49 protein-coding genes, 1 pseudogene and 1 riboswitch (1 of these 51 cut by a window edge) are annotated in these 57520 nt (G+C 68.5%); of the genes and pseudogenes, 24 read left to right on the top strand and 26 right to left on the bottom strand.

The window, feature by feature from the left end; translation table 11 throughout:
* The 7 genes from CK240_RS14490 to CK240_RS14460 all read left to right on the top strand — a co-directional run.
* On the top strand, positions 1-1213 hold the 3' portion of the coding sequence (locus CK240_RS14490) for an ATP-binding protein (protein WP_095641049.1). It extends 107 nt beyond the left edge of the window; the window shows 1213 of its 1320 coding nt (coding positions 108-1320); its start codon lies off the left edge, out of view; it ends in the stop codon at positions 1211-1213.
* 177 nt (positions 1214-1390) lie between these two features.
* Positions 1391-2593 carry a M24 family metallopeptidase gene (locus CK240_RS14485; RefSeq protein WP_095641048.1) on the top strand — a complete coding sequence of 401 codons (1203 nt, stop codon included), beginning with the start codon at positions 1391-1393 and terminating at the stop codon, positions 2591-2593.
* Positions 2594-2720: 127 nt separating this feature from the next.
* A complete protein-coding gene (locus tag CK240_RS14480; RefSeq protein WP_095641047.1) occupies positions 2721-4328 on the top strand; it encodes an ABC transporter substrate-binding protein in 1608 nt (535 codons plus the stop codon).
* Positions 4329-4397: 69 nt separating this feature from the next.
* Entirely contained in the window at positions 4398-5405 is a 1008-nt protein-coding gene (locus CK240_RS14475) for an ABC transporter permease subunit (protein ID WP_095641046.1), read from the top strand.
* Positions 5402-6304 carry an ABC transporter permease subunit gene (locus CK240_RS14470; protein WP_095641045.1) on the top strand — a complete coding sequence of 301 codons (903 nt, stop codon included), beginning with the start codon at positions 5402-5404 and terminating at the stop codon, positions 6302-6304. The genes CK240_RS14475 and CK240_RS14470 overlap by 4 nt, the downstream gene beginning before the upstream one ends.
* 4 nt (positions 6305-6308) lie before the next feature.
* A complete protein-coding gene (locus CK240_RS14465) occupies positions 6309-7148 on the top strand; it encodes an ABC transporter ATP-binding protein (RefSeq protein ID WP_095641044.1) in 840 nt (279 codons plus the stop codon).
* A complete protein-coding gene (locus CK240_RS14460) occupies positions 7145-7993 on the top strand; it encodes an ATP-binding cassette domain-containing protein (RefSeq protein ID WP_095641043.1) in 849 nt (282 codons plus the stop codon). Before CK240_RS14465 ends, CK240_RS14460 begins: the two co-directional genes overlap by 4 nt.
* A gap of 42 nt (positions 7994-8035) precedes the next feature.
* Here CK240_RS14460 and CK240_RS14455 read toward each other — a convergent pair whose 3' ends face one another.
* From CK240_RS14455 to CK240_RS14435, 5 genes are all read right to left on the bottom strand, one after another.
* Positions 8036-8980 (bottom strand): manganese catalase family protein, encoded by a 945-nt coding sequence (locus CK240_RS14455; protein ID WP_095641042.1) that lies wholly within the window; start codon positions 8978-8980, stop codon positions 8036-8038.
* 318 nt (positions 8981-9298) lie between these two features.
* Positions 9299-10951: a cyclohexanecarboxylate-CoA ligase gene (gene aliA / locus CK240_RS14450; protein ID WP_095641041.1), complete on the bottom strand. Its 1653-nt coding sequence runs from the start codon at positions 10949-10951 to the stop codon at positions 9299-9301.
* A gap of 26 nt (positions 10952-10977) precedes the next feature.
* Positions 10978-12138, bottom strand: coding sequence for a cyclohexanecarboxyl-CoA dehydrogenase (gene aliB / locus CK240_RS14445; protein ID WP_095641040.1), 1161 nt, complete (start codon positions 12136-12138; stop codon positions 10978-10980).
* Positions 12139-12196: 58 nt separating this feature from the next.
* Positions 12197-12985, bottom strand: coding sequence for an enoyl-CoA hydratase-related protein (locus CK240_RS14440; protein ID WP_095641039.1), 789 nt, complete (start codon positions 12983-12985; stop codon positions 12197-12199).
* 12 nt (positions 12986-12997) lie between these two features.
* Positions 12998-13765, bottom strand: coding sequence for an SDR family NAD(P)-dependent oxidoreductase (locus CK240_RS14435; RefSeq protein ID WP_095641038.1), 768 nt, complete (start codon positions 13763-13765; stop codon positions 12998-13000).
* Positions 13766-14200: 435 nt separating this feature from the next.
* Here CK240_RS14435 and CK240_RS18305 point away from each other — a divergent pair, with 435 nt between their 5' ends.
* The 5 genes from CK240_RS18305 to CK240_RS14410 all read left to right on the top strand — a co-directional run bounded on the left by CK240_RS18305 (position 14201) and on the right by CK240_RS14410 (position 19679).
* Positions 14201-14488 (top strand): hypothetical protein, encoded by a 288-nt coding sequence (locus CK240_RS18305; RefSeq protein WP_135058848.1) that lies wholly within the window; start codon positions 14201-14203, stop codon positions 14486-14488.
* 276 nt (positions 14489-14764) lie between these two features.
* Positions 14765-16183 (top strand): erythromycin esterase family protein, encoded by a 1419-nt coding sequence (locus CK240_RS14425; RefSeq protein ID WP_240517451.1) that lies wholly within the window; start codon positions 14765-14767, stop codon positions 16181-16183.
* 165 nt (positions 16184-16348) lie between these two features.
* On the top strand, positions 16349-17362 hold the full coding sequence (locus CK240_RS14420; RefSeq protein ID WP_095641035.1) for an SDR family oxidoreductase: 1014 nt from the start codon (positions 16349-16351) through the stop codon (positions 17360-17362).
* On the top strand, positions 17359-18096 hold the full coding sequence (locus CK240_RS14415) for a DUF4336 domain-containing protein (protein WP_095641034.1): 738 nt from the start codon (positions 17359-17361) through the stop codon (positions 18094-18096). Before CK240_RS14420 ends, CK240_RS14415 begins: the two co-directional genes overlap by 4 nt.
* A gap of 278 nt (positions 18097-18374) precedes the next feature.
* Positions 18375-19679, top strand: coding sequence for an NCS2 family permease (locus tag CK240_RS14410; protein ID WP_095641033.1), 1305 nt, complete (start codon positions 18375-18377; stop codon positions 19677-19679).
* Positions 19680-19945: 266 nt separating this feature from the next.
* Here the strand turns inward: CK240_RS14410 and CK240_RS14405 are convergent, their stop codons facing one another.
* The 5 genes from CK240_RS14405 to CK240_RS14385 are packed head-to-tail and all read right to left on the bottom strand — an operon-like array spanning position 19946 to position 27431.
* Positions 19946-21646 (bottom strand): ABC transporter ATP-binding protein, encoded by a 1701-nt coding sequence (locus tag CK240_RS14405; RefSeq protein ID WP_095641032.1) that lies wholly within the window; start codon positions 21644-21646, stop codon positions 19946-19948.
* 7 nt (positions 21647-21653) lie between these two features.
* A complete protein-coding gene (locus CK240_RS14400; RefSeq protein WP_095641031.1) occupies positions 21654-22421 on the bottom strand; it encodes an ABC transporter ATP-binding protein in 768 nt (255 codons plus the stop codon).
* Positions 22418-24394: a Fe(3+)-hydroxamate ABC transporter permease FhuB gene (gene fhuB / locus CK240_RS14395; RefSeq protein WP_095641030.1), complete on the bottom strand. Its 1977-nt coding sequence runs from the start codon at positions 24392-24394 to the stop codon at positions 22418-22420. The genes CK240_RS14400 and fhuB overlap by 4 nt, the downstream gene beginning before the upstream one ends.
* Positions 24391-25299 carry an iron-siderophore ABC transporter substrate-binding protein gene (locus CK240_RS14390; protein ID WP_095641029.1) on the bottom strand — a complete coding sequence of 303 codons (909 nt, stop codon included), beginning with the start codon at positions 25297-25299 and terminating at the stop codon, positions 24391-24393. Before CK240_RS14390 ends, fhuB begins: the two co-directional genes overlap by 4 nt.
* The gene (locus CK240_RS14385; protein WP_240517450.1) at positions 25293-27431 is read right to left on the bottom strand and encodes a TonB-dependent siderophore receptor; all 2139 of its coding nucleotides are present in this window, start codon (positions 27429-27431) and stop codon (positions 25293-25295) included. The genes CK240_RS14390 and CK240_RS14385 overlap by 7 nt, the downstream gene beginning before the upstream one ends.
* 98 nt (positions 27432-27529) lie before the next feature.
* Between CK240_RS14385 and CK240_RS14380 the strand changes: the two genes are divergently transcribed.
* Positions 27530-28504: a siderophore-interacting protein gene (locus CK240_RS14380; RefSeq protein WP_095641027.1), complete on the top strand. Its 975-nt coding sequence runs from the start codon at positions 27530-27532 to the stop codon at positions 28502-28504.
* A gap of 280 nt (positions 28505-28784) precedes the next feature.
* On the top strand, positions 28785-30254 hold the full coding sequence (locus CK240_RS14375) for an APC family permease (protein ID WP_240517449.1): 1470 nt from the start codon (positions 28785-28787) through the stop codon (positions 30252-30254).
* Positions 30255-30517: 263 nt separating this feature from the next.
* Here CK240_RS14375 and CK240_RS14370 read toward each other — a convergent pair whose 3' ends face one another.
* The 6 genes and pseudogenes from CK240_RS14370 to CK240_RS14345 form a co-directional block, all read right to left on the bottom strand.
* Positions 30518-31903 (bottom strand): LLM class flavin-dependent oxidoreductase, encoded by a 1386-nt coding sequence (locus CK240_RS14370; protein ID WP_095641026.1) that lies wholly within the window; start codon positions 31901-31903, stop codon positions 30518-30520.
* A gap of 79 nt (positions 31904-31982) precedes the next feature.
* Positions 31983-32594: pseudogene (locus CK240_RS19465) on the bottom strand (ABC transporter permease); the annotation flags it as partial.
* A 133-nt stretch (positions 32595-32727) separates the two neighbouring features.
* Positions 32728-33465, bottom strand: coding sequence for an ABC transporter ATP-binding protein (locus tag CK240_RS14360; protein ID WP_240517447.1), 738 nt, complete (start codon positions 33463-33465; stop codon positions 32728-32730).
* A gap of 83 nt (positions 33466-33548) precedes the next feature.
* Positions 33549-33950 (bottom strand): substrate-binding domain-containing protein, encoded by a 402-nt coding sequence (locus CK240_RS14355; RefSeq protein WP_095641024.1) that lies wholly within the window; start codon positions 33948-33950, stop codon positions 33549-33551.
* 186 nt (positions 33951-34136) lie between these two features.
* Positions 34137-35096, bottom strand: coding sequence for an aldo/keto reductase (locus CK240_RS14350; protein ID WP_095641023.1), 960 nt, complete (start codon positions 35094-35096; stop codon positions 34137-34139).
* A gap of 214 nt (positions 35097-35310) precedes the next feature.
* Positions 35311-36333 carry a LacI family DNA-binding transcriptional regulator gene (locus CK240_RS14345; RefSeq protein WP_095641022.1) on the bottom strand — a complete coding sequence of 341 codons (1023 nt, stop codon included), beginning with the start codon at positions 36331-36333 and terminating at the stop codon, positions 35311-35313.
* A gap of 115 nt (positions 36334-36448) precedes the next feature.
* On the opposite strand from CK240_RS14345, the gene CK240_RS14340 reads away from it, so the two are divergent.
* The 7 genes from CK240_RS14340 to CK240_RS14310 all read left to right on the top strand — a co-directional run bounded on the left by CK240_RS14340 (position 36449) and on the right by CK240_RS14310 (position 45629).
* Positions 36449-37510, top strand: a complete 1062-nt coding sequence (locus CK240_RS14340) for a sugar phosphate isomerase/epimerase family protein (protein ID WP_095641021.1) — start codon at positions 36449-36451, stop codon at positions 37508-37510.
* Positions 37503-38612 (top strand): Gfo/Idh/MocA family protein, encoded by a 1110-nt coding sequence (locus CK240_RS14335; RefSeq protein WP_240517445.1) that lies wholly within the window; start codon positions 37503-37505, stop codon positions 38610-38612. Before CK240_RS14340 ends, CK240_RS14335 begins: the two co-directional genes overlap by 8 nt.
* Positions 38609-40108, top strand: a complete 1500-nt coding sequence (locus tag CK240_RS14330) for a sugar ABC transporter ATP-binding protein (RefSeq protein ID WP_167650062.1) — start codon at positions 38609-38611, stop codon at positions 40106-40108. The genes CK240_RS14335 and CK240_RS14330 overlap by 4 nt, the downstream gene beginning before the upstream one ends.
* The gene (locus CK240_RS14325; protein WP_095641020.1) at positions 40105-41070 is read left to right on the top strand and encodes an ABC transporter permease; all 966 of its coding nucleotides are present in this window, start codon (positions 40105-40107) and stop codon (positions 41068-41070) included. Before CK240_RS14330 ends, CK240_RS14325 begins: the two co-directional genes overlap by 4 nt.
* 25 nt (positions 41071-41095) lie before the next feature.
* Positions 41096-42058 (top strand): ABC transporter substrate-binding protein, encoded by a 963-nt coding sequence (locus tag CK240_RS14320; RefSeq protein WP_095641019.1) that lies wholly within the window; start codon positions 41096-41098, stop codon positions 42056-42058.
* 437 nt (positions 42059-42495) lie between these two features.
* Positions 42496-43686, top strand: a complete 1191-nt coding sequence (locus CK240_RS14315) for an efflux RND transporter periplasmic adaptor subunit (protein ID WP_095641018.1) — start codon at positions 42496-42498, stop codon at positions 43684-43686.
* 2 nt (positions 43687-43688) lie between these two features.
* Complete coding sequence (locus CK240_RS14310; RefSeq protein WP_095641017.1) at positions 43689-45629, top strand: MacB family efflux pump subunit; 1941 nt, start codon at positions 43689-43691, stop codon at positions 45627-45629.
* Positions 45630-45859: 230 nt separating this feature from the next.
* Here the strand turns inward: CK240_RS14310 and CK240_RS14305 are convergent, their stop codons facing one another.
* From CK240_RS14305 to CK240_RS14270, 8 genes are all read right to left on the bottom strand, one after another.
* On the bottom strand, positions 45860-46297 hold the full coding sequence (locus CK240_RS14305; RefSeq protein WP_167650061.1) for a pseudoazurin: 438 nt from the start codon (positions 46295-46297) through the stop codon (positions 45860-45862).
* A gap of 6 nt (positions 46298-46303) precedes the next feature.
* Positions 46304-47080, bottom strand: coding sequence for an ABC transporter ATP-binding protein (locus tag CK240_RS14300; RefSeq protein WP_095641016.1), 777 nt, complete (start codon positions 47078-47080; stop codon positions 46304-46306).
* Positions 47077-48111, bottom strand: coding sequence for a FecCD family ABC transporter permease (locus CK240_RS14295; RefSeq protein ID WP_095641015.1), 1035 nt, complete (start codon positions 48109-48111; stop codon positions 47077-47079). Before CK240_RS14295 ends, CK240_RS14300 begins: the two co-directional genes overlap by 4 nt.
* On the bottom strand, positions 48108-49118 hold the full coding sequence (locus CK240_RS14290) for an ABC transporter substrate-binding protein (RefSeq protein WP_095641014.1): 1011 nt from the start codon (positions 49116-49118) through the stop codon (positions 48108-48110). Before CK240_RS14290 ends, CK240_RS14295 begins: the two co-directional genes overlap by 4 nt.
* A 97-nt stretch (positions 49119-49215) precedes the next feature.
* Positions 49216-49421, bottom strand: a riboswitch (cobalamin riboswitch).
* Positions 49422-49447: 26 nt separating this feature from the next.
* Entirely contained in the window at positions 49448-50398 is a 951-nt protein-coding gene (gene cobD, locus CK240_RS14285) for a threonine-phosphate decarboxylase CobD (protein ID WP_095641013.1), read from the bottom strand.
* A complete protein-coding gene (gene cbiB, locus CK240_RS14280) occupies positions 50398-51357 on the bottom strand; it encodes an adenosylcobinamide-phosphate synthase CbiB (RefSeq protein WP_205957852.1) in 960 nt (319 codons plus the stop codon). The genes cobD and cbiB overlap by 1 nt, the downstream gene beginning before the upstream one ends.
* Entirely contained in the window at positions 51347-52120 is a 774-nt protein-coding gene (locus CK240_RS14275) for a propanediol utilization protein (protein ID WP_095641012.1), read from the bottom strand. Before CK240_RS14275 ends, cbiB begins: the two co-directional genes overlap by 11 nt.
* Complete coding sequence (locus tag CK240_RS14270; RefSeq protein ID WP_095641011.1) at positions 52117-52692, bottom strand: histidine phosphatase family protein; 576 nt, start codon at positions 52690-52692, stop codon at positions 52117-52119. Before CK240_RS14270 ends, CK240_RS14275 begins: the two co-directional genes overlap by 4 nt.
* 70 nt (positions 52693-52762) lie before the next feature.
* Here CK240_RS14270 and CK240_RS19535 point away from each other — a divergent pair, with 70 nt between their 5' ends.
* Positions 52763-53101 (top strand): bifunctional adenosylcobinamide kinase/adenosylcobinamide-phosphate guanylyltransferase, encoded by a 339-nt coding sequence (locus tag CK240_RS19535; RefSeq protein WP_095641010.1) that lies wholly within the window; start codon positions 52763-52765, stop codon positions 53099-53101.
* Positions 53102-53114: 13 nt separating this feature from the next.
* Here CK240_RS19535 and CK240_RS14260 read toward each other — a convergent pair whose 3' ends face one another.
* On the bottom strand, positions 53115-54077 hold the full coding sequence (locus CK240_RS14260) for a sensor histidine kinase (protein WP_276305324.1): 963 nt from the start codon (positions 54075-54077) through the stop codon (positions 53115-53117).
* A 6-nt stretch (positions 54078-54083) separates the two neighbouring features.
* Complete coding sequence (locus CK240_RS14255; RefSeq protein WP_095641008.1) at positions 54084-55163, bottom strand: hypothetical protein; 1080 nt, start codon at positions 55161-55163, stop codon at positions 54084-54086.
* A gap of 278 nt (positions 55164-55441) precedes the next feature.
* Between CK240_RS14255 and CK240_RS14250 the strand changes: the two genes are divergently transcribed.
* Entirely contained in the window at positions 55442-56413 is a 972-nt protein-coding gene (locus tag CK240_RS14250) for an HAD family hydrolase (RefSeq protein ID WP_095641007.1), read from the top strand.
* A gap of 40 nt (positions 56414-56453) precedes the next feature.
* On the top strand, positions 56454-57203 hold the full coding sequence (locus tag CK240_RS14245) for a DUF2092 domain-containing protein (protein WP_095641006.1): 750 nt from the start codon (positions 56454-56456) through the stop codon (positions 57201-57203).
* Positions 57204-57520 lie beyond the last annotated feature (317 nt).

Raw genomic sequence — 57520 nt, 5'->3', positions numbered from 1 at the left:
GGACCGCTTCGTGACCGAGCGCTTCGACGCCGAGGCCGCCGCCATCGTCGAGACGGTCATCGCAGGGACCGAGGTCGGGGCGGACGGCACCCCTGCCCTCGAACGGCCGCCCACGGACCCGCGCCTGTCGCAACCCTTGTCGCTTTATGGCTGGCAGCTGGAAACCGAAAGCGGCGCGCTGCTTGCCCGGTCGGGATCGCTGCTGGACCTTCGCCTTGCCGCGCCTGCGGGCAGCTACAGCGGCGGCGCCGGGACCGGCCCGGACGGCGAGCCGCTGCGCGTCATGCGCCGTGTCTTCACTCTGCCCGGCGCGGACGAGGCCTTGGCGGTGGTGGTGACCGTCCCCCGGTCCGAGATCGACGCCGCCCTGTTCCGCGTCCGCCAGCCTTTGGCTTTGTCCCTGATCGTGCTGGGGGCGGGCCTGACGGCAGCAAGCCTCGCGCAGGTCGGCTGGGGCTTGCGGACGCTGGACCGGATGGGGCGCGACATCCGGGCTATCCGCGCGGGCCAGGCAGAGCGCCTTCCCCTGCCCCCGGTCGCCGAGTTGCGTCCCGTGGCGGCAGAGATGAACGCGCTTCTGGACGCGAACCGCCTGGTCATAGCACGCGCGCGCGAACATCTGGGCAACCTCGCCCATTCGCTGCGCACACCCTTGTCGGCCTTGGCGAACACCCTGCCCCCTGACCAGCCCGGCCGCGCGCTGGTGGATCGCATGGACCGCCAGATCGCGTGGCACCTGCGGCGTGCGCGCAGCGTCGGGACGCCCCGGCTGCTGGGCCATGTCACGATGGTGGGCCCGGTGCTGGACGATCTCGTGCTGGTGCTGCGCCGGCTGGCCGACAGCCGGGGGCTGACGATCACGCTGCGCTGCGCGCCGGACGCGCGTTTCGCGGGCGAACGCCAGGATCTCGAGGAAATGGTGGGCAACCTGCTGGAAAATGCGGTGAAACACGCAACGGCCCGCATCGACGTCTCGGCTGTGTCGCATGACCGCGAGCTTGTCGTCGGGATCGAGGACGACGGGCCGGGCATGTCGGGTGCCGACCATGCGCTTGCGCTGAGCCGAGGGGGACGACTGGACGAAACGGGCCTTCCGGGCGCAGGCTTGGGGCTTGCCATCGTTGTGGACCTTGCCGCGCTTTACGGCGGCAGGCTCGATCTGGGACGCGCGGCATCGGGAGGGCTGAGGGCGACGCTGATCCTGCCGGGCTGAGCTTTCGCCGGCGGTGTGACCGCCGGCGGCCTTGCCACGGTCAGGGGCTTTTTCAGGGAAGAATGGCCCCGCTACGAGGCGGTGCGCAGCAGTGCGACGAACGCGCACTTCCTTGCGGCTTGCCGTTGCCCGGGATTCGAGGTCTGAACGCGCTGACGAATCCTCGACGGCCTTTGAATGACTGCTCACACCGACTTCGACCATGCACTCGGGCGCTTTCAGCCTGTTTCGGCCCCTGCGATCACTGACGCCGAGTTCGCGGCACGGCAGGGCGCGCTGCAACAGTCCATGCGACGCGAAGGCGTGGATGCGGTCTGGCTGGATGCCTCGACCTCGCTGGCCTACTTCCTCGGTCATGCGCTGGGCCGGTCCGAACGCATCCACGGCGCGCTGATCTTCGCCCAGGGCGAGCCGCTGCATGTCAGCCCGACCTTCGAGGCGCCGAAGCTGCGCAGCTTGCTGCGCAATCCGGGCGAAATCGCCTGCTGGGAAGAGGACGAGGACCCTTACGCCCTGATCGCCGCCGCCGTCCGCCGGCGTTGCGGCGATGGCGCGGTGCTCGCGCTGGACGACACCACGCCCTGGCTGTTCGCGGCCCCGATCTCTGCGAGGATGGAGGGGCGGGTGATCCCCGCAAGGACACTCATCCCGGCGCTGCGGCAGATCAAGTCTCCGGCCGAGATTGCCATCATGCAGGCAGCGATGACCGCAAGCTGGCAGGTGCAGCGGGCCGTCTGGCAGGGATTGCGCGCCGGGATCTCGACAACCGAGGTTTGCGCCTTCATCGACGCGGCCCACCGCGCGCAGGGGCTGTCGCCGCTGTTTGCAGCCGCGCAGTTCGGTGAAGCCACGGCCTATCCCCACGGTGTCCCCGATCCGCAGCGGCTTCAGCCCGGCGACATGGTGCTGATCGACATGGGCGCGCGTCTGCACGGCTATCCGTCGGACATCACCCGCACCTATGTCTTCGGCACCCCGACCCCCCGGCAGCGCGAGCTGTGGGACCATGAGCGGGCCGCCCATGCTGCGGGCTTTGCCGCTGCCCAAGTGGGCGCGCCTTGCGAATCGGTGGACCGGGCGGCGCGGAATTATCTGGCGCAGGCGGGCTTCGGACCGGGCTATGCCGTGCCGGGGCTGCCCCATCGCACGGGCCACGGTCTTGGCCTCGACATTCACGAGGACCCCTTCATCGTGAAGGGCAACAAGACCCCGCTCGCCCCCGGCATGTGCTTCTCGATCGAACCGATGCTGTGCGTTTACGGCGAATGCGGCATCCGGCTTGAGGATATCGTCTTCATGACCGCGGACGGGCCCCGCTGGTTCTGCCCGCCGGCCCGTGATATCGACCGGCCTTTCGGTCCTGACGCGAACGTGGCCTGACGTTACGAAGGCGTCACTGCACAGTGGAATATCTGCCCCGACTTCCTCTATAGAACGGAACAGCCTCCGGCGCGCAGCGCGTGATCGGGGAAGAACGACTCTCAACAGTGAGTGAAAGGACCCTTCGATGACGCTTCTCTCTCGCGGCCTTGTCGCCGCGTCGGCGATTGCCCTGTCGGCCGCCGCGACCCCGGTCATGGCCAAGACCTTCATCTACTGCTCGGAAGCCTCGCCCGAAGGGTTCGACCCGGCCCCCTATACCGCGGGCAGCACGTTCGACGCCTCGGCGCATCCGGTCTACAACCGCCTGACCGAGTTTAAGAAGGGCACCACCGAGGTCGAGCCGGGCCTGGCCGAAAGCTGGGAAGTCTCCGAGGACGGCACCGTCTACACCTTCAAGCTGCGTCCGGGCGTCAAGTGGCACTCGAACGACAAGTTCACGCCCACGCGCGACCTGAACGCCGATGACGTCGTCTTCTCGTTCGAGCGCCAGGCGGACGCCAACCACCCGTGGAACCAGTATATCTCCGGGCTCAGCTACGAATACTACAACTCGATGGACATGCCGAAGCTGGTGAAGTCCGTCGAGAAGGTCGACGACCTGACCGTCAAGGTCACGCTGAACCAGCCCGAGGCGCCGTTCCTTGCCAACGTCGCCATGCCCTTCATGTCGATCGTGTCCAAGGAATACGCGGACGCGCTGGAAGCCGCGGGCACCAAGGAAGACCTGAACAACGCGCCCATCGGCACCGGCCCCTTCAAGTTCGTGGCCTACCAGAAGGATGCGGTGATCCGCTACCAGAAGAACCCCGACTACTGGGGCACCGCGCCGCTGATCGACGACCTGGTCTTCGCGATCACCCCCGACGCCGCCGTGCGCCTGCAGAAGCTGAAGGCCGGCGAATGCCACCTGATGCCCTACCCTGCCCCGGCCGACATCGAGGCGATCAAGGCCGATTCGAACCTCAAGCTGGACGAGCAGGCCGGCCTGAACGTGGGCTACCTTGCCTACAACACCACCGTTGCGCCCTTCGACAACCCGAAGGTCCGCAAGGCGCTGAACATGGCCATCAACAAGCAGGCCATCGTGGACGCGGTGTTCCAGGGCGCGGCCGAGCCGGCCAAGAACCCGATCCCGCCAACCATGTGGTCCTACAACGACGCCATCCAGGACGATCCCTACGATCCGGAAGCCGCCAAGGCCGCGCTGGCCGAGGCGGGCGTCCAGAACCTGGAGATGGAAATCTGGGCGATGCCCGTGCAGCGGCCCTACATGCCGAACGCGCGCCGCACGGCCGAGCTGATGCAGGAAGACCTGTCCAAGGCGGGCGTGCAGGCCAGCATCGTGTCCTATGAATGGGGCGAATACCTGTCCAAGTCGATGGACCCCGGCCGGGCCGGCGCGGTGATCCTGGGCTGGACCGGCGACAACGGCGACCCGGACAACTTCCTGTCGGTCCTGCTCAGCTGCGCCTCGGCGGGCGAAGGCGGGGCGAACCGCGCCTTCTGGTGCAACCAGGAGTTCTCGGACCTTCTGCAGAAGGCCAAGACCACCGCGGACCAGGCCGAGCGGACGAAGCTGTATGAACAGGCGCAGGTGATCTTCAAGGAACAGGCGCCCTGGTTCACCATCGCCCATTCGACCCAGTACGTGCCGATGCGCCAGAACGTCACCGGCTTCGTCATGAGCCCGCTTGGCGACTACACTTTCGAAACGGTGGACATCACCGAATAATCCGGCACCGCCGGGTGCAAACCGGATGCGCGGGGCACGGTTCCCGCGCATCCCTCAGGAAAGAGGCGAATGTTCCGTTTCATCCTTTCGAGGCTTTTGTACCTCGTCCCGACATTCATCGGGATCACCATAATCGCCTTCAGTTTCCCGCGCTTCCTCGAAGGCGACCCGGTGCTGCTGATGGCCGGCGAGCGCGGCGTCTCGCCCGAACGGCACGCGGAACTCAGCGCGCAACTCGGCTATGACCAGCCCTTGGTCGTGCAATACTTCGACTTCCTGGGCCGGCTGCTGCACGGCGACCTGGGCACCTCGCTGGTGACGAAGAAGCCTGTGCTGGCCGAGTTCCTGTCGCTTTTCCCCGCCACGGTCGAGCTGGGCCTTGTCGCCATTCTTCTGGCTGTGCTTCTGGGCGTTCCGATCGGCGTCATCGCCGCCATCAAGCGCGGCAGCTGGTTCGACCAGTTGTCCATGACCGGCGCGCTGGTCGGCTTCTCCATGCCGATCTTCTGGTGGGGCCTGCTGCTCATCATCTTCTTCTCGGGCTATCTCGGCTGGACTCCGGTGTCGGGGCGCATCTCGCTGATGTACTTCTTCCCGAACGTGACCGGGTTCATGCTGATCGACAGCCTGATCTCGGGTCAGGACGGCGCGTTCGTCTCGGCGCTGCGCCACCTGATCCTGCCGTCCATCGTGCTGGCCACGATCCCGCTGGCCGTGATCGCGCGCCAGACCCGTTCCGCCATGCTCGAGGTCATGTCCGAGGACTACGTCCGCACGGCGCGCGCCAAGGGGATGCCCCGCCGCCGGGTGATCGGCGTCCATGCGCTGCGCAACGCCCTGATCCCCGTCGTGACCACCATCGGTCTTCAGATCGGCGTGCTGCTGGCGGGCGCGATCCTGACCGAGACCATCTTTTCCTGGCCGGGGATCGGCAAGTGGATGATCGACTCGATCTCTCGCCGTGACTATCCTGTCGTTCAATCGGGCCTGCTGCTGATCGCGGGCGTGGTGATGGTCGTGAACCTGCTGGTCGACCTCACCTATGGCCTCATCAACCCGAGGATTCGCCACAGATGAGCGATGTTTCCGTCAAGCTGTCTGATGCCGCCATCCGGCGGCGTCAGCTGAGCGAGTTCTGGTTCTATTTCAGCCGCAACAAGGGCGCGGTCGTCGGCCTGGTGATCTTCCTGCTGATGGTGCTGACGGCGCTCTTCGCCGACTGGATCGCCCCCCACAATCCGACGGTCCAGTTCCGGGACGCCCTGCTGGTCCCCCCCGCCTGGCAGGAGGGCGGCCGCCCCGAGTTCCTGCTGGGCACCGATCCCGTCGGCCGGGACATCCTGTCGCGGCTGATCAAGGGCTCGCAGTATTCGCTGTTCATCGGTATCGTGGTCGTCTCGATTGCGCTGGTGGGCGGGGTCATCATCGGGCTTGTCGCCGGCTTTTTCGGCGGCTGGATCGACGCACTGATCATGCGGATCATGGACGTGATCCTGGCCTTCCCCTCGCTGCTGCTGGCACTGGTGCTGGTGGCGGTCCTCGGGCCCGGCCTGACCAACGCCATGATCGCCATCGCCATCGTCTACCAGCCGCATTTCGCGCGCCTGACGCGGGCGGCGGTCATGGCCGAACAGCGGCGCGAATATGTCAGCGCGGCGCGGGTCGCGGGCGCGGGCAACATGCGGCTGATGTTCCTGACGATCCTGCCGAACTGCGTGGCGCCCCTGATCGTGCAGGCGACGCTGTCCTTCTCGTCGGCCGTGCTGGACGCCGCCGCGCTCGGCTTCCTCGGGATGGGCGCGCAGCCGCCCGCGCCGGAATGGGGCACCATGCTGGCCGAGGCGCGCGAGTTCATTTCCCGCGCCTGGTGGGTCGCCACCTTCCCCGGCCTTGCGATCCTGATCGCGGTGCTGGCGATCAACCTGATGGGCGACGGGCTTCGCGACGCGCTCGATCCGAAACTCAAGCGGAGCTGACGCCATGGCGATCCTGAACATCCGCAACCTGACCGTCCGCTTCGCCACCGCCACCGGCAGCTTCACCGCCGTCGATGGCGTGGACATCAGCGTGGACCGGGGCGAGGTCCTGGCCATCGTGGGCGAATCCGGCTCGGGCAAGTCCGTGTCGATGCTGGCGGTGATGGGCCTTCTGCCCGACACCGCCACCGTCACCGCCGACGAGATGACCTATGACGGCCGCGACCTGCTGGCGATGCCCGCGTCCGAGCGCCGCCGCCTGATCGGGCGCGAGATCACCATGATCTTCCAAGAGCCCATCGCCTCGCTGAACCCGGCCTTCACGGTCGGCTTCCAGATCGAGGAGGTGCTGCGCCTGAACCTCGGCCTCGGCCGCCGCGAGGCCCGCGCCCGCGCGCTGGAGCTCTTCCGCGCCGTCGGCATCCCCTCGCCCGAGGAAAAGCTGAAATCCTATCCGCACCAGCTGTCCGGCGGCCAGTGCCAGCGGGTGATGATCGCCATCGCCATCGCCTCGAAGCCCCGCCTGCTGATCGCGGACGAGCCGACGACCGCGCTGGACGTGACGATCCAGAAGCAGATCCTCGACCTGCTGATGGAGCTTCAGGAGGATTACGGCATGGCGCTGATCCTGATCACCCATGACATGGGCGTGGTGGCCGAGACCGCCGACCGCGTCGTGGTCCAGTACAAGGGCCGGAAGATGGAGGAAGCCGACGTGCTGTCGATCTTCGAGTCCCCGCAGAATCCCTATACCCGAGCGCTGCTGTCCGCCCTGCCGGAAAACGCGACCGGCGACCGCCTGCCGACGGTGTCCGACTTCTTCAGCGCCGAGGCCGCCCGATGAGCGCCGTGGTGCTGGAAGGCCGCAAGCTCGTCCAGGACTACCATGTCTCGGGCGGCTTCTTTGGCGGGTCCAAGACGGTGCGTGCGCTCAAGGGTATCGACTTCAAGGTCGAGAAGGGCAAGACGCTGGCCATCGTGGGCGAGTCCGGCTCGGGCAAGTCCACGCTTGCGCGCATCATCGCGCTGATCGACGCGCCCTCGGGGGGCGAGCTGCTGATCGATGGGCAGCGCGTGGACATCTCGAAATCACGTCCGGGTCCGGCCATGCGGTCCAAGGTGCAGATGGTGTTCCAGAACCCCTATGGCAGCCTCAACCCGCGCCAGAAGATCGGCAACGTGCTGATGGAGCCGCTGGTCATCAACACCGACGTCCCCGCCGAAGAACGCCGCGCGCGGGCCGAGGCGATGCTGGTCAAGGTCGGCCTGGGGCCCGAGCATTTCAACCGCTACCCCCACATGTTCTCGGGCGGCCAGCGCCAGCGGATCGCCATCGCGCGGGCGCTGATGCTGAACCCCTCGCTGCTGGTGCTGGATGAACCCGTCTCGGCGCTGGACCTGTCGGTCCAGGCGCAGGTGCTGAACCTGCTGGCCGACCTGCAGGACGAGTTCGGGCTGACCTATGTCTTCGTCAGCCACGACCTGTCCGTCGTGCGCTACATCGCCGACGACGTCATGGTGATCAGCGAAGGCGTGGCGGTGGAACACGGCAGCCGGGACGAGGTGTTTTCCGACCCCAAGCACCCCTATACGCGCCAGCTTTTCGCCGCGACGCCGATCACGGATGTCGAGGCGATCCGCGCTCGCCTCGCCCGGCGCAAGGCAGCAAAGGCTGCCAAGGCCGCCTGAGCGGGAAACGGCGGCCGGCGGATGCCGGCCACCGCAACTGCCTTACAGCGAGCCCCCGCCCTGCATGGCCGCCTTGGTCAGCTTCTCGGCGATCTCGAACATCTCCTCGGGCGCATAATCCGGGGTAAAGGCCGAGGGCACGCCCACGAGCTGATGGATCTTGCCGCCTTCCGGCATTCCCTCGATCACCTCGAGAGGGCCGGGCGGGTCGGTCGGCAGGGCCTCGCCGCTCCAGACTCCCGCCAGCGCCTGATAGTCGCCCGGCGAGAAGGTGTAGATGCGGCGGTGCGACCCGGCCTGCAGATACTTGCGCGACTCGGGGATCTTGTCGGTCGGGATGTTCGGCGTCGGCAGCATCTGGTGGATGTCCACGCCGGTCAGCCGCTTCAGCGCCAGGGCATAGGCATGGGCGTGCACGCCGCCCCGCACCAGCAGGTAGCCGCAGATCTCGCGCCCGGTGACGTTGTCCTGGGTCAGCGATTCATAGACGCGCAGCTTGTGCAGACGCGCGCCGCATTCCAGGTGGAAGTTGTGCAGCAGGTCGATGATCACGTTGCCGGTGGTCGTGACCATGTCCACGTTCCACGACATCGAGTTCGAGTTGACCGGCACCGCCCCGCCCGCATGGCTGTAGAACGAGGCCGACGAGCGGATGTCCTTCATCATCTCGAACGGCGCGTTCGAGATGTCGCCACCGTCGCCCTCGTCCGCGCCGGGAACGTCCGGCCCGTTGTTCAGCATCGCGACGCCATTCGACACCAGTTCGACGTGGCCCAGTTCCTCGGCAGTGATCGCGGCAACCAGTTCGTAGAACGGCCGCAGCTTGTTTTTCGAACGGAAGTTGAAGCTCTGGAACAGGTAGTTGCCCAGGGTGGACATCTCGCCGTACTTCCCACCCAGCAGTTCCTGAAGGGCGGCACCGGCGTTCGGGTCCTGCCGCGCGGGCGCGGGCAGTTCGATCTGCAGCTTGTCGACGCGAAGAAACATCTGTCGAATCCTTTATGGGGCGGAAGGGAGGCGTGACCGACGAACGTCATCCTCGCGCCTCAACGCACAAAAACCGAAACTCGACGCTACTAAAAAAAGTTGGTCCTGCGCGCGTCGAGGCGCCCCGGGTGACCCTCCCAACCGACACGCCGCATCGCCCCGGACAGGTCGGAAGGACGGGTTTTTCCGTGGCAAAAGGCAGCGCCCCGGCCTCCGGGTATGCTGCGTTCCCAACGGGCCCGATCAGCCCGGAACAGGCCGGCCTAAGGGCCGGGCATCCGGGGGCCGATGTCGCAGCACATCCGACCGGGGACGGCCTCACTCCAGTCCCGCCTCCTCGCGAAGCATCTTCCGCAGCACGAACTTCTGGATCTTGCCCGAGGCGGTGGCGGGCAGGGTTTCGCGGATCTCCAGCCGCTCGGGCCAGTAGGGCACCGACAACCTGTGCTCGGCCAGGAAACGCTGCATCTCGTCGAAGTCGAAGGTTGCGCCGGGTTTCAGCGTCACAAAGGCGCAGGCGCGCTCGCCCAGGCGGTTGTCCGGATAGGCGACGACGGCGGCCTGCTGGATCGCGGGATGCTTGAACAGGATGCCCTCGACCTCGACGACGGGGACGTTTTCGGCGCCCCGGATGATGATGTCCTTGGATCGGCCGCAGATGCGGATATAGCCGCGGTCGTCCATACGCGCGATGTCGCCGGTCTGGAACCAGCCCTCGTCGTCGGTCGCGTTCAGATGCGGGCGCTTGAGGTAGCCGCCGAAGTTCGAGCAGGCCCGGACGTAAAGCTCGCCCGGCTGGTCCGTCGCGCAAGGATTCCCCCGGGGGTCGCGGATCTGGACCTCGACCCCCGGCAGCGGACGTCCGTCCGTGTTGATCGAGCGTTCGTCGTCATCCTCGGGGTCCACGACCGTCAGCGCGCCGTTCTCGGTCATGCCCCAAGCGGCGATCACCCTTGTCTGCGGCATTGCCCGGCGCGCCCTCTCTACAACCGCTCCGGGGATGGGCGCGCCTGCGCAAAGGAAGATCCGCAATGAGCGGCTGTCGAAGCCCTGCTCCTCGACGGCCTGACTCAGGTCGATCAGGAAGGGGGTCGAAGCCATGGTGAAGGTGATGCGGTCGTCCTGCACCATCCTCGCCATAAGGCGCCGGTCCCAGATGTCGAACAGGATCGCATGTGCTCCAAGGCAGACCGGCATCAAGAGGCCGTACATGAACCCCGTCTGGTGGGCCATGGGCGAGGCCATGCCGATCACGTCCTCCGCCGTCAGCCCCAGCCGTTCCACGAAGGCGGTCAGGTTGGCATACATCGTGTTGGACGTGTGCATCACGCCCTTGGGCTCTCCGGTCGTGCCACTGGTGTAGATCAGCTGGGTCACGTCGTCGGGCCCGGCGCGGTTCATCGTCACGATCCGCTTCAGTTCCGGGTCGGCGTCAAAGGCGGGATCGCACAGCAGGGTATCGAAACTGTTCTTCCCCTCGCCCCCCATCACGACGACATGGCGGAGGTCGGGAAGCTGCGGCCGCATTCCCTCGGCCATCGCCTCATGGTCGAAGCCGCGAAACACCTTCGGAACGACCAGGACCCTGGCCCCGCCATGGCGCAGCATGAACAGCAGTTCATGTTCGCGGAAGATGGGCATCACGGGGTTGAACACTGCCCCGATCCGCGCACAGCCCAGATAGGTGGCGACGAACTGCCAGCCGTTGGGAAGCTGGCAGGACACCACGTCGCCGCACCCGACGCCCAGCCGGGTCAGTCCCACCGCCGCGCGATTTGCCAATCGGTCAAGCTCGGCCCAGGTGAAGTCGCGCCGTCCGCCGTCGGCGGCCGAGATCGAGCTGACCGCCAGGGCGTCAGGGCGCGTGGCCAGCACCGCGTCGAAATGATCGTTGACGGTCTTGTCCCGCCAGTAGCCTGCACGGATCATGGCGGCGCGGCGTGGCGCGATCAGGACGGCATCGAAATCCATTCATCTTCCCCGGTATTGCGTCAGGCCTATCCGCCGACCGCCTCGCGCCCGGCGCGTTCCCGCGCGATGACGTTCTTCATGACATGCGCGGTGCCATCGCCGATCTGCAGCCCCAGAACGTCCCTGAGGCGCTGCGCGAAGGGCAGATCATTTCCATAGCCCGCATGGCCGTGAATCAGCAGGCAGGCATGGATCGCCTCGTAGGCCAGCAGCGGCGGCCACCACTTCGCCATGGCGGCCTCGGCCGTGTGCGGCAGGTCGTTGTCCTTGAGCCACAACGCGTTCATCGACAGAAGCCGCGCAGCCGCCAGCTTCGTCTCGAAATCCGCAAGCTGGTGGCTGACGCCCTGGAATGCGGCCAGTGGCTTTCCGAAGGCGTGCCGTTCCCGGACCCAGGCCCAGGTCTCGTCCAGGGACTGCTGCGCAGCCCCCACGCATTGCAGACCGATGAGGCAGCGCGAGAAATCGAAGCCCTGCATGACCTGGGCGAAGCCCCGGCCCTCTTCGCCCAGCAGGTTCTCGGCAGGAACGCGCACGTTGTCGAACCAGATCGAGCCGTGGCCAATCGAGTTCTGGCCCATGTTGTCGTATCTGGACGTCGTGATGCCGGGCAGGTCCATCGGGACGAGGATGGCCGAAACGCCCCGCGCCCGGTCCTCGGGCCGCCCGGTCCGGGCGAAGACCACGGTGCCCGCGGCGATCCGGTTGGCCGAGATCGAGGACTTTTCTCCGTTCAGGATGTAATGGCTGCCTTCACGCTCCATCCGCAGCCCGAGGTTCGCGGCGTCTGATCCGCCCCTGGGCTCGGTCAGGGCGAGGGCCAGCAGGATCTCTCCGGCCGTCAGCCTTGCCAGCCATTCCCGCGCGATCTCGGGACGCGCGAACCGCGCCAGGACCTGACCCGTCAGCGAGCCCAGCAGCGGCACGTAGCCGAAGGTGAAGTCGGCGCGCGCGATCTCCTCGATGATGGCACCGGCGCAAAGCGTGCCCGCGCCGATGCCCCCGAATTCCTCGGGCAGTTCGGGGGCGATCAGGCCGAGGCTGCCCATCTCGCGCACGAGGCCCATGTCCATGCGCCCGGCCTTCTCGCGGGCCATGTAGCCCGGCGCGACCCGATCCTGGGCGAAGCGGCGCGCGAGATCGCGGACCCGGTCCAGTTCCTCGGTGTCGAAAACGGTCTTTGACATGCAGCCTTGCCCCGGCGGATCGGACGATGGGGGCAGCCCGAAGGGCCGCCCGCTGGTTTCAGCCCTTGCGGACGTGCTTGCGGAAGTCGGGCTTGCGCTTTTCTCTGAAGGCGACGCCGCCTTCCTTCGACTCGTCGGTGTCGTAATACAGCGACAGCGCCCGCATCCCCATGGCCGAGATGCCACGGATGCTTTCGGTGTCGGCGTTGAAGGACACCTTGGCCATCGCCAGCGCCGTGGGCGAGCGGTCCATCAGCTCGGCCACCCAGCGGTCCACCTCGGCATCCAGTTCCCCGGGTGGGACGACCGCGTTCGCAAGGCCCCACTCCAGCGCCTGCTGCGCGGTATAGCGCTTGTTCAGGTACCAGATCTCGCGCGCGCGCTTTTCGCCGACCACGCGGGCCAGGTAGGCCGTGCCGAAACCCGGATCGACCGAGCCGACCTTGGGCCCGACCTGCCCGAACTGCGCGGTGTCCGAGGCGATGGTCAGGTCGCAGATCGTCGCCAGCACGTTGCCGCCGCCGATGGCGAAGCCGTTGACGCGCGCGATGACGGGCTTCGGCACGTCGCGGATCAGCGACTGCAGCTCGTCAATGGGCAGGCCGATCACCCCCCGGCCGTCATACTGCCCGTCATGTGCCGACTGGTCGCCGCCGGTGCAGAAGGCCTTGTCGCCTGCGCCGGTCAGGACGATCACGCCCACCTCGGGGTCCCAGCCTGCGGTCTGGAAGGCGTGGATCAGCTCGTCCACCGTCCGGCCGCGGAAGGCGTTGTATTTCTCGGGGCGGTTGATGGTGATCCAGGCCGCGCCTCCGCGAATCTCGTACAGGATGTCGGTATAGTCCATGATGGCTCCTCCTCAGCCGTGCATCGTCAGGCCGCCGGACACCGAGATCACCTGCCCGGTGATGAAGCCGGCATCGTCCGAGGCGAAGAACAGGATCGCCCCGGGCAGGTCCTCGGGGCGGCCGAGCCGGCCCATGGGCACGGCGCGGGCAAAGGCGTCGCGCAGCTTGTCCCTGTTGCCGGCGGCGTGCAGGAAGCCCTCCAGCATCGCGGTATCGGTCGGACCCGGGCAGACGCAGTTCAAGGTGATGCCGTCGCGGGCGTGCTCGCGCGCAAGCGTCTTGGAAAAGGCGATCACACCCGCCTTGCAGGCCGCATAGACGGACTCGCCCGACGATCCCACGCGCGCCGCGTCCGAGGCCACGCTGATCACCCTGCCTGCGCCGCGTCCGACCATGCCCCCCAGCACGGCATGGGTGATGTTCAGCACCGAACGCAGGTTGATGTCGATGATCTTCGACCAGTAGCCGGGTTCCGACTTGAGGAACGGCATGAACAGGTCCCACCCGGCGTTGTTGACAAGCACGTCGATGGGGCCGTGCTCGGCAGTGGCCTTGTCAACGGCGGCACGCACGGCTTCGGCATCGGTGAGATCGACGACCATGGGGAACGCCGTGCCTCCGGCGGCCGCAATGCGGTCCACTACCGCCTGGGCCGCAGCGGCGTCGATGTCGGCGACGATGACATGCGCGCCCTCCTCGCCGAACCGCGCGCAGACCGCAGAGCCGATCCCGCCGCCGCCCCCGGTCACGACGACATGCTTGCCCTTCACTCCGCGCATGAAACTGCCCGTCCCTTGTTGCGACGCCCCACGCGACGGCCAAGCCGCCCGCGCGCTTCATATCCCTGCGCGGAGGCCTGGGTGCAACTGCCTGTTCGCCGGATCGGGGGACAGATACCTGCCTTCCTTCGATCAGCGGCACAGTCACCGGTTCGCGCGTTCCGGGCCTGTTGCGGTGATCCTGCGAAGCGACCGTCCGCATGATGGTTAAAGAATGTCCGGCAACTCCGTTTCCGATCCCTCATCGGCACCGATGAATCTCAGGGGAGATCGCTTGTCCGATCCTTCCGCGAAACGGCCAAGGTAGATCGGGCCAGGGTAAAATCGCGAAACCGGCCCGAACGACATGGGACCGTGCCGCATGGATGACATGTCATCCGCGCCAGCCCTGTTCCTGTCGCAAATGTCGGACTGCCCGGCCGGGAAGGCCGGCGGATGGATCCGGAACTGAACGCACCCGCCCTGTCCTTCGTGAAGGACGTAAACACCGGCTTTCCACAGGTAGAGGTTGGACCCTCTCCACCACCCGGTGTCATCTGCCAAGGCCACTTCGACGCTTCCCTGCGGTGCGTTCACCTGCAACGCCCTGCGCCAGTCGCGGTGAAGGCCGAACATGCCCCGGACACGCATCGTGACTTCGGCGCCACCAGCCAGCGGAACCGTGGCAAGTTGCTTTTCTGGCAGACATCCCGCGACAAGCGTCAGCAGGCAGAGAAGAACTAGGGGCTTTCGCACGGGAATCCTTGAGCTCGATGAGGGACGGCATTGTCGCACACGCTTGATGACATTGCGCTGCAGCCCCCTGCTCGGGAAAGCCCATTGTGGTGGTCTCCCAAGCCGCTGGCATCTGATCTGCTGCGTCAGCCGACGGGTCCGGTCAGGCAGCACCCTCTCGTCCCGTCCTGGCCCGGGCGAGGACAGGCAGGTCATTCCCGCTCGCTGGGAACGTTGGAACAGTCTGCCGGTTAAAAAGGAAAGATGCAGCCGTGGGGAGGCGCTGTGACAGATCACACGACGGACCCGGACCGCATGGCGCCCCAGCCGTTCAAGGGGCACGGGATCTCTCATCCGCGCGCGCCCGCAGCCGGCGGCGGTGTGTCGCTGGAAGGGGCCGCGGACCCGGCCGCGGCCATCGCCCGCATCGCCGAGCCGTTCGACGATATCGACGACGACTTTGCCGCGCTGTTCGACCGCTTTGCCGAACGCCGCGTGATCCTGCTGGGTGAGGCGAGCCATGGCACCGCGGACTTCTACCGCGCCCGCGCGGCCATCACCCGCCGGCTGGTCAGCCGCCATGGCTTCGGCATCATCGCCTGCGAGGCCGACTGGCCGGACATGGCCGTGCTGGACCGCCGCGTGCGGGGCCGCGCCGGGCCCGCCCCGGCCGAGCCGCCGTTCCAGCGATTTCCACGCTGGATGTGGCGAAACACCGACTTTGCCGCGCTGGTGGACTGGTTACAGCGCGAGAACGCGGACCGCACGCCGGACGAGCGCGCAGGGGTCTTCGGGCTGGACCTTTACAGTCTGGCCGGCTCCATCCAGGCGGTGCTCGGCTATCTCGACCGCCACGATCCCGAAGCCGCCGGCATTGCCCGCCGCCGCTACGGATGCCTGACGCCCTGGGCCGAGGAGCCCGCCCATTATGGCAGCGCGGTGCTGCGCCAACGCTATGGCAGCTGCGAGGAAGCAGTGGTCGCCCAGTGCCGCGAGATCCTGCAGCGCGGAATGGACGGCGATCCCGAGGGCTATCTTGACGCGGCGCAGAACGCCCGCCTGATCAGCGCGGCGGAACGTTACTATCGCGTCATGTATCAGGGCGGCGCCGCGTCGTGGAACCTGCGTGACCGGCACATGTTCGAAACGCTGCAACAGATCCTCGAAGCGCGCGGCCCGGGGGCACGGGCCGTGGTCTGGGCCCACAACTCGCACATCGGCGATGCCCGGGCGACAGCCATGGGACGCAGCATGGACGAGCTGAACCTGGGCCAGCTCTGCCGTGAACGCTTTGGGGACGAGGCGGCGCTGATCGGCTTCGGCACCGCCGCCGGCACCGTCGCCGCTGCCGCCGACTGGGGCGACGAGATGGAGGTGATGGCCGTTCGCCCGCCCCTGCCCGGCAGTTGGGAGGCGCTGTGCCATGCAACCGGCATCCCGCGCTTCCTTGCCGATTTCGGACGGGCCGGGGACTTGCGCGACAGCCTTTCCCGCGACCTGCTCGAACGCTTCATCGGCGTGATCTACCGCCCGGAAAGCGAGCGCGCGAGCCACTACATGAAGGCCGATCTGCCGCATCAGTTCGATGCGTGGGTGTGGATCGACCGCAGCGCGGCCCTGACGCCCACGAGTCACGGCGGCGATGCGGACCCGGCCGCAAAGACGGACCCCGAAGATGCGGAAACCTTTCCCTCGGGCTTGTGAAAGCGGGGATGCGGACGCGGCCGCAGGGAAGTGGCCCTCCGCATCGGCCGCAGCGCGGCAGAAGCAGGCGCGGACATGCTCTGGAACATCAGGGCGGCGTGAAAGTTGGTGATCGTGCCGGTCCGGCTCATCCGCCGACGGAACATCCGGGAAAAGGAGCTGCCCATGCAGGACCCCCGACGCGAACCTGAACCCCGCACGGTGGTGATCACCGGCGCATCGAGCGGGATAGGCCAGGCAACCGCCGAGGCTTTCGCGCGCGAGGGCGCCCGGCTTGTCATCGCTGCGCGCGACGCATCGGCCTTGGAGCTCGTCGCGGAACGCTGCCGGAAACTGGGAGCAGAGGCGATTGCCGTCCCCACCGACGTCACGCGGCCCGACGAGGTCGCGGCCCTCGCCCGGCGCGCTCTGGACTTCTCGGGCAGCGTGGACATCTGGGTCAGCAACGTCGGCGTGGGCGCGGTCGGCGCCTTCCACGAGGTCCCTCTGGAGGCGCATGAGCAGGTGATCCGCGCCAACCTGATCGGGCACATCAACGACGCCTACGCGGCCATCCCGATCTTCCTGCGGCAGGGGCACGGCATCTTTGTCAACATGATCTCGCTGGGGGGCTTTGCCGCCGCGCCCTTTGCCGCGGCCTACAGCGCCAGCAAGTTCGGGCTGCGCGGCTTTGCCGAAGCGCTGCGGGGCGAACTTGCCCCCTACCCCCGCATCCATGTCTGCGACGTTTATCCCGCCTTCGTGGACGCGCCCGGCATCGTCCACGGAGCCAACTACACCGGGCGGCAGCTTTCCGCGCCGCCCCCGCTGCTTGACCCGCGCAGGGTGGCCCGGGTGATCGTCGGCCTTGCCCGGCGTCCGCGCCCGACGACGATGGTGGGACTTCCCACGGCGGCGGTCCGGCTCGGCCACGCGATCTCGCCCGAACTGAGCACGCGGCTGATGGCGGGGTTCCTGCGGTCCTACTTCGCCCGCGCACCACAGGCCGCGCCCAGCAGCGGCAACCTGTTCGCGCCCCCGGCCGACCCCGGCGGCATCGATGGCGGGCTCAGGTCGCCGGATCAGCGCGGCGCTGCAACCGTGGCGCTGGCTGGCCTTGCTCTCGCCGGCGGGCTTGCGCTGGCGCTCGGCCGCCCCCGCCGCCGCTTGCCCCGGCAGGGCATGGGGAGAGGACGATGACCGAAACCACCTATCCCCCGCTGGACGTCCCCAAGCCGGTGGCGCCGGATCTCTGGATCGTGGACAGCGGCCCGATGCGGGCAATGGGGGTGATCCCGATCCCCGTCCGCATGACCGTCATCCGGCTGGGGAACGGTGAGCTTCTGCTGCATTCCCCGACGCGCCACACCGCCGGACTGCAGGCTGCGCTGGAAGGCTTCGGCCCCATCCGGCATTTCGTCGCGCCCAATGTCGTCCACTGGACCTTTCTGAAGGAATGGCAGGGCCGGCTTCCCGAGGCCGTCACCTGGGCCGCCCCGGGCCTGCGCCAGCGTGGAGCGGTGAAGCGGTCCGGGGTGCGCCTCGACCGCGACCTTCAGGATGGCCCCCTGCCCGGCTGGCCCGAAGAGCTTGACCGGATCACCGTCCGGGGCGGAGGCGGGTTCTGCGAGGTCGCCCTGTTTCACCGCCCCGGCCGGGCGCTGATCCTCGTGGATCTCGTGCAGAACTTCGAACCGGGGAAGCTGCCGCTCCCCCTGCGCCCCTTCGCCCGTGCGGCGGGCATCGTCGCGCCGGACGGCAAGGCCCCGGCCTACCTGCGCGCCATCGTGAAGATGGGCGGGCGCAAGGCGCGCGAGGCCGGACGCCGGCTGGTGGAGACGGACCCCGAGCGGGTGATCTTCGCCCACGGGCGCTGGTTTGACCACGATGCCGGTGCCCGGCTGGGACGCTCGTTGCGGTGGCTGACGCAGTGAGGTGACCCCGGCCGCTGCGGTCCGGTCCGGACCCCCCCCCGGGCCGACAAGGGGGCCGGGGTGGACCTGCACCGAGGAAGCCCCCTGCCCGCCCGGCCCCCACGGCGTGCAGCCGATGGCGCAGCAAGGGCGGGACCGCCGCATCCGGGAACGGCGCACCCGATCAGGGCTTTCGCCTTAATCCGTTGAAACTCTTGCAACGGATGGCGAATAGTCGGCGCGAGTGGCCGTCCGCTAAGCAGAATGCTCGCGAGCCTGCGCGGGGAGGAACATTCATCATGATCGAACGCATCTTCAATGTGCGGGAACGGGGAAGCAGCGTCAGGGTCGAGCTCGTCGCCGGGCTGACCACATTCCTGACGATGGCCTACATCATCTTCGTCAACCCGGACATCCTGTCCTCGACGGGGATGGACCGCGACGCCGTCTTCGTGGCGACCTGCCTTGCGGCGGCGATCGGTTCGGCCGTGATGGGGTTGTGGGCCAACTGGCCGATCGGCATGGCGCCGGGCATGGGCCTCAACGCGTTCTTCGCCTTCACGGTCGTGGGCACGCTCGGCTACACCTGGCAGCAGGCCCTGGGGGCGGTCTTCATCTCGGGGATCATCTTCCTGCTGCTGTCGCTGTCGGGCATCCGGCGCTGGCTGATCTCGGGCATCCCGCAATCCATGCGCAGCGCCATCGCGGCCGGCATCGGCATGTTCCTGGCCCTGATCGCGCTGAAGAACTCGGGCATCGTCGTGGCCAACCCCGCGACCTTCATCTCGCTGGGCGACCTGACCGCAAGCGGGCCGCTGCTGACCATCGCGGGCTTCTTCATCATCGCCGCGCTGGATGCCCTGCGGGTGCCGGGCGCGATCCTGGTCGGCATCCTCGTCGTCACCCTCGCCTCGATCCTCGTGGGGGCGAGCAGCTTTGCGGGCATCGTCTCGGCGCCGCCCTCGGTCGCCCCGACCTTCATGCAGCTTGACGTGGCGGGGGCGCTGGGCACCGGCATCGTGCATGTCGTGCTGGTCATGGTCCTTGTCGAGGTCTTCGACGCCACCGGCACGCTGATCGGCGTGGCCAAGCGCGCCGGCCTGCTGATCCAGGGACCGACCCACCACAATACGGGGCTGAGCCGCGCGCTGATGGCGGATTCGACCGCCATCGTGGCGGGCTCGATGCTGGGCACCTCCTCCACCACCGCTTATGTCGAAAGCGCGGCGGGCGTGCAGGCGGGCGGGCGCACGGGCCTGACGGCGCTGACGGTCGCCGCGCTGTTCCTGCTGGCGACCTTTCTTGCGCCGCTGGCCGGATCGGTGCCCGCCACCGCGACGGCGCCCGCGCTGGTCTATGTGGCCACGCTGATGCTGCGCGAATTCGCCGAGATCACCTGGGATGACGTGACCGAGGCCGCGCCCGCGGTGCTGACCGCCATTGCCATGCCCTTCACCTATTCGATCGCGAACGGCCTTGCCTTCGGCTTCGTCACCTATGCCGGGCTGAAGCTGCTGACCGGCCGCGCGCGCGAGGTCCACGCCGCGACCTGGATCGTCGCCGCGCTGTTCGTCATGCGGTTCGTCTTCTTCCCGCAGGGCTGAGGCACCCGACCGGTCCGGGGACGGCACGCCCGATCGGCTGCCGTTCCTGAGCCGTCACCCTGAGCAAAGACGACAAGGGCGGCGGCCGACCTGACCCCGGCGTGGCTCAGCAGGGCGCTGTTGCCCCAGACGCCGGCGCGGCGGGTCCGCCGGCACTGCACCGGAACCGCCTGGGTCGGGCGCATGATCCGTTCAGGCTGTTCCGCGATCTGTCCTGCGAGGCCGGATGGGGCGATCGGGACCATTCCGAACGCGCCCGCCCAGAGTCATCCGGCCAGCGCGGTATAGATGCCCGCGCGCGCCAGCAACTCTCCATGACTGCCGGCTTCAGCGATCCGGCCCTCCTGCATGACGACGATCCGGTCGGCGTTGCGGATCGTGCCCAGCCGGTGCGCGATCACCAGCGTGGTGCGGCCCACGGCGAGGGCGTCCAGCGCGCCCTGGATCTCGCGTTCCGTCTGGCTGTCCAGGGCGCTGGTCGCCTCGTCCAGGATCAGGATCGGCGGGTTCTTCAGGAAGGCCCGCGCGATGGCCACGCGCTGCTTCTGGCCGCCCGACAGCATGACTCCGCGCTCGCCCACGACGGTATCCAGCCCCTCGGGCAGGCCCTCGATCATCGAGGTCAGCTGCGCCTGCGCGGCGGCCTCGCGGATCTCGGCCTCGGTCGCGTTAAGGCGGCCATAGGCGATGTTTTCGCGCAGGGTGCCGCCGAACAGGAACACGTCCTGGCTGACAAGACCGATCTGGCGGCGCAGGCTGTTCAGGCGCATCCGGTCCAGCGGCAGCCCGTCGATGGTGATGCGCCCCGAGGTCGGTTCGTAAAAGCGCGGCAGCAGCGCCAGAAGCGTGGTCTTGCCCGCGCCCGAGGGGCCGACGAAGGCCACCGTCTCGCCCGCCGCGATCTGCAGGTCGATCCCGCGCAGGATCGGCCGGTCCTCGCTGTAGGCGAAGCTGACGTTATCGAAGCGGATGTCGCCCCTCAGGACGGGGGCCTCGATGGCATCGGGCACGTCGGCGATCTCGGGGTCGGTCGCCAGCAGCTCCTGATAGCGGCGGAAGCCCGCGATGCCGCGCGGGTAGGTCTCGATCACGGCGGCGATCTTTTCCAGCGGGCGGTAAAAGACGCCGACCAGCAGCAGAAAGCCGACAAAGCCGCCCGTGGTCAGGTCGCCCGACAGCACGAAGCCCGCGCCCACGACCATGACGACCACCTGCACCAGCCGCAGCCCCATGTATTGCAGGGCCGAGCTTGCCGCCATGACGCGATAGGCATCGAGCTTGGCCTGCCGGTAGCGGGCGTTGTCATGGCCGAACAGGTGGGTTTCGTGGCCCTCGTTGCCGAAGGCCTGCACGACGCGGATGCCGCCCAGGGCTTCCTCGAGCCGGACGTTGAAGTTGCCGACTCGGGAATAGATGTCACGCCAGGTGCGGGTCATCCGCCCGCCATAGACGATCACCAGCGCCAGCATTGCCGGCACGATCAGCGCCACGATCAGCGCAAGCTGCGGGTTGATCCAGAACATCAGGGCAAAGGCGCCGACAAAGGTCATCAGCGCGATGAAGGCGTCCTCGGGGCCGTGATGGGCGACCTCACCGATCTCCTCGAGGTCGCGGGTCACGCGGGCGACCAGCTTGCCCGTGCGGGCGCGGTCGTACCAGCGCCAGGACAGCCGCGTCAGGTGGTCGAAGGCGCGGGCGCGCATCTCGGTCTCGATGTTGATGCCCAGCTTGTGGCCCCAGTAGATCACCACCGTCAGAAGCCCGGCGTTGATCGCGTAAAGCACCAGCAGGCCGGCGGCCGCCAGCACCGTCAGCGTCCAGTTCCCCTGCGGCAGCAGGTGGTCGATGAAGCCGGTGATCGCCACCGGAAAGGCCAGTTCCAGCAGGCCGGACAGGACGGCGCAGCCGAAATCCAGCCAGAACAGGCCCATGAAGGGGCGGTAATAGGAGAAGAAGTCGCGCAGCATGGTTTTCTCAGGCGGGGACGGCAACGGGGGTGCCATCGTCTTTCATCAGGACCTGCATCGGCAGGCCGTAGATTGCGTGAAGGGCGTCGGGGCGGATCAGTTCGGCGGGGCTGCCCTGCATCGCCAGCCGCCCGCGCTTGAGCGCAACGATGTGGTCGCAGAAGCGGGCCGCCATGTTGACGTCATGCAGGACGATCACGGCGCTGCGCTGCTGATCGTGGCACATCCGGCGGATGAGCGCCAGCACCTCGACCTGGTGGGCGATGTCCAGTGCGCTGATCGGCTCGTCCAGCAGCAGGGTTCCGGCCTGCTGGGCGACCATCATCGCCAGCCACACCCGCTGCCGCTCGCCCCCCGACAGCGTGTCCACCAGCCGGTCGGCAAAGGGCTCGACTCCGCATTCCTGCATGGCGGCGGCCACGGCCTCATGGTCGCGCGGGCCGAAGCGGCCGAGCGCGCCGTGCCAGGGATAGCGCCCCAGCGCGACCAGTTCGCGGACCAGCATCCCCTCGGCCGGCGGCGTGGTCTGCGGCAGGAAGGCGAGCCTGCGGGCATAGTCGCGCGGGCGCCAGTCGGACAGCGGGCGCCCCTCGAAGGCGATGCGGCCGTCGGCCGCGACCTGCCGCGCGAGCACCTTCAGCAGCGTGGACTTGCCCGAGCCATTGTGCCCGATCAGCGCGATCACCTGTCCTTCCGGCAGGTTCAGCGTGATCCCGTCCAGCAGGCGGCGGCCGGGGACGTCCACCGACAGATTTTCAATGGCAAACAGGGTCATCGCCCGGCCCTCATCATCATCCAGATCAGCCAGGGCGCGCCGATCAGCGAGGCGAACAGCCCCAGCGGCAGTTCATAGGGGAACCCGGCCATGCGGGCACCGAAATCGGCGGCCAGCATCAGTCCCGCGCCGATCAGCGCGGCGCCGGTGACGTGATGCTCGGGCCGGGCAAGCCCGAGGCGACGGGCCAGATGCGGGGCCATGAGGCCGACGAAGGACAGCGGCCCGACGAAGACCGTGGCCGCGCCGGTCGCCACGCCCGCCAGCAGGATCAGCGCCAGCCTTGCCGTGCGCAGCGGCAGGCCCAGCCCACCAGCGATGCCTGCCCCCAGCGGCAGAAGGCCCAGCCAGCGGCGCGCGGCCAGCGCCGAGGCCCACAGCAGCAGCGACACCGCGGCCAGCCCCAGCGCGCCGCCGAGGCCCACGGCCGAGGACGATCCGCTGAGCCACCCGAGGATCGCCCAGGCCCGCGCGTCGCCCACGGCCATGATCGCCGACAGGACCGACGAGGCCAGCGCCGACACGGCGATCCCGGCCAGCAGGATCCGCTCGGCCGGCATCTCGCGGCGGCTGGCGAAGGCGGCGACCAGCGCAAGGGCCAGCACGGCACCGGCCATGGTGCCCGCGTTCAGCATCAGCGCGCTGGGTGCTGGGGCGGCGAAGATCACCGCCGCGAAGCCCAGAGAGGCGCCGCCGGACACGCCCAGCACCTCGGGCGAGGCGAGCGGGTTCGCGGTCAGGCGTTGCAGGATCGCGCCCGCCACCGCCAGCGCGGCCCCGGCGGATGCCGCCGCAACCAGCCGGGGCAGGCGCATCGGCAGGAAGTCCCGGAAGCTCTGCCAGTCCAGCACCGCCCAGCCCCCCGGCACCCGGCCGATCCAAACAAGCGCGACCACGGCGGCGAAAAGCCCTGCCGCCAGCGCAGCCAACAGGCGGCCCGGACGCGCCAGGCGGGGCGCGGGACCCTCGGCGGCCTCGGTGCCCGGCGGGGTCGAGCCGCGCAGGCGCGGAAGCAGCCAGATCAGCAGCGGCCCGCCCAGCAGGCCGGTCAGCGCACCGGTCGGAAACATCTCGCCGCTGGTTCCCGCGACCAGCAGCACGGCGCCGTCGCAGACCGACAGGATCAGCGCGCCGATCAGCGGGGCCAACGCCAGCACCTGCATCATGTCACGCGCGCCAAGGGTCCGGGCCAGCGCGGGGGCGGCGAGGCCCACGAAACCGACCATCCCAAGCTCGGCCGAAACGCTGGCGGCGATCCAGACGGCCAGCGCCACCGCCGCCAGCCGCACGGCGGCCACGTTCATGCCCAACCCCGACGCGCCCTCGGCCCCCAGCGACAGCACCCGCAGGGGCCGGGCCAGAGCCGCCGCCCCAAGGCCGCCGAGCAGCAGCACCAGCGCAAGGACGCGCACGCCCGACCAGTCCTGCTGCACCAGCGAGCCGCCGTTCCAAATCACCAGCGACAGCAGATACTGCCCCTGGGCCAGTGTCGCGGCGGCGGCGATGGCGGCGGCGGTCATGCCGACCAGCATCCCCGCGATCACCATCGTCACGGGCGCAAAGGCCCGCCGCGCGCCGATGGCCAGCACCAGACCTGCGGCCAGCCCGGCGCCTGTCATGGCGACAGGCCAGCGCCCCTGTGCCAGCAGTTCCGGTGCAAGGATGGTCGCCAGCACAAGCGCCAACTGCGCGCCCGAGGAAATCCCCAGCGTGGTCGGGTCAGCCACCGGGTTGCGCAGCACGGCCTGCAGGATCGCCCCCGACAGGCCAAGGGCGGCCCCTGCGAACAGAGCGATCACTCCACGCGGCATCAGCCCGAACCCCAGCAGGATCTGGTCGAGACTCATCGCCTCGGGTCGCATGGGCAGGCCCGGCCACTCTGCCCAAGGCAAGGCCTGCATCGCCGCGACAAGCCACAGCCCGGCGGCAAGTGCCGCCGAAAGCGGCAGCCAGAGGCGAGTTGGAGTCATCATACGCTGGCGACCGGACCCGCGGCGAGCGTCCGCGACAGCAGCCGGGCAAAGCGCAGCACGGACGGGATTCCGCCGAAGGCATTGACCTCGGGCAGCAGATAGACCCGCCCCCCGGCCACCTGCGGCAACGCCTTCCACAGGACGCTGCGGGAAAGGCCGCGCCGTGCCTCGGGCGGGATGGCGCCCACGATCACCAGCCGCGCCTCGGGCATGGTCGCCAGCCGCTCGACGGGAACGGGGGCGAGGAAGCTGAACTGCGTGCCCTCGGTCCAGGCATTGCGCAGGCCCAGCCGGGCAAGCGTGCTGCCGAACAGGCTGTCCTGGCCGAAGGCGCGCAGGTGGCGCACATCGCCGATGTTGACGAGGCAGAAGGGACGATCGGCAAAACGCCCGAGTGCGGCGGCGCTTCGGTCCAGTTCCGCCTCGGCCCGCGCCTCGGCCCTGACCCCGGCCTGCGGATCGTCGATGGCCTCGGCCAGCGCGTGCAGCGCGGCGAAAACCTTGGGAAGCGGCGGCTCGCCGGGGACGTAGAAGGGCAGGTTCAGGACCGGGGCGACGCCCGCCAGCCGGTCCTGATAGCGGGTGTAATAGGGCGAGGTCAGGATCAGGTCGGGGCGGGTCAGCTGCAGAAGTTCGAAGTTGGGCGCGCCGCGCAGGCCAAGATCGACGACCTGCCGAGGGATCTCGGGCTCGACCGCGTCTGCGCGGAAGCGCACCAGCTCGCAGGCGGCGACGGGCATGTGGCCGATGGCGACAGCGGTTTCCAGCATGGCCCAGTCGATGGCCGCAAGGCGCGGCGCGGCTGGCGCTGCCCGCAAAGGCAAACCCGCCGCCAGCATGATGCCGGCGGCGGTCAGAAGGGTGCGACGGGTAGGCCGGAGAGAGACGGCCCCGCGTTTCACCACTTGTACGCGACCTTGGCGCTGAACGTGCGGCCTTCGCCATAGAAGCAGCCAAAGCTGGAACAGCTGGCGACATAGGCTTCGTCGGTCAGGTTGGACAGGTTCATCGAGGCCTCGATGCGCTCGCGCTCCCATGTCGCGCCCAGATCGACCAGCGTCACGCTGTCGAGTTCAAGCTCGTTCGCCTCGTCCCCGAACCGGTCGCCGATGTGACGGATGCCGCCGCCTGCGCGGATGCCGTTGCCGAAGTCGCGCGTCACCCACAGGTTCGCCAGATGGCGCGGCGCGTTGGGCAGCGCATCGCCTTCGTTCACGCCTTCCAGCTGCTCGGTGTCGTTGTAGGCGTAGTTCGCCTCGACATCCCAGGCATCCCCCAGCGAGGCGAGCGCCGACAGTTCGACGCCGCGCGACTTGACCTCGCCGATCTGGCGCAGGCCGCTGCGGGTTTCGCCGTCGATCACCTCGGACACGGGACGGGTCAGGTTCGTCTGGCGCAGGTCGTAAACGGCGGCGGTGATCAACCCCTCGAAGGCCGAGGGGCTGTACTTGACGCCCGCTTCCCACTGCTTGCCCTCGGTCGGTTCCAGCGCATTGCCCGCGATGTCGCTGCCGGGCAGCGGCTCGAACGAGGTCGAATAGCTGACATAGGGCATCAGCCCGTTGTCCATCGCATAGGACAGTCCCAGGCGGCCGGTCGTCTGGCTGTCGTCGAAGCTGGAATCCGCGCCATAGGCCACGCCGTCCTGCTCGGCCCAGTCGTGGCGCAGGCCGAAGGTGCCGCGCCAGTTGCCCCATTCCACCTCGTCCTGAACATACAGGCCGATCTGCTTGAAGGTGACGTCGCGCCCGCCCCGGAAGCCGTCCAGCGTCACCGCGTCCGCGTCATAGGTCGGATTGCGCAGATCGAAGGGCGGCGCGGTGCCGAAGATGGTAAAGTCCGTTGCGTCGTATTTCTGCACGTCCAGCCCGACCAGCAGCCGGTGGGTCGCCTGCCCCGTCGTCAACTCTCCGCTCAGCCGCGTGTCGAGGCTGATGGTCTCGCTGTCCTCGCTCTGGTCGATGGTGGTGCGGTTGAAGGTGCCATCGGGATTGACGACCTGCCCGAAGGCAACCGACGTGCCGGTGTAATCCCAGTCGAACTTCTCGTAGCGGAAGCCCTGGCTGAGCCGCCAGCCGTTGTCGAGCTCGTGGCTGATCTCGACGCCGACGTTCCACATGCGGCGGTCGCTGTCGTCGAATCCCGGCTCGCCCGTGTAGATGTCGCGCAGGTCCTCGTCATCCCCGCGGAAGATGCTGTCGCCCAGCGACGTCAGCCCGTAGGGCACGCCAACCGGGCTGATCGGCGAGTCGTTGGTGTAGGAGGCCAGCAGGTCGATGGTGGTCGCGCCGTCGGTGTTCAGCCGCATCGCCGCGCCCAGGTAGCCGCGCTCGTTCGTCAGCTCGTCGATCTGGGTCTGGTCGTCGCGCGCGATGCCCGTCAGGCGCCAGGACAGCACCTCGTCGGGGCTGCGGTTGACGTCGAAGAACAGCTGGCCGGAACCGTTGTCGTCGAAACCCGCCCCGGCTTCGGCGAAGTCGCCCGCCTGCGCGCGCTTCTGCACCTGGTTGATGACCCCTGCAGGCGAGCCCGAGCCGTAAAGCGACGAGGACGGTCCCCGCACGACCTCGATCTGCTGCATGCCGTAGATCTCGTAGGCCTGCGCGCCGAACAGCCGCCCCTGCCGCAGGCCGTTCACGTATTGCGCGTTCTCCGAGGTGAAGCCCCGGATGGTGGGCGAGTTGAAGCGCGGGTCGGCGCCGAAGGGCTGGCCGAGGACGCCGGTGGAATAGGACAGCGCCTCGCCCAGGCTGTCGGCGCCCTGCTGCTCGATCTGTTCCGTTGTCACGACCGAGACCGACTGCTGGGTTTCGGACACGGGCGTGTCCGACTTGGTGGCGGCCTGCGCATAGTCGCTGACAAAGCCCTCGGCCTGGACCGAGGCGTCGGTGGTCGCGGTCAGGGTGATGGTGTCGAGGGTGACGGTTTCGGCGGCCTCTTGCGCGGCGGCGGCTGCCGAAAGGGCGATCACGCTGGCGCTTGCAAGGGCAACGGTGCGGAAACTGGGGAACATGGCGACCCTCGGGTTCAGGATCATCTTAGCTGATCGAAACACTAGGATATGTCAACGGGGCATGATAAGCCATGCGCGGCCGGATGCCGCTGTGCGGTGGACGGGTTGGGCCGGAGGGGCAAATGACTGATCTGCAAAGGTTCCGCAGCGCGGGTGTGATCCGCCAGGCGTCGGGCGCCGCCGCGGCGGCACTGAAGATGCGGGCCGCTGCCTGGGACGTGCCGCTGATCGAGACCTCCGACCGGCTGAGCCTGCTGGTCTGGGATTGCGAACTGCGCCTGACGCCCCTGCCCGACAGCCTTCGCATCGACCTGTCCGGCCCCGAGCATCGGCTGGTCGGCAACCTGCGCGAAAGCGCCGCCGAGCTGTTCGCCGAAGTCGGGCTGAGCGTCGAATGGGATCACGTCGATGTCGGCGCGCTGGCGCCCGGCCTGTCACTCATGCGGGTTGCCGGCGTGTCGCGCCCCAGCCCGAACTTCCTGCGGGTGCGGCTGACCGGCCCCGACGTCGGGCGCTTCGGCCAGGGGGGCCTGCATTTCCGCCTGCTTCTGCCCCCTGCCGGCCGCGCGCCGGTCTGGCCCACCGTCACGCAAAGCGGCCGCACGGCCTGGCCCGAGGGACCGGATGCGTTGCATCGTCCCGTTTATACCGTCGCGGACCAGCAGGACGACTGGCTGGAGTTCGACATCTTCCGCCATCCCGGCAGCCCCACCTGCGACTGGGCCGAAGGGAACCCCGGCGGGCAGGAGGTCGGCGTCATCGGGCCGGGTGGCGGCTGGTACCCCGAGGCTGATCGCCTGTGCCTGTTCGGAGACGAGACCGCCCTGCCCGTCATCGCGCGCATGCTGAAGCTGTCCCGAGGGCAGGTGCGGGCGGTCGTGCGCTGCCCAAAGGCCGATCTGGGCGCGCTGGGCGCCGATCCCCGGGTCACGCGCTGTGACGACCTTCTGTTCGCGCTTGGGCAGCATGACCCCGTGACCGACGACAGCTTCCTGTGGTTCGCGGGCAGCACCGATCAGGCCCGCCTGGCCCGTCAGCACCTGCTGCAATCCGGGCGTGCCAAGAAGAGCTTCACCGTGGCAGCCTACTGGGGGTGATCCCGCCCTCGCCCGATGCGCCCCGGCCGCGGCCCCGCACCCCGCCTGGATGAGCCACCCGGCAGATTCATCGGCAATTCTTCCAGACAGGCGATAGCCCCTTCGTCGGCGCAGGGCCGAGTCAACCATCGCGGTGATGGCAGCGAACGGCGGCACCTGTCGCTGGCCGAGCCATCCCCTCAGGGCACAAAGAAGAACGGCCCCGCGATCACAGGTGAATTTGCTTGCGGCGATGCAACTTGGCGCACATCCTCGGACAAAGCCAGTTTGAGGAGTCGATATGTCTGACGCGTATCCGACCGGGGCCACCGCGCCACATCAGCCTGAACTGCACCGCGTCATGGGTCCGAAGCTGTTGCTGCTGTTCATCGTCGGCGACATCCTGGGGACAGGCGTCTACGCCCTGACGGGCACGGTCGCGGCCGAGGTCGGGGGCGCCGCCTGGGCACCGTTCCTGCTGGCTTTCCTGGTCGCGACGATCACGGCGGTTTCCTATCTGGAACTGGTCACGCGCTATCCCCAGGCGGCGGGGGCGGCGCTTTATGCGCATCGCGCCTTCGGCATCCACTTTCTGACATTCCTTGTGGCCTTTACCGTGATGTGTTCCGGCATCACCTCGGCCTCGACCGCGTCGAACGCCTTTGCGGGCTTCCTGAACGACGGCTTCGGGCTGGGCCTCGAAAAGGGCAGCGCGGGCATCCTGCTGATCGCCCTCGGCTTCATGGCGCTTGTGGCGGTGATCAACCTGCGGGGCGTCGGCGAAAGCGTCAAGGCGAACGTCGTCCTGACCTGCGTGGAGCTGACCGGCCTGCTGATGATCATCTTCGTCGGATTCTATGCCATGGCGCAGGGCCGGGCGGACTTTTCCGAAGTGATGATCTTCCAGTCCTCCGAGGAGAAGGGCGCCTTCCTGTCACTGACCGCCGCCACCGCGCTGGCGTTCTTCGCGATGGTCGGCTTCGAGGATTCGGTCAACATGGCCGAGGAGGTCAAGGACCCGGTCCGCATCTTCCCCCGCATCATGCTGACCGGACTTGCCATCACGGGCGTCATCTACATCCTTGTGTCGATCTGCGCCGTCGCCCTGGTTCCGGTGGGCGACCTGTCCAACCCCGACAAGGGCTCTGCCCTGACGCAGGTGGTGCGCGCAGGCGCGCCGAACCTGCCCTTCGACAGCATCTTTCCCTTTATCGGCATGTTCGCGGTGGCGAACTCCGCGCTTATCAACATGCTGATGGCCAGCAGGCTGATCTATGGCCTGGCCCGGCAGGGCGTGCTGCCGCACGGCCTCGGGCTGGTCCATCACACCCGGCGCACGCCCTGGATCGCGATCCTCTTCACCACGGCGCTGGCCTTCGGGTTGATCTATTTCGTCGTCACGCGGTCCAACCTGCCCGCCGTGAGCCTGCTGGGGGGAACCACGTCGCTGTTGCTGTTGTGCGTGTTCACCATCGTCAACATCTCGCTGATCGTGCTGCGCAGGCGCCCTGTCGACCATGCCCATTTCCGCGCGCCCTTCGTCCTGCCGTGGATCGGTGCGGCGACCTGCGCCTTTCTGGCCGGTCCCTGGGCCAGAAGCGCAGCGCAGATGGACCAGTACCGCATCGCAGGCTGGCTGCTGGCCATCGGCATCGTCCTGTGGGCAGCGACCTGGCTGTGGAACAGGGCGCTGCGCCAAAGGCCCTATTCGGGCAGCTTGGGGGACGTGGACCAGATGCGAGAGCATCATGGTGACGCCCCGAGGAACTAGGATCGCGAGCAGCGGCCGCCGGGCAGCAAGATCGCTGAAACGGTGCCTTGCCGCAGCGGACACCGGCGACCTGCTGTAAATGCGTTTCCGCAGGGCCGGTTGCCCGGCCGCCAGCATCACGGCGGCCGTGGAAGGAGCCGGGAACAGGTCGGGATGACCGGGTTCGGAAGGCCCCGGCGTCCACCCCGGGGCCCCTTGCGGCGCGGCCTGTATTGCAGGCCCGACGCTCCACGTTCCCACCGTTGCGGTGATGGAGGACGGGGTCAGGCGCGGGCACCATACGCGACATGGGGCGCCTCGGGCTCGGCATAGCTGAAGCCCTCGTGCGCGGCCGGGCGCGCAAGGCCGAAATGGTCGCGCAGCGTGCTGCCCGTGTATCCGGTGCGGTAAAGGCCGCGGCGCTGAAGCTCGGGGACGACGGTGTCCACGAACTCTTCCAGCCCGGTGGGCAGCACCGGCGACATGATGTTGAAGCCGTCAGCGGCGCCGGCCTCGAACCGCTCCTGAAGGGAATCGGTGATCTCGGCGGGCGTGCCGACGATCTGCCAGTGCCTGCGCGCGCCGGCCATGGACAGCGCAAGCTCGAGGATCGACAGGTTGTCCCGCCGCGCCCGCGCCACCAGCAGCGCCTGCCGCGCGACATGGCCGTTCGACATCGGCACGTCCGGCACCGGGCCGTGGGGATCGTGGTCCTTGAGGTCGATCCCCAAAAGCGGCGACAGGTGCGAAAGCGCGACCTCGGGATGGATCAGGTCCTGCAGTCGGGCGAACTTGTCCTCGGCCTCGGCGCGGGTGGCGCCGATCACCGGGAAGACGCCGGGCATGACGATGATGTCCTCGGGGCGGCGGCCGTAATCCGGCAGGCGGCGCTTGAGGTCGGAGTAATATTCCTGCCCCTCGGGCACGGTCTGGGCGGCGGTGAAGACCGCGTCCGCCGTGCGGGCGGCCAGCTGCTTGCCGGGTTCCGAGGCGCCCGCCTGAAAGATCACCGGGCGTCCCTGCGGCGGGCGGGGCACGTTCAGCGGGCCGCGCACCCTGAAGAACCTGCCCTTGTGGTTGATCGGCTGGAAGGCCTCGGGCCGGAAATACCGCCCGCTCTCCTTGTCGCGCAGGAAGGCGTCGTCCTCCCAGCTGTCCCACAGGCGCGAGATGACATCCACCGCCTCCTGCGCGCGGGCATAGCGCTCGGCATGGGCAAGCTGTTCATCCAGGCCGAAGTTCTGCGCCTCGAAGTCGTCGGCCGAGGTCACGAGGTTCCAGCCCGCGCGCCCGCCCGAGATCCAGTCAAGCGAGGCCATCTGCCGGGCGATGTTGTACGGCGGCGTGTAGGTGGTCGAGATCGTGGACACGAGCCCGATGCGGCTGGTCACCGCCGACAGGGCCGACAGCAGCGTGATCGGCTCGAACTGGCCGGTGTAGCGGATGGCGGTGCGCGACAGCGCCTCGACATTGTCGCCCCGGACGCCCACGCCGTCGGCCAGGAAGATCAGGTCGAACAGCCCCCGTTCGGCCACGTGCGCAAGGTGCTGATAATGGCCCAGGTTGATGCCCGCGTCGGCCGCGGCCTGCGGGTGGCGCCAGGCGGCGACATGGTGGCCGGTGGGATAAAGGAAGGCGCCCAGGTGCATCTGGCGGGGATGGGTGGACATGGTGGCGGCTCCGTTCATTTCTGCATCCCCAGCGGCGGACGGTGTGCTTCTCGATGCTGCGGAACAGGACGATCTCGACGACCAGGCCGATCAGGATGACGACGGCTAGCCCGGCGAAAACCTTGTCGGTGTAAAGGTCGTTGCGGCTGCGGTAGATGAACCAGCCAAGCCCGCCCGAGCCCGAGGTGACTCCGAAGACCAGCTCGGACGCGATCAGCGTGCGCCAGGCGAAGGCCCAGCCGATCTTGAGGCCCGAGATCAGTGAGGGCAGCGCGGCAGGGATCAGGATCTGCAGCACGAACCCCGGCCCGCGCAGGCCGTAGTTGCGGCCCACCAGGCGCTGCGTCTTGGGCACGGAGTCGAAACCCGACAGCGCGGCAAGCGCCAGCGGCCAGACAACGGCGTGGCAGAGCACGAAGATCAGGCTCGCCTCGTTCAGGCCGAACCACAGCATCGCCAAGGGCAACAGCGCGATGGTCGGCAGCGGGTTCAGCATCGCGGTCAGGGTCTGCAGCGCCTCGCGGGCAAAGCCGTTGGCGGCGGCATGCCCGACCAGCAGCAGCGCCAGCGCCACGGCGATCACGTAGCCCTTCAGCAGGACCTCGATCGACACCCCCGCCGAAGCCAGCAGGCCATCATGCAGGACCGACTGCCGAAGGGCGGCCACGACCGCGGTGAAGTGCGGCAGCATGATCGGGTTGTTCTGGATGATCGCGGCGACCTCCCAGATCGCCGCCAGCAGGACCAGCACTGCCAGACGCCGCAGCCATGGCGCGTTCAGGGCCTGGTGCCAGGCGGATGGCGGGGCGTGAAGATGGCTCAGGTCAGACATCGGCCGTCACCCCGCCCTGGAACAACAGTTCGTGGACTTCCTGCGACAGTTGGGCGAAGGACGGCTCGCCCGGGACCGCGCCCTCGGTGGTCATGGTGCGGATCGTCCGGCCCGGATGCGAGGACAGAAGGTGCAGGCGCGTGCCGATCAGGACCGCCTCCTCGATCGAACGGGTGACGAACAGCAGCGTGGCCCGCGTTTCCTCGGCCACGCGCAGAAGGTCCGCCTGCAACCGCTCGCGCGTCAGCGCGTCCAGCGCGGCGAAGGGCTCGTCCATCAGCAGGACCTCGGGCTTCATCGCCGGGGCCCGCGCAATGGCCACGCGCTGCTTCATGCCGCCCGAAAGCTGGTGCGGGAAGGATGTCAGCGCGCGGGTCAGGCCCACCCGCTCCAGCGCGTCCTCGGTGCGTTGCCGCGCCTCGGCCTTGCCCAGGCCCCGCGCCTTGCGCAGCGGGAACTCGACATTCTGCACGGCCGTCTTCCAGGGCAGAAGCTGGTCGAATTCCTGAAAGACCACGATGCGGTCGGGCCCCGGCCCGGTAACGGGCTTGCCGTGCAGGGTGATTGTCCCGCCCACGGGCTTGAGGAAGCCCGCAAGCGCCTTGAGGATCGAGGACTTGCCGCAGCCGGACTGGCCCAGAAGGACCAGCCGCTCGCCCCAGGCGATCTGCAGGCTGACGCGGTCCACGGCGATGTTGGGGCCCTTGGGTCCCGCATAGGTCAGCGTCAAATCCTGCGCCTTCAGTACGGGGGGGGGGGGGCGGACGCGACGGCCGCCCCGGCCAGCGAATTGGCCAAATACATGTTCATGCCTCAGCTTCCCTCGCGGTCATGCAGGTCCTCGAAGAAATAGTCCTTCCAGCTTTCGGAACGGGTCTTCAGCGCGCCCACGTCATGCATGAACGTCGCGAGCGACAGGGTATTCCGCGGCACGGGATCGAAGCTGTATTTCCCGTCCGACAGGATGGACAGGATCAGCTCGCGGTCGAGGTCCGACTGCGCGACCCGAAGGAAGGTGTCCGCCGCCTCCTCGGGATGGGCCTTGATCCAGTCGCTGGCCTGAGGAAGGCGCCCAGGAAGACCGCGCAGGTCTTGGGGTTCTCGGCCCGCCAGGCTTCGGTCGTGTAGACGATCAGCGAGGTCGTGGGGCCGCCGAAGACCTCGAAGGAATTCGTGGTCGACTGAGGGAGACGGACAGCAGGCCCGGTTTTGCAACCGGGGTCGCCACCAACAGTCTTGGCATCTGCGGTTGCCGGTCGTTTCAGGGGCCGGAAGCCTGTGTCGCGTGGCACGATGTGGCGCAACCATGGGCGCAAAGATCATCGACGGCCGCCCAAGCCTCAAACCATCCTCAATGCATGTCGCAGCCAGTCCCGCCACAGTGCACCGCGGCCGCAGCCCTCAGCAATAACGTTCCACGAAACCCATCTGGTGGTCGCCGTAACGGTCGCCATGGGCAAAGCCGGCGGGAAGAAGGCGCTCGATCTCGGCGATGTCGGCCGCGTCGAGATCCGCAACCCGCCAATCGCGAAGATGCTCCGCCGACCGGGTGCCCGGAATCGGGATGATGTGGTCGCCCTGCGCGAGAACCCATGCAAGCGCCGCACCCGGAACGGTCCAGCCCCGTTCGGCGCAAAGGGCGCGGAAGGGCGCGATGGCCGCGAGGTTTGCCGAGAAGTTCGGCTCGGTGAAGCGCGGATTGCTGTCGCGGAAATCGATGCCCGCGCGGAAGTCCCGCGTCAGGGGCTCGCGCCCGAACATCCCCCGCCCGAGCGGCGAGAAGGCGACGAAGGCTACCCCCAGTTCCTTGCAGGCCCGGATCAGGCCAAGCTGGGGCAGGCGCGTCCACAGTGAAAACTCGTTCTGCACGGCGGCCACCGGATGCTCGGTATGGGCGCGGCGCAGGGTCGAGGGCGCGACCTCGGAAAGGCCGTAGCCGCCGATCTTTCCTTCCTCGACCAGCCTGCCCATCGTCCCGGCCAGATCCTCGACCGGAACCTCGGGCTGGCGGCGGTGGATGTAGTAGAGATCCACATGCTCGCGCCCGAGCCGCCGCAGCGAGGCCTCGAGACACTGGCGGATGTAGGCTTCGTCATTGCGCACCGTCCGCGGCGGGCCGTTCACGATGCCGCATTTGGTGGCGAGGTGGATGTCGCGGAGACCCCACTTGCCGATGATGCGTTCCGACACACCCATGCCGTAGATGTCGGCCGTGTCGAAATGGCTGATCCCGGCATCCGCCGCCGCGTCCAAGCAGGCCAGCGAGGCCGCTTCGTCCGTCGGGCCGAAGATGCCGCCGAAGCTCATCGTGCCAAGGCCGATGGCGCTGACGCTGCGGTCGCCGAGCCGTCTTTGCTCCATCTGCGCCTCCTGTTCCGAGCCGCGGCAGGGAAGCGCGCGCGATCGTTCCCGTCAAGGGAGGCCGCCCGCACCGGGTCCGGCTTCCTTCCAAACCGTTGCAGTCGGCCAGGCGCTATCCGCCCTGCATCGGCCTTGCGACGACGGCAAAGTGCATTCCGTCGTCCGCGTTCCGACCGCCCCCTGCCGGAACGCCTTGACCCCTGCCCTGCGGCCTTCATGCCGGCGCGGGGCCGGAGGACTTCCGCAGCACCAGCTGGGGTTCGAGAACGGTGCTGGACGCGACAGGCTGCCCGGCGATCAGCGCCATGAGAACGCGGGCCGCAGCGCTGCCGAGGTCGCGCTTGGGCTGGCGGACCGTGCTGAGCGGGACAGGCAGATGCGCAACCCAGTCGATCCCGTCGAAGCCGACGACCGAGACCTGTTCCGGCACCGACACGCCGCGGCGCTGAAGCTCGCCCATGAAGCCGGCGGCGGATTCATCGCTGAAGCCGATCACGGCGGTCGGCCGGTCGGCTGCCCGCGTGTCCAGCCATCTTTCGGCCGCGCTGACCCCTGATTCCAGCGTGAAGTCACCGTCATAGCCCGGCCCGGGATCGGGCAGCACGCGGGCCAGACCGGCGATGCGTGCCTGGTGCAGCACGTTGTCCTCGGGGCCGCCGATCCAGCCGATGCGGCGATGGCCCAGCGCCAGCAGGTGCCGGGCCGCCAGTTCCGTTCCCGCCGCATTGTCCAGCACCACGCGCGGAAGCGGCGCACCCTCGATCCATTCGCAGGCCATCACCAGCGGCGGCGCGCCGGGCAGCGCCGCGAGATCGTCGGCCGTCACTTGGCCGTCCAGAAGGATGATCCCGTCCGCCCGCGATGGGTCCAGAAAGCGGCGCAGCGCGCGGTGGCGCCCGCCCGGCGCCAGCGTATCCCCGACAAGCAGGTCGTACCCCTGCGCATTGAGCGCCGCGCCCATCCCGGCAAGGATCTTGGCGAAGAACGGGTTGCCGAGGTTCGGCACCAGCGCCACGACCGCGCCGGTCCGTCCTTTCCGCAGGTTCCGCGCGGCGTGGTTCATGCGATAGCCGGTCGCCGCGATCGCCTGCTGCACCGCATCGCGCGTATCGGGCGACACGAGATCGGGCCGCGAAAGCGCCCTCGACACCGTGGCCACCGAGACCCCCGCGAGGCGCGCCACGTCCGCAAGCCGCGCCGCCCCCTGTCTCGTCCCCTGCAAGCCTGCATCACCCATGCCCTGAACTATGCGGCGCACGGACCCGTGCGCAAGCATTTGCAGGCTGATCCAAAAGGACACTTGCAAACGATTACATCGGCGATCTAGCTTCTGCCTCAGGAGGAGGATCGGCATGAGGACCATCAAGGGGCCTGCGCTGTTTCTGGCGCAGTTCGCCGGGGATCAGGCGCCGTTCGACAGCTGGGACGGCATCACCCGCTGGGCGGCATCGCTCGGCTATGAAGGTGTGCAGGTCCCCAGCGGGGACAGCCGGCTGATCGACCTCGACCTTGCGGTCGGGTCGCAGGATTACCGCGACGAGTTCCTCGGCACCGCGCGGCAAAACGGCGTCGAGGTGACCGAGCTTTCGGCCCATCTGCAGGGCCAGCTGGTCGCCGTGCATCCGGCCTATGACGCCGCCTTCGACGCCTTTGCGCCGGCCTCGGTTCACGGCAAGCCGGCTGCGCGGCAGGCCTGGGCGACCGGACAGGTCGGCAAGGCGATCCGGGCCAGCGCCGCAATGGGGCTGAAGGCGATGGCAAGCTTTTCGGGCGCGCTGGCGTGGCCCTACCTTTATCCCTGGCCGCAGCGGGCGCCGGGGCTGGTGGACATGGCCTTTGACGAACTCGCGCGCCGCTGGCGGCCGCTGCTTGACCTGGCGGACGAGGTGGGCGTGGATATCTGCTACGAGATCCACCCGGGCGAGGACCTGCACGACGGCGTGAGCTTCGAGATGTTCCTCGACCGCGTGGGCCAGCATCCCCGCGCGAACATGCTGTACGACCCGTCGCACTACCTGCTGCAGCAGCTCGACTATCTCGACAACATCGACATCTACCACGAGCGCATCCGCATGTTCCACGTCAAGGACGCCGAGTTCCGGCCGACCGGGCGGCAGGGGGTCTATGGCGGCTACCAGTCATGGGTGGACCGCGCCGGGCGGTTCCGCAGCCTGGGCGACGGGCAGGTGGATTTCGGGGCGATCTTCTCGAAGCTTGCGCAGTACGACTTCGACGGCTGGGCGGTGGTGGAATGGGAATGCGCGCTGAAGCATCCCGAGGATGGCGCGCGCGAGGGGGCCGAGTTCGTCCGCCGCCACATCATTCGCACGACACCCCACGCCTTTGACGATTTCGCGGCGCAGGGCACGGACGAGACTGCGAACCGCCGCGCGCTGGGGCTGGCCGATGGCTGAGGCACCCACCCCCATCCCGCTGGGCATGGTCGGCGGCGGCGAAGGCGCCTTCATCGGCGCGGTCCATCGCATCGCCGCGCGGATGGACGGCCACTTCCGGCTGGTCGCAGGCGCGCTGTCCTCGGACCCCGCACGGGCGGAAGCTTCGGCCAGGGCGCTGGGGCTGGACCGCTCCTATGCCGATTTCCACGAGATGGCGCAGGCCGAGGCGGCCCGTCCCGACGGCATCCGCGCGGTGTCGGTCGTGACCCCGAACCACCTGCACGCGCCCGTCGCGGTCGCCTTCCTCGACGCGGGCATCCACGTCATCTGCGACAAGCCGCTGGCCGCGACACCCGAACAGGCCCGGGCCATCGCCCAGGCCGCCGCCAACAGCCGCGCGCGGTTCTTCCTGACCCACAACTATTGCGCCCATCCCATGGTCCGGGAAGCCCGTGCCATCGTGGCCGAGGGCGGCATCGGCGATCTGCGGCTGGTGCAGGCGGAATATCTGCAAGGCTGGCTTGCGGACGATGTGCACAGCAAGCAGGCCGACTGGCGCACCGACCCGGCGCGGTCGGGCGCAGGCGCCATCGGCGACATCGGCACCCACGCCTGGCAACTGGCCGAGTTCGTGACCGGCCAGACGCCCGCCGCCCTTGCCGCCGAACTGTCCAGCATGGTGCCGGGGCGGCGCGTGGACGACGATGTGCGGGTGATGCTGCGCTATGCCTCGGGCGCGCGGGGCGGCTTGTGGGCCAGCCAGGTCGCCGTCGGGCGCGAGAACGGACTGTCGCTGCGCGTCTTCGGCACCAGGGGCGCGCTGGAGTGGCAGCAGGAGGACCCCGAGCGGCTGGTCTTCACCGTGAAGGGTGAGCCGCCGCGCATCCTGACCCGGGCACAGGACCGCTCGGCGTCCTTCCGCACCCCGCCGGGCCACCCCGAAGGGTATCTTGAAGCCTTCGCCAACCTTTACGCCGATATCGCGGCGGTGATCCGGGGGGACGACGCGCCGCTGGCGCGACTGCCGGGGCTGGCCGACGGGCTGTCCGGCATGGCCTTCATCGCCGCCGCGCAGGCTTCGGCGGCGCGGGACGGCGCCTGGGTAGAGGTGCGGCCGTGACGGCGGTGCTTGCGCTGGACAGGGTGACGAAAAGCTTCGGCCCCGTCGAGGTGCTGCACGGCATCGACCTTGCCCTGAACGCGGGCGAGGTCCATGCGCTGATCGGAGAGAACGGCGCCGGCAAGTCCACGATCATGAAGATCCTGGGCGGCTTTCTTGCGCCCACCTCGGGGCAGGTGCTGCTGGACGGCCGCCCTGCCCCCTTCCGCAGCGGACCCGAGGCCGAGGCGGCGGGGATCGTCGTCATCCATCAGGAATTCAACCTCGCGCCCGACCTGACGGTCGCCGCCAACATCTTCCTGGGGCGCGAGATCACCCGCGGCCCGCGGCTGGACCATGCGGCCATGCGGGCCGCGGCGGCCGAGCTGCTGGAGCGCCTCGGCACCGCGATCCGCCCCGAGGCGCGCATCCGCGACCTGTCGGTGCCCGACCGCCAGATGGTCGAGATCGCCAAGGCCCTGTCGCGCAGGGCCCGCGTCCTCATCATGGACGAGCCTTCCGCCGCCCTGACCCACCGCGAGGTCGAGGCGCTTTATGCGCAGGTGGACCGGCTCAGGGCCGAGGGCGTGGCGCTGATGTTCTGTTCGCACCGCCTGGACGAGGTCGCGCGGCTGGCCGACCGCATCACCGTCCTGCGCGACGGCGCGGTGGTGCGCCGGGCTAGCCGAGGGGAACTGACTGAGGACGGCATGGCCACCGCCATGGTCGGGCGCGAGCTGCGGGACATCTTCCCGCCCAAGGACACGCCCACGGGCGAAGAACTGCTGCGCGTCGAGGGGCTGAGCGTGCCGGGCGCGGTCAGGGTCGCAGACGTCGCGCTGACCCTGCGCCGGGGCGAGATCCTGGGCATCGCGGGCCTTGTCGGCTCGGGCCGCACGGAACTGGCCGAGGCGATCGCGGGGCTGCGCCCCTCGGGCGGAAGGATCGCGGTCCGGGGCCAGCCCACGGCGATCCGCCATGCCCGCGACGCCGTGGCCGCCGGGATCGCCTATCTGACCGAGGACCGGAAGGAAGCCGGGCTGCTGCTGGACAAGCCCCTGACCGAGAACCTGACGCTTGCCGCCCTGGACCGCTTCGGCTTTCGCATCGACCGCGCCCGGGAAGCGCAGGCCATGACAGCGGCAACGCGCGAGTTCGACATCCGCGCCGCCTCGCCCGCGATGCCTGCGGGCGCGCTGTCGGGCGGCAACCAGCAGAAGCTGCTGCTGGCCAAGACCATGCTGACCGAGCCCGAGATCATCCTGATCGACGAGCCCACGCGCGGCATCGACGTCGGCACCAAGCAGCAGATCTACAATTTCGTCCGGGCGTTGGCGCGGGCGGGCAAGGGGGTGATCGTGATCTCGTCCGAACTGCCCGAGGTGATGGGTCTTGCCGACCGCGTGCTTGTCATGCGGCAGGGCCGCCTGGCCGGCGAGGTTTCGGGGACGGCCATCACCGAGGAAAACATCGTCCGCCTGGCCATGGGCCTCGGACGCGAGGCGGAGCCTGCATGAAACGCATCGACCTGCATCTTCTCGGGCCCCTTGTCGCCCTGGTCGGGCTGTTCATCCTGGGCGCCCTGCTGAACCCGGCCTTTCTTGCGCCCGCGAACCTGTCGAACGTGCTGGCGCGCTCGGCCTTCATCGGGCTGATCGCGGTGGGCATGACCTTTGTCATCACCCAGGGCGGGCTGGACCTGTCGGTCGGTTCGATGGCCGCCTTTCTGGCCGGCATCGCGATCATGGCGATGAACGCGCTGGCCCCCATCACGGGTGAGAACTGGGGCACGATCCTGATCGGCATGGGCGTGGCGCTGGCGGGCGGGCTGCTGGCGGGCTTCGCCAACGGCGCGCTGGTGACCAAGGCCCGGATCGAGCCCTTCATCGTCACGCTGGGCACGATGGGGATCTTCCGCAGCCTCGTCACCTGGCTGGCCGACGGCGGCACGCTCAGCCTCGATTCCGGGCTTCGGGCGCTTTACCGGCCCGTGTATTTCGGCGGCATCGGCTGGATCACCTGGCCGATCATCGTCTTTGCCATCGTCGCGGTCCTGGGCGAATGGACCATGCGCCACACCCGCTTCGGCCGCCATGTCGAGGCGATCGGGTCGAACGACCGCGTGGCCCGCTATTCGGCCGTGGATGTCGAACGGGTACGGCTGAAGACCTATGTCCTTCTGGGCGCGCTGGTGGGACTTGCCACGATCCTCTACGTGCCGCGCCTCGGTTCGGCCTCGGGTTCGACCGGCGTGCTGTGGGAGCTTGAGGCGATCGCCGCCGTGATCATCGGCGGCACGGCGCTGAAGGGGGGACGGGGGCGCGTCTGGGGCACCGTCGTGGGGGTCCTGATCCTGTCGCTGATCGACAACATCCTGAACCTGGCGGATCTGGTCAGCCCCTATCTGAACGGGGCGATCCAGGGCGTCATCATCGTGCTTGCTGTGGTCCTGCAGCGGGAAAAAAGGTCCGCCGAGTAGCGGGCCGACCAGAGGGAGGAAGCAAATGGAACGTCGCAACCTGTTGAAACTGCCGCTGGCCGCGGCGGCGCTGTCGCTGGCCGCGGGCGTGGCGCTGGCGCAGGAGGCCGAAAAGAAGGTGATCGGCGTGTCGATCCCCTCGGCCACCCACGGCTTCATGGGCGGACTGAACTGGCACGCGCAGGACACCATCGAGCGGCTGGGCAAAGTCTACCCGAACCTCGAGTTCGTTCTGGCGACGGCGGGCGACGCGGCCAAGCAGGTGTCGGACATCGAGGACATGCTGGCCACCCGCAACATCGACGGCCTGGTGGTGCTGCCCTTCGAATCCGAGCCGCTGACCGACCCGGTCAAGCAGGTCAAGGCGGCGGGCAAGTTCGTCACCGTGGTGGACCGGGGCCTGTCCGAGGAGGGGATCGAGGACCTTTATGTCGCCGGCGACAACACCGCCTTTGGCCGGGTCGCGGGCGAATACTTCCGGGACAACCTCAAGGCAGGCGGCAAGATCGTGGTGCTGCGCGGCATCCCGACGACGCTGGACAACGAGCGGGTGGAGGCGTTCCAGGCGGCGCTGGGGGGGTCCGACAAGGAAATCCTCGACATGCAGCACGGCAACTGGAACCGTGACGACGCCTTCAAGGTCATGCAGGACTATCTGGCCAAGTATCCTCAGATCGACGCGGTGTGGGCGGCGGACGACGACATGGCCGTGGGCGTGCTGGAAGCCATCGCCCAGGCGGGCCGCGAGGACGAGATGGTCGTCGTCGGCGGCGCGGGGATGAAGGACATCGTCAAGCGGATCATGGACAAGGACCCGCAGCTGCCGGTGAACGTGACCTATCCTCCGGCGCTGATCTCCTCGGCGATCGAGATGACGGCGCTGCGTTTCGTGTCCAACGCTCCCATGGCGGGCCGCTACATCATCGGCAGCCAGCTGATCACCCCCGAGAACGCCGAACAGTTCTATTTCCCCGACAGCCCGTTCTGATCCCGGTCAGGCGATCGCCTGCCTTCAGCAGGTGAAGGACGCACGGCGGCATCCACGGTGCCGCCGTGACGCGTTCAGGCGGGGTTTCCGAACGGATCGAGGGGCGCGTCCAGGCGGGTGGCGAACTCCGTCCGCCGATTTCTGACGCGGACTGCGCGGCCACTGGGGTCGCGCAGGCTGTTGCCTTGCTGACGGTCGTCGCCTCGACGGCCTCTGGCAGTAGGCCGAAACATCCCCGCGCGCCGGACCCGGGCAGCGGCCGACCGAGCATATCACCCCGCGGGATTCAGGTCTTCCGGGACTGAAGCCGACATATCGCGGCGATCAGCCCGAAATCTCCGCCTCAGGACGTCTGCCGGGCACGGCCGTTTCTTCTTTGTTTGGTTTGTTCTCGCTACAAGGCCTTCCCGATCGATCGCAGGCAAGGCAGGCACATCATGGCGCGCAGACGCTGGCTTGGCATCATCCTTCTTCTCGGGCTGGTCCTCGGGTCCTGGGCCTGGTGGACGTCCCACTCAAGCGCCGCCGTGACCGAGGCGCCTGCGACGACCGCGGTGACGCGGCAGGACGTGCGGCAGACGGTGCTGGCCTCGGGCGTGATCGAGGCCTCGCGGCTGGTGTCCGTGGGCGCGCTGGTCAGCGGGCAGGTGCGCGCGCTGCCCGTCGAACTCGGGCAGCGGCTGAAGGCCGGCGATCTTGTTGCCCAGATCGACCCCGAGGACCAGCAGAACGACCTTCTGCGCGCCGAGGCGGCGCTGGCGCAGATCGAGGCGCAGATCGCCGCCCAGCAGGCCTCGAACACCGAGGCGCGGCTGGCAGTGGACCGGAAACGCGAACTGGCGAAACGCGGATTGCTGACACCGCAGGACCTCGAGGCCGCCGAGGCGCAGCTTTCCGTGGCAGAGGCCAACGTGAAGGCCAGCGAGGCGTCCCGCGCGCAAGCCGAGATCGCCGTGGCGGCGGCCCGCGTCGCGCTGGAGCGCACCCGCATCGTCGCGCCCGTGGATGGCACCGTGGTCGCCATCGTCGTGCGCGAAGGGCAGTCGATCAACGCCAACCAGTCCAGCCCCACGCTGGTCAAGATCGCCGATCTGGACACCATGGTCATCAAGGCCGAGATTTCCGAGGCCGACATCATCCATGTCCGCCCCGGCCAGAAGGCGAGCTTCACCCTGGCGGGCGATCCAAGCCGCACCTACCAGGCGACGCTGCGCGCGCTGGAGCCCGCCCCCGCCGCCATCGCCGACGCCGACGAGATCGACACCAGCACCGCCATCTATTACCGCGCGGCCCTGGACGTGCCGAACCCCGACGGCACGCTGCGGATCGGCATGACGACCGAGGTCACGCTGGTCCTGGCCGAGGCCGAGGGCGTTCTGGCCGTTCCCGGCAGTGCCATCCGCAGCACCCCCGAGGGTGGCGCCAGCGTGCAGGTCCATGACCCGGCCACGGGCGAAACGCAGGTCCGCGAGGTCGAGACCGGCATCGCCTCGGCAAGCGTGACCGAAATCCGCTCGGGGCTGGAGGAAGGCGAGCTGGTCGTCACCGGCCGAAGCGGGCGGCCTGCGGAAGCCGCCCCGCAGGGCCAGCCCGGCGGTGGCCGCTTCGGTGGGCCGAGGCTGTTCTGACCATGGCGCCGCTGATCGAGCTGAAGGGCATCCGCCGCGAGTTTCCCGTGGGCGACGAGACGCTGACCGTGCTGCACGGGATCGACCTGACCATCGAGGCGGGCGAGATGGTCGCCATCATCGGCACCTCGGGGTCGGGCAAGTCCACGCTGATGAACATCCTCGGCTGCCTCGACCGGCCGAGCGCCGGGACCTACCTTTACGCCGGGCAGGATGTCGGCGACCTGTCCGAGGAAGGCCGCGCCCGCCTGCGCCGCCGGCATTTCGGCTTCATCTTCCAGCGCTACCAGCTGCTGCCCGACCTGGATGCGCTGGCCAATGTCGAAGTGCCCGCGATCTATACCGGCCACCCTGCGGCCGCGCGCCGCAGCCGCGCCGCGATGCTGCTGGACCGGCTGGGCCTCGGCCAGCGGATGGATCACCGGCCAAGGGCGCTGTCGGGGGGCCAGCAGCAGCGGGTGTCCGTTGCCCGCGCCCTGATGAACGGGGGCGAGGTGATCCTGGCCGACGAACCCACGGGCGCGCTCGACAGCCGCTCGGGCGCGGAACTGCTGCAACTGCTGCAGGAACTGAACGCCGAAGGCCACACGGTCGTCATCGTCACCCATGACCGCGAGGTCGCGGCCCGCGCAGCCCGCGTGATCGAGATGCGCGACGGCCGGATCATCTCGGACGTGCGGAACCGGGTTCCCGCCCCTTCCCCGCAGCGCAAGCCCGCCGCCCCCGAGGGAACCGGGATCGCGGCGCGCTTCGGCCAACTGGCCGAGGCCTTCGGCATGGCGGTGCGGGCGCTGAACGCGCACCGGCTGCGCAGCTTCCTGACCATGCTGGGGATCATCATCGGCATCGCCTCGGTGGTCTCGGTCGTGGCACTCGGGACCGGCAGCAAGGAGCGGGTGCTGGAGAACATCTCGTCGCTGGGGACGAACACGATCACGGTGCGGCCGGGGTCCGGCTTCGGCGACCGCCGGGCGCAGGCGATCGACACGCTGGTCGCGGCCGATGCGGACGCGCTGTCGGCCCAGCCATGGGCCGCCTCGGCCTCGCCCGAGATCCAGACCAGCGCCAGCATCACTTGGCGTGGCACCTCGGCCAGCGTTTCGGTGCGGGGCGTCGGAGTCGAGTATTTCGACGTCGGCGGATTTGCCGTGCAGGAGGGACAGGCTTTCGGCCGCGAGGCGCTGGACGGCCGCAGGCAGGTTGCGGTGCTGGATACGGAGGCCGCCTCGGCCTTCTTCCCCGACCCCGCCTCGGCCATCGGGCAGGTCCTGATGGTCGGCCGCGTTCCGCTGGAGGTGATCGGGGTCGCTTCGCAGACCTCGGCCGGACCGGGACCCACGAGCCCGCGGATCTTCGTGCCCTACACGACCGTCGCCATGCGGATCACCGGGCAGACGGTGGTGGATTCCATCTCGGTCCGTGTCCGCGACGATGCCGACATGGCCGAGGCCGAGGCGGAAATCGGGGCGCTGCTGACCGAGCGGCACGGGAAGAAGGACTTCTTCCTGATGAACTCGGACACGATCCGCTCCTCCATCACCTCGACCACGCAGACGCTGACCATGCTGATCTCCTCCATCGCCATCATCAGCCTGATCGTCGGAGGCATCGGGGTCATGAACATCATGCTGGTGTCGGTGACCGAGCGCACGCGCGAGATCGGCGTCCGCATGGCCGTTGGGGCCCGCCGTGCGGACATCGTGGCGCAGTTCCTGACGGAAGCGGTGCTCGTGTGCCTGCTGGGCGGGTTGCTGGGCGTCGCGCTGGCGCTTGGGGCCGGCGCCCTGCTGGCGCAGCTTCAGGTCGACCTGAGGCTGGTCTATTCGACGCCCACGATCGTGCTGGCCTTCCTGTCCTCGACCCTGATCGGCATCGTCTTCGGCTTCCTGCCCGCGCGCTCGGCGGCCCGCCTGGACCCGGTGGATGCGCTCAGCCGGGAATAGCGGTGCGGCAGGCCGAACCGACGCCGCCACGGGGCGCATGGGCACCAGGACAGGGAAACAGCCTGGTTGACGCACGGGGGTCGGGGCGGATGAGGCGGTGCTTTGCCAAGGCCCGGGGCAAGGTCCCCAAGACGACGAGCGGGTGTCGACCTGCGAAACGCGCCAGGTGACAATTGCCCTGTGCCACCTTCCCTTGAGATCACGATGCCCGTGCTTCCGGCCGTCAGAGGTCAATCACTCGGCCCCTGCCTTTCGATGATCTCCGACATGCGCTCGCGCGCGGCGGGGGGCAGGTTCTCGGGCAGGTCGGCAGCCGTTGCGGGACTGCTGCCGACCTGGATCAGCATCACCATGCCCATGGTGTAATGGGGCGAGCACTTGATCCCCCAGAGGCCTTCCGCGGTCAGCGTGACCTCGATCTCCTCGTTGATCCTGCCGATGAACGGCTCGCCGCCGGCAGGGATCATGCCCTCGATCGTGGCGGCATTGTGGCCGGGGCTCGCGGCGATGAACCTGACGCGGTCGCCGGGCCGGATGACCAGATAGTCCGGCTCGAACGGCATCGGACCGCTGTTGTTGCGGTTGAGCATCCTGACCTCGTGCGTCTCGGCAAAGGCCCCAAGGGGCAGAAGGCAGGAAAGAAGCGCGGCGCGGATCAGCAGGATCATCTCCTTTCAGGCGAGGCGTTGGAAGGCAAACAGCGGCCACCGGCCGGCCGGATGCGCGATCAGCTGGGCATCGACGGCGAAGATCTCGCGGATCAGCGCCGGGGTCAGGATGTCGAGCGGCGCGCCCAGCGCCACGCAGCGGCCCGACTGCATCACCATGACGCGATCGCAGCGCAGCGCCTGGTGCATGTCATGCAGCGCGATGACGGTCGTGACCGGAAGCTGCGAAACGAGGTCGAGGATGGCGATCTGGTGGTGGACATCCAGGTGGTTCGTCGGCTCGTCCAGCAGCAGGATCTGCGGCGCCTGCGCGTGTGCCCGCGCGATGTGGACGCGCTGGCGTTCGCCCCCGGACAGCGTGGACCAGTCCCGCGCGGCCATCTGCTCCATGCCGACCGCCAGCAGGGCGGCCTCGACGGCCTCATCATCCCGCCCCCCCCAGGGCCGGAAAGGACCGAGCCATGGCGTGCGGCCCAGTTCGACCGCGTCGCGGACCGAGATGCGCTCGCCGCAGTCCGCCGCCTGGGACACCATGGCAAGCCGCTGCGCGATCTGCCGCCGCCGCAATCGGGCCATTGGCTGCCCTTCCAGACGGATTTCGCCGCTGGTCGGCCGAAGCAGTCCCGCCATCATGTTCAGCAGCGTGGACTTGCCGGAACCGTTCGGCCCGATCACGCCCAGCATCTCGCCCTTCCGCAGGCTCAGGCTCACCTCCGAGACAAGGTCCCTGCCCTGCACTCTCCGGGTCGCGCCGACAAGTTCGAGGACGGGCGCGCCGCTCATCGCTGCCTGCCGCGGATCATGACAACGGCAAAGGCGGGGGCCCCCACAAGCGCGGTGATGACCCCGATGGGCAGGACCTGCCCGTGGATGACGATGCGCGACATCACGTCGGACAGTACAAGGAACACCGCGCCCGCCAGCGCCGTGGCCGGGACCAGCCGGGCATGTCGCACGCCCACGAGGAACCGCATCGCGTGCGGAACCACCAGCCCGACGAAGCCGATGGCTCCGGCGATCGAGACCATGACCGCCGTCACCAGCGCGGCGGTCGCGATCAGCACGGCCTGCGCGCGGCGCACGTCGATGCCCAGGGACGCCGCGCCGTCGGCGCCGAAGGTGAAGGCGTCCAGCGTCCGCACATGCCACAGCGTGACGCCCAGACCCAGAAGGGCCACCGGCAGCGCCAGCCGGACATCGGGCCAGCGCACGCCGGACAGATTGCCGAGAAGCCAGAACATGATCCCGCGCGCCTGCTCGGCGCTTGCCGATTGCGCGATGATCAGCGCGGTCGTGGCGTTGAACATCTGCGATCCGGCGATCCCCGCCAGGATGATGATCCCGGCGGTCTGGACGCCTGTTCCCCGCGCCGCGCGCGCCAGGACCGCAACCAGCCCGAAGGCGACCAGCGCGCCCGCGAAGGCCCCGGCCGACATGCTGACCATGCCCGCGCCGAAGCCCGCAACGGTTACCGTGACCGCGCCGGTCGAGGCCCCGGCAGAGATCCCCAGAAGATAGGGTTCAGCCAGGGGATTGCGCAGCAGCGCTTGAAGGATCAGCCCCGACAGCGCCAGGCTGGCGCCGCCGCAGGCCGCCACCACCGCGCGCGACAGCCGGTAATGCCAGATCACGCTGGCATCCACCGGATCGAGGACAACAGCCGTCAGACCGGCCTTGCTGGCCAGAACGGTCATCACGGTGGACAAGGGTATCCGCGTCTCGCCCACCGCCGCTGCGAACAGCAGCGCCGCGGCCAGCACGATCGGCGCGAGCCACAGCCAGCCCGTGCCGCGGGCCACGGCGCCACGCCTCATTGCGAAAGGCCAAGCCCGGCGAGCGCGTGCGACAGGGCTTCAAGCCCGTAGATCGCGCGGATCGACGGGTCCATCGCATGGGCTTCAAGCGTCAGGATGCGGCCGTTCCGCACCGCCTCCATCTGGCTGGTCACGGGGTCGCCGGTCAGGAAGGCGCGCTTGACGGCGATGTCGTCGGCGGGAAAGCGGCGGCGGTTCATCTCGGCCGCGACAATGAAGGTCGGGTTGGCGCGGGCGATGGTTTCCCAGCCGACGGTCGGCCATTCCTCCCTGGAACTGACGACGTTCCGCACGCCCAGCTTCGACAGCATCCATCCCGGCACGGCGTTGGCGCCCGCGACATAGGGATCGATGCCGACATCGGCCGAGGAATACCAGAACACGCCCGACAGATCGTCGGGCAGGTCCAGCGCCTGCGCCTGCCCGACCGCGGCGGCTTCGCGCGCCTTCAGGTCGGCGATCAGCGCCTCGCCGCGCTCGGAGACATCGAAGATCTTCGCCAGTTCCCCGATCCCCCGATACAGCAGCGCGGTGTCGAACAGCACGGTGCGTGCGCCGTCCATGCTCTGGCTGTTGTCCTTGCCGATGCAGTCGGTCGGCATGATCCAGCTGGGGATCCCGGCATCGTCGAACATCTCGCGCGTGCCGACAGCGCCTTGCGGGCCGATCATCCATTCATAGGCGGTCACGATCACCTCGGGCCGTTTCGCCAGGACGCTTTCGAAGCTGGGGGCGTTGTCGGACAGGCGCTCGACCTTCGCGTCCACCTCGGCAAACTGGGGCAGGACAGGGTTGATCCACAGCGCGGTGCCCGCGACCTTGTCGGCCAGACCCAGCATGTACAGGATCTCGGTCGTGCCCTGGCCAACGCTGACGACGCGTTCGGGCGCCTTGTCGATGGTGACCTCGTGGCCGCAACTGGTGAGCGTCAGGGGATAGTCCGTACCCGCAGCCGCCATGGGCGCCGCACCCAGGACGGCGATGGCCGCCGTTGTCATCCTCAGCATGATATGTCCTTCCGCTACATCATGGACGGGCCAAACGAGCGGACGGATTCCGGGCGGCAAGCACGGGTCGCGTTCCCTCCCGAGCCGACCCGCTCGGATTGGTCAAACTGCGTCGGCAGGTCTCCTGACTGACGGGTCATCGCCGGCCCGACCTTCCCAGACCCGGGGGTCCAGTGGCATATTCGGGCGCGGCTCACCGTCTACAGTTGCGGGGGCAGTTCCGGTTGGGGGCGCGAGGCCCCGGCGGATTCCCTTTCCGACAGCGTCTCCCTAGCGGCAGGGGTCGGTGCTGGCAAGTTGAAGCGTGCCCGACGGCAGCGCCACGGGCATCAGGCGCCCAAGGCAGCCTCAAGCCGCTGCCATTCGCCTTCGTTTCCGGGAAGGCCGAGGCGAAGCCATGCGTCGGAATACGGAAACCGACGCGTCCAGACATGGTGCTGCGCAAGCGCGGCCTGCGCCTGACGGGCATCCGGGGTCTCGTAAAGGCGGAACAGATGCGTTCCGCCGGCCAGCGTCCAGCCCGCGCCCCGCGCCAGACGGTCAAGTCGCGCAGCCTCACCCGAAAGCCGCCGGATCGTCCGCTCGCGCCAGTCCCGGTCGCCAAGCGCGATGCGGCCCACTTCGAGGGCCGGTCCCGAAACAGGCCAGGGGCCTGCAAGCGCAGACAACCGGCGGATCACATCCCCGCCGGCGTAGACGAAGCCGAGGCGCAGTCCCGCAAGCCCCCAGAACTTGCCGAACGAGCGCAGCACAAGCAGGCGGTCGCTGGCCTCGGCCACGAGGCTTTCCCCCGGTGCGGGGTCTGCGAAGCTTTCGTCGACGACCAGCATCCCGACCGAAAGGCGGCGCAGAGCCTCGCCGCGATGATGCCGGCCGTCGGGGTTGTTGGGGTTCACGACGATCGCCAGATCCGCGCCCGACAGCGCCTCAAGTCGCCCCACTTCCTCGACGCGCCACCCCGCCTGCCGCAGGCAGGCCGCATGTTCATTGTAGGTCGGCGCGAGAACCCGCGCGAGCCCCGGCGTTTCCAGCAGCGGGATCATCTGGATCGCCGCCTGTGCCCCCGCCACCGCAAGCCCCGGCGCGGCGGTGCCGAAGGCCGTGGCCGCGGCCTCCAGCAGCGCGGCCTGGGCACTTGCGGCAGGCAGGTTCGTCCATGCCTCGGGTGGAAGGCTGGGCAAGGGATAGGGCTGGCGGTTGATGCCGGTGGAAAGGTCGATCCAGTCCCCCTGCCCCCAGGCGGCCCGGGCCTCGTCAAGGTTTCCGCCGTGATCGCGCATCAGGAAGCTCCGGTGAGGACGGGCAACAGCACCCAGAGGACAAGGACAGCCCCCAGCAGCAGGATCGCGCGGCGGTAGAGCCTGAGCCCCCCTGTCAGCGAGGCCGGCACCGGGTCCGGTGCGCCCGCGTTGAGCCAGGGCTCGGGCGCCACATGGCCGTCGTAGATCCTTGGGCCGGACAGGCGGACCCCCAGCGCGCCGGCCATGGCCGCCTCGGGCCAGCCGGCATTGGGCGAGCGGTGCCGTCGCGCATCGCGCAGCATGACGAGGCCCGCAGCGCAGGGCTTTCCCGAGGCGAGGGCAAACAGCACCCCCGTCGCCCGCGCCGGGATCAGGTTCACGAGGTCGTCCAGCCGGGCCGACGCCCAGCCGAAATGCAGATGGCGCGCGTTGCGGTGGCCGATCATGGAATCCAGCGTGTTGATCATCTTGTAGGCCGCGATCCCCGGCAGACCCGCGACCGCGCCCCAGAAGACGGGGGCGACGATCCCGTCCGAGGTGTTCTCGGCCAGGCTCTCCAGTGCGGCCCGCGCGACCCCGGCTTCGTCGAGGGCATCGGGATTGCGCCCGACGATCATCGAAACGGCGCGGCGCGCGCTTGGCAGATCTCCCGCCCTCAGGGGCGCTTCGACGGCGGCGACATGGTCGTGCATCGAGCGCACCGCGACCAGCGGCCAGGCAAGGAACCCGCCCCAAAGAACGCCCATCGCATTGTCTGGCAACAGCGACTGCGCGCCCATGGCCGGCAGAAGCACGGCGGTGAGGCACAGGACGAGGGTCAGTGCACCCGTCACCCTGCGCGGAAACGTCGCCCGGTTCAGCCGGGCTTCCAGAAGAACGATCAGGCGCCCGCCCCAGGTGACCGGGTGTCCGATGCGGGAATACAGCCAGTCCGGCCATCCGATCAGCCGGTCGATCGCGATCGCGACCAGCATCATCGCGGGGAGTTCAAAGATCATCGCTTCCAAACTGCAGAACGCCAGTCAACCCGGCTGCACTTAGCGCGGAAGCTGCGGCGGGCGGAACCTCGCCCTTCGCAAAGATCAGCCCCCTGGCCGAGCCGGTATGCGCGATGACATGGCCCAGGGCCCCGAGGCTGCGGGCCAGATCTTCGGTGGGATCCCCCGCAGGTCCCCGCCACTGCAGGCAGCGTCGGGCGCTTTCGGAGGCGAGTTCGGCGAATGCGTGCAGCTTGCGGGCGGCTGCCCAGCTTCGGGCAAGGTCGGAAACATCCGGGAACGCCAGATCGCCCGGGTCCGTCGCGCAGGGCGGCCCGAAATAGCCCCCGACGATGTCATGGGGCGGAAGCGCGGGCATCCTCCGCAGGATGCGGCCCTCGCGCGAGGCCCAGAGCAGACGCTCGGGACGGGGAAAAGCCAGCGGGTCCGAGGCGCCCTCATGCGCCACGCAGGCGGCCATCAGGCTCCCGGGCGGCCCCTCCCATCCATGAAGGCGCGCAGCCGCGATCAGCGCGGCCGTCGAGATGCCGGTGCCGGCGCCGGGTGGCGACATCGGGCACACCACGATCTCGCGGCTGCCCGCGAGGCCGAGGGATCTCAGGAACCGCTCGGGCGGACAAGCGCCCTGCCGGTCGCCGCTGCACAGCCGCGCCGTCAGACCCGTTCCCCGGCAGGGAACCGTGATCAGGCACAGAGGGCCGTCCGGCCCCAGCCTGCCCTGAAGGTATTCCCCGAAATGCCCGTGAACCCTGACCGACTTCATTTGTGCCAATTGACCTCGGCCACGGACCAGTGCCCCTGGGGGCCGACGTGGAAACGTGTCAGCGACAGCGGAGCGATCTGGAAGGACAGCGCCCCCGCGACGGACCCCGTGGCCCATGCAAGCGCGGCGCGCACCGTGCCGGCATGGGCGATCACGACATGGGTTCCGCCCTCGGCGGCAAGGTCCAGAAGGGCAGGCACCGTGCGGGCACAAAGCGCCCGGAAGCTTTCTCCATCCGGGGGGCAATGATCGGCAAGCGCCTCCGGGCTCAGGGGGCCGAGATCGGGCAGTTCCGCGTAGCTCTTCCCTTCCCAGTCGCCGAAGCTTTGTTCCCACAATCGCGCCTCCACCCTTGCAGTCAGGGCGGGAAGCAGCGCCCTTGCGGTCATCAGGCACCGTGCCGCGGGCGAGCTTGTCAGTCCTGCGCGGCCGGGCAGGCGCGCGGCGAGGGCGGCGAGGCTCGCGCTGTCGGACAGGTCGGCCGGCAGGTCGAGGCGGCCCGCAAGGCGCCCCCCGCCCGCGACGGGCGCGTGCCGGATCAGCACAAGTTCCGTCTGCCGGGTGTCAGCCACGGCCCGATGGCCCTTCGGTCATCCGCATGGCTGTGCTTAACTGTCGCCACGGCGAAGAAGCGGAACATCCATGGGTTCGATCATCCTTGTGACAGGCGGCGCGCGGTCCGGAAAGAGCGCCATCGCCGAAAGCCGGACGCTCGTCCTCGGCAGCCCTGCGGTCTATGTCGCGACAGCGCAAGCCCTTGACGCGGAAATGGTCCAGCGCATCGCGGCCCACCAGGCACGGCGCGTCAGTCCGTCTTGCGCTGGTTTCCAATGCAAACCGGACGTGACCGTTGCGGCCCGTGGCGCCGGAAACAGGCACCGGCGCCATGTCTCGATCGACGAGCGGAACCGGGATTGTGCGCATCTCCGAGAGAAGGGGAAGCCTGACCTTGGACAGGATGCTGCGGCCACGGTTTCCTGAGCTTGGGGTCGCGTCAGACGGCCCGCGCCGCGCACCCGGTCATGTTGCCGCCGCCCAAGGGGACATTGGCGCGGATGGTTGTGCCCCGGCGGTTGCCGGATATGGTCATGACGCCGCCGAACTGCCGGATGCGCGCCTCCATCCCCAGGATGCCCACGCCCAGGACCGTGCTTTCTGAATTCCGCGTCCTCAGCCCCCTGCCATCGTCCGCGATGTGAAGCCCCAGATCCCCGGCTCCGCATTGCAGGATCACGGTGACGGATCTTGCCTCGGCATGGCGGTGGACGTTCACAAGGGCTTCTTGCACGACGCGCAAGACCATGCCCTGGATCTCGATGGGAAGAGCCTCGACCTCGCCCGAGATCCGCATCCTTGCCTGCAGGCCGGTGCGGTGCGTGAAGCCTTCGACAAAGTCGCGCAGCGTGGCTTCGAAACCCTTGGCGCGCAGCTGGGGCGGGTAAAGCAGATAGGACAGCGTGCGGATTTCCTTTTGCGCCTCGGCAAGGGAAACCCTCATGTCGGTGACCGTGTCCCGCACCCCGGGCCGGTCGCCCGCTGCATTCTCGATCAGCATGAGCGCCAGCTCTGCTGCGATGATATGCTGACCCGTCGCGTCGTGCAGATCCGATGCGATGCGCCGCCGTTCCTCGTCCTGCAACGACAGAAGGCGGGTCGCGATCTCGCGCACGTCCTGCCGCGCGTTGGCGATGTCGGTCATGTCGCGGGCAATCCCGACAAGGGCCCCGATCCGGCCGGTCTCGGGGTCACGCACGGGGACAAGGCTGGTCTGCCAATGCCGGCGTCCGGCCGGCAGGTCCAGGATCTCGTCATGGACGGCCGGGACGCCCCGGGTCACGCAGGCGCGGTACCGTTCTGTAACGGCCGCCGCCACGTCCGGCGGCAGGCAGTCCACGGGCTCTTTCCCGACCACCGCTTCGTGGGCAAGGCCCGTGGCGCGTTCATGGGCGGGGTTGATGTCCTCTTATACGAAACGGCCATCGGGCGTGATCGTGACAACGAAAAGCCCTTCGGGCGTGTCGTTCCACAGGCTTGCATAGCGGGCGCTTTTCTGGTCGAGCTGCCGCGCCGTGCTGGCCGCGGCCGAGGCCACGCGTCCCACCTGCCGCGTGGCGACAAGGCCCGCCAGCGACCCTGCCAGAACAAGGGCCGCGCCGACGGCGGCGATCTGCCAGGCCGCAGCCCGGACGGGCGCATTGACAAGCACATGCGGCATGGAGGTGGCGGTGATGTAGCCGGTGATACTGGAATGCTGGACCCCGACAAGGCGTTCACCTGCGCTGTCGCGGAACATCAGCGACCAGTCCGAGGGCAGGCCATCGAGGAGTCCCGTGACTGCCGCCGGAAATGGCGAAAGGGCCGGAGGGTCCGCCACGCTGGCCGCGACAACTGTGCCAAGGCGATCCATCAGCACCGTCACGGACCCCGGCGGTCCTCCGGCGTCGCGGGTAACGGCGTCCAGCCGTGCCTGGGGCAGGACCATCGACAGCACGCCCGACATGCCTTCGTCGGCACCGTCGAGCCGCAGGCTGGCCGCGACAAGCGGAAGCCCGGGAACCGGCCCCTCGATCCGGTTGGACACGCTGAAGCCCAGCCGCGCGATGCGCTTGTGTTCATCTTCAAGCCCCGCCGTGTCACCTCGGGCAGGCAGCCGGGTGCCGAAGGGGCGCAATGTGTTCAGGACCTGGTCCTGCGTGTCCCACAGGGCGAACGAGGATCCCGCCGGCCCGGGCGTCCGCATGAGTTGCGCGTGAAAGCCCGGAAGGTCGCGTGACAGCAGCGCGGGTGACTGCGACAGCCCGCGCAGAAGATACTGCGCGGCCGTCACCTCGCGGTCGAAGGCGTTCGAAATGGTCAGTGCCTGCGCCGTGATGCTGCGCAGGATCGCATTCCGCGTCTCAAGGGCATTCGTAACGATGAAGACCGAGCCCGCCAGGAAGACCACGGTGATCGCGGCAGAAAGGATCAGAAGAATGCGCCGGCACAGGACGGCCGCCTGCCGCCGGAACCCTGCCTCGTTTATCGGAGTCTCGGCAAATGTCATTTGCACGCTTTCCGAACAGCGCCGGGCAAGACAACCGCGGCTTTCAGCCAAGCACTCGCATGAATGAGCACCTCAAACAACTGAGGCTTGTATCAGGAAAACGCTTTCCGACAAACCGGAAACAGGCCGTGCCCCCGATCGGCCGGCCGATGCCAGCCCTTGTCCGCCGCACGGTCCGTCTTAAGCATATCAGGGTTTCACCTGATGGATTCAGGGGCGCCGAGGCATAGGATGAAGGTGTCGCCGACCGCTGACCGTTGCCTCACGGAGGAGCGTGGATGAGACTGTTCGCCTGCATCCTGGCCATGGCAGCAGCCATCGGTCCCGCATGGGCCCAGGATCTGCCGTCCTGGAACGAGGGTCCGATCAAGGACGCGATCATCGATTTCGTCACGGCCGCGACGACCGAGGGCGGGCCCGGATGGGTCGAGCCCGAGGACCGGATCGCCACCTTCGACAACGACGGCACGCTCTGGACCGAGCATCCGGTGTATTTCCAGTTCATGTTCGTCAGCGACCGCATCCGTCACCTTGCGCCGCGCCATCCCGAATGGAAGCTGCAGCCGCCCTTCAAGGGCATCCTGGAAGGCGACACAAAGGCCGTTGCGGCCAGCGGCGAGCATGGCGTGACCGAACTCATGGCAGTCACCCATGCCTGGATGACTGCCGAGGCCTTCGAGGAGATCGTTTCCGACTGGATCTCGACCGCCCGCCATCCCAGGTTCGACCGCCCTTATGACAGCCTGATCTATCAGCCCATGGTCGAACTGATGGACTATCTGCGCGACAACGGCTTCCAGACCTGGATCGTGTCGGGCGGGGGCGCGGATTTCATGCGGCCCTGGGCGGACGACGCTTACGGCATTCCGCCCCAGCAGATCATCGGCTCGCAGATTGCCGAGGACTACCAGATCATCGAGGGCAAGCCCCAGTTCATGCGCAAGCCCCAGGTGTTCTTCGTGGACGATGGCCCCGGCAAGCCCGTGGGCATCCACCGCCACATCGGCAAGCGCCCGGTCATGGCCTTCGGCAACTCGGACGGCGACTACCAGATGCTTGAATACACGACCAGCGGCGACGGTCCCTCGCTGGCGATGATCGTCCATCACACCGACGGCGACCGCGAATATGCCTATGATCGCGACACGCATATCGGCAGGCTCGACAAGGCAATGACCGATGCGCCCGCCAAGGGCTGGCACCTGATCGACATGGCGCGCGACTGGTCCACGATCTACCCCGAGCCGTAGCCATGGACCCGTCCCGCAACCGCGACCGAAGGGAGGAAAGATGCGAAGCCTGACAATCGGCGCATGGCTGGTGGCTGCGATGGCGTGCCCGGCAACGGCGCAGGAGCTGGTCGAGCCTGCTGCGCGTGAGGTCCTGGAACGGATGGGAACGCATCTGACCGGCCTTCAAGCCTATGAACTGACCGCCGACACGGGAATGGAGATCGTGCTGGACACCGACCAGAAGCTGCTGGTCGGCGGCACGGCCGTCTATCACGTGCGGCAGCCGAACCGGCTGAAGGTCGAGTTGCGCACGGATGTCGCCCAGCGCGAGTTCTTCTTTGACGGCACAAGCGCCACCTATGTTTCGCCGGGCGACGGGTTCTATGCGCAGGTCGCGGACGCGCCTGCGACCATCGGCGAGATGCTGGAACACGCCGCGCAGCGGCATGGCCTTGCCTTTCCCGTGGCCGATCTTCTGGCCTGGAACAGCGGGGCCGAGTGGATGGGCCGGATCACCGAGGGTTTCCGCGTCGGGCAGACGCGGATCGGCGACGTCGTGGCCGACCACTGGGCCTACCGGATCGACAATCAGGACCTGGAACTGTGGATACCGGTCGAGGGCAGTCCCCTGCCCCTCAGGATCTCGACGGTGGACCGCCAGGACCTGACCCATCCCCGCTTCACGGCCACCCTGTCCTGGAACGAGGCGGCCGACCCCGCCGACGCGATCTTTTCCTTTACCCCTGCGGAAGGAATGACGGCGATTCCGCTCGCCTCGACCGATCTTGCCCTGGAGGCTCCGCGATGACGACGCACCGTCGATGGTTTCGCAGTCTGGCCGCGGCCGGCGCCGCCGTGGTCCTTGTGGCCCCCACCCTTGCCGAGGCGCGCGGCGGCTTTCACATGTCGCGCGGCGCCCGGATGAACATCGGCGGAGGCATTCACGCGCGGGCGGGAGGCTTCAACCCCCCTGCCCATCTTTCACCGCGCCTCCACCCCGTCGGCCCTCATCCGAACGTCCATCCGCAGCCTCATCCTGCGCCCCACCCCGCCCCGCATCCGGGACCCCATCCGGCACCCCACCCGCCGGCTCCCGGACCTCATCCCCCTGCTCCCGGTCCCCAT

The organism is Paracoccus salipaludis, assembly GCF_002287065.1.
GTDB lineage: Bacteria > Pseudomonadota > Alphaproteobacteria > Rhodobacterales > Rhodobacteraceae > Paracoccus > Paracoccus salipaludis.
This window is presented reverse-complemented; position numbering and strand designations above follow the sequence as displayed.

Coding starts and splice junctions, on each gene's coding strand:
- CK240_RS14340 (WP_095641021.1), top strand. CDS start 36,449: ATGAGGACCATCAAGGGGCCTGCGCTGTTTCTGGCGCAGTTCGCCGGG.
- CK240_RS14410 (WP_095641033.1), top strand. CDS start 18,375: ATGATCGAACGCATCTTCAATGTGCGGGAACGGGGAAGCAGCGTCAGG.
- aliA (WP_095641041.1), bottom strand. CDS start 10,951: ATGGATTTCGATGCCGTCCTGATCGCGCCACGCCGCGCCGCCATGATC.
- cbiB (WP_205957852.1), bottom strand. CDS start 51,357: ATGATCTTTGAACTCCCCGCGATGATGCTGGTCGCGATCGCGATCGAC.
- CK240_RS14325 (WP_095641020.1), top strand. CDS start 40,105: ATGAAACGCATCGACCTGCATCTTCTCGGGCCCCTTGTCGCCCTGGTC.
- CK240_RS14385 (WP_240517450.1), bottom strand. CDS start 27,431: ATGATCCTGAACCCGAGGGTCGCCATGTTCCCCAGTTTCCGCACCGTT.
- CK240_RS14470 (WP_095641045.1), top strand. CDS start 5,402: ATGAGCGATGTTTCCGTCAAGCTGTCTGATGCCGCCATCCGGCGGCGT.
- CK240_RS14380 (WP_095641027.1), top strand. CDS start 27,530: ATGACTGATCTGCAAAGGTTCCGCAGCGCGGGTGTGATCCGCCAGGCG.
- fhuB (WP_095641030.1), bottom strand. CDS start 24,394: ATGATGACTCCAACTCGCCTCTGGCTGCCGCTTTCGGCGGCACTTGCC.
- CK240_RS14250 (WP_095641007.1), top strand. CDS start 55,442: ATGAGACTGTTCGCCTGCATCCTGGCCATGGCAGCAGCCATCGGTCCC.
- CK240_RS14335 (WP_240517445.1), top strand. CDS start 37,503: ATGGCTGAGGCACCCACCCCCATCCCGCTGGGCATGGTCGGCGGCGGC.
- CK240_RS14485 (WP_095641048.1), top strand. CDS start 1,391: ATGACTGCTCACACCGACTTCGACCATGCACTCGGGCGCTTTCAGCCT.
- CK240_RS14420 (WP_095641035.1), top strand. CDS start 16,349: ATGCAGGACCCCCGACGCGAACCTGAACCCCGCACGGTGGTGATCACC.
- CK240_RS14315 (WP_095641018.1), top strand. CDS start 42,496: ATGGCGCGCAGACGCTGGCTTGGCATCATCCTTCTTCTCGGGCTGGTC.
- CK240_RS14350 (WP_095641023.1), bottom strand. CDS start 35,096: ATGGAGCAAAGACGGCTCGGCGACCGCAGCGTCAGCGCCATCGGCCTT.
- aliB (WP_095641040.1), bottom strand. CDS start 12,138: ATGTCAAAGACCGTTTTCGACACCGAGGAACTGGACCGGGTCCGCGAT.
- CK240_RS18305 (WP_135058848.1), top strand. CDS start 14,201: ATGGATCCGGAACTGAACGCACCCGCCCTGTCCTTCGTGAAGGACGTA.
- CK240_RS14290 (WP_095641014.1), bottom strand. CDS start 49,118: ATGCTGAGGATGACAACGGCGGCCATCGCCGTCCTGGGTGCGGCGCCC.
- CK240_RS14415 (WP_095641034.1), top strand. CDS start 17,359: ATGACCGAAACCACCTATCCCCCGCTGGACGTCCCCAAGCCGGTGGCG.
- CK240_RS14245 (WP_095641006.1), top strand. CDS start 56,454: ATGCGAAGCCTGACAATCGGCGCATGGCTGGTGGCTGCGATGGCGTGC.
- CK240_RS14295 (WP_095641015.1), bottom strand. CDS start 48,111: ATGAGGCGTGGCGCCGTGGCCCGCGGCACGGGCTGGCTGTGGCTCGCG.
- CK240_RS14435 (WP_095641038.1), bottom strand. CDS start 13,765: ATGCGCGGAGTGAAGGGCAAGCATGTCGTCGTGACCGGGGGCGGCGGC.
- CK240_RS14440 (WP_095641039.1), bottom strand. CDS start 12,985: ATGGACTATACCGACATCCTGTACGAGATTCGCGGAGGCGCGGCCTGG.
- CK240_RS14345 (WP_095641022.1), bottom strand. CDS start 36,333: ATGGGTGATGCAGGCTTGCAGGGGACGAGACAGGGGGCGGCGCGGCTT.
- CK240_RS14375 (WP_240517449.1), top strand. CDS start 28,785: ATGTCTGACGCGTATCCGACCGGGGCCACCGCGCCACATCAGCCTGAA.
- CK240_RS14455 (WP_095641042.1), bottom strand. CDS start 8,980: ATGTTTCTTCGCGTCGACAAGCTGCAGATCGAACTGCCCGCGCCCGCG.
- CK240_RS14305 (WP_167650061.1), bottom strand. CDS start 46,297: ATGATCCTGCTGATCCGCGCCGCGCTTCTTTCCTGCCTTCTGCCCCTT.
- CK240_RS14300 (WP_095641016.1), bottom strand. CDS start 47,080: ATGAGCGGCGCGCCCGTCCTCGAACTTGTCGGCGCGACCCGGAGAGTG.
- CK240_RS14370 (WP_095641026.1), bottom strand. CDS start 31,903: ATGTCCACCCATCCCCGCCAGATGCACCTGGGCGCCTTCCTTTATCCC.
- CK240_RS14310 (WP_095641017.1), top strand. CDS start 43,689: ATGGCGCCGCTGATCGAGCTGAAGGGCATCCGCCGCGAGTTTCCCGTG.
- CK240_RS14405 (WP_095641032.1), bottom strand. CDS start 21,646: ATGCTGCGCGACTTCTTCTCCTATTACCGCCCCTTCATGGGCCTGTTC.
- CK240_RS14465 (WP_095641044.1), top strand. CDS start 6,309: ATGGCGATCCTGAACATCCGCAACCTGACCGTCCGCTTCGCCACCGCC.
- CK240_RS14480 (WP_095641047.1), top strand. CDS start 2,721: ATGACGCTTCTCTCTCGCGGCCTTGTCGCCGCGTCGGCGATTGCCCTG.
- CK240_RS14255 (WP_095641008.1), bottom strand. CDS start 55,163: ATGACATTTGCCGAGACTCCGATAAACGAGGCAGGGTTCCGGCGGCAG.
- CK240_RS14400 (WP_095641031.1), bottom strand. CDS start 22,421: ATGACCCTGTTTGCCATTGAAAATCTGTCGGTGGACGTCCCCGGCCGC.
- CK240_RS14320 (WP_095641019.1), top strand. CDS start 41,096: ATGGAACGTCGCAACCTGTTGAAACTGCCGCTGGCCGCGGCGGCGCTG.
- CK240_RS14275 (WP_095641012.1), bottom strand. CDS start 52,120: ATGAAGTCGGTCAGGGTTCACGGGCATTTCGGGGAATACCTTCAGGGC.
- CK240_RS14475 (WP_095641046.1), top strand. CDS start 4,398: ATGTTCCGTTTCATCCTTTCGAGGCTTTTGTACCTCGTCCCGACATTC.
- CK240_RS14460 (WP_095641043.1), top strand. CDS start 7,145: ATGAGCGCCGTGGTGCTGGAAGGCCGCAAGCTCGTCCAGGACTACCAT.
- cobD (WP_095641013.1), bottom strand. CDS start 50,398: ATGCGCGATCACGGCGGAAACCTTGACGAGGCCCGGGCCGCCTGGGGG.
- CK240_RS19535 (WP_095641010.1), top strand. CDS start 52,763: ATGGGTTCGATCATCCTTGTGACAGGCGGCGCGCGGTCCGGAAAGAGC.